At 70.6% G+C, this 56099-nt stretch carries 53 protein-coding genes and 2 pseudogenes (2 of these 55 cut by a window edge); 18 read left to right on the forward strand and 37 right to left on the reverse strand.

What is annotated here, in order from left to right:
- The 4 genes in view from ACYVDG_RS03370 to ACYVDG_RS03385 are tightly spaced (at most 36 nt apart) and all read left to right on the forward strand, a layout consistent with a single transcriptional unit that may run on beyond the window.
- Positions 1 to 589, forward strand: the end of a protein-coding gene (locus ACYVDG_RS03370) for a saccharopine dehydrogenase family protein (RefSeq protein ID WP_460746763.1). Its footprint begins 590 nt before the window's first position; only the last 589 of its 1179 coding nucleotides appear in the window; the start codon falls outside the window, past its left edge; its stop codon occupies positions 587 to 589.
- Positions 590 to 625: 36 nt separating this feature from the next.
- Positions 626 to 1495, forward strand: a complete 870-nt coding sequence (locus tag ACYVDG_RS03375) for a patatin-like phospholipase family protein (RefSeq protein WP_460746764.1) — start codon at positions 626 to 628, stop codon at positions 1493 to 1495.
- Positions 1492 to 2541, forward strand: a complete 1050-nt coding sequence (locus ACYVDG_RS03380) for a 1-acyl-sn-glycerol-3-phosphate acyltransferase (RefSeq protein ID WP_460746765.1) — start codon at positions 1492 to 1494, stop codon at positions 2539 to 2541. Before ACYVDG_RS03375 ends, ACYVDG_RS03380 begins: the two co-directional genes overlap by 4 nt.
- 16 nt (positions 2542 to 2557) lie before the next feature.
- On the forward strand, positions 2558 to 3061 hold the full coding sequence (locus ACYVDG_RS03385; RefSeq protein WP_460746766.1) for an HXXEE domain-containing protein: 504 nt from the start codon (positions 2558 to 2560) through the stop codon (positions 3059 to 3061).
- 1 nt (position 3062) lies between these two features.
- On the opposite strand, the gene ACYVDG_RS03390 is transcribed toward ACYVDG_RS03385, so the two are convergent.
- Positions 3063 to 4034, reverse strand: a complete 972-nt coding sequence (locus ACYVDG_RS03390) for a hypothetical protein (protein WP_460746767.1) — start codon at positions 4032 to 4034, stop codon at positions 3063 to 3065.
- A 309-nt stretch (positions 4035 to 4343) separates the two neighbouring features.
- Between ACYVDG_RS03390 and ACYVDG_RS03395 the strand changes: the two genes are divergently transcribed.
- Positions 4344 to 4769, forward strand: a complete 426-nt coding sequence (locus ACYVDG_RS03395) for a GNAT family N-acetyltransferase (RefSeq protein WP_460746768.1) — start codon at positions 4344 to 4346, stop codon at positions 4767 to 4769.
- A 79-nt stretch (positions 4770 to 4848) separates the two neighbouring features.
- Here ACYVDG_RS03395 and ACYVDG_RS03400 read toward each other — a convergent pair whose 3' ends face one another.
- Both ACYVDG_RS03400 and ACYVDG_RS03405 read right to left on the reverse strand, forming a co-directional pair.
- A complete protein-coding gene (locus ACYVDG_RS03400; protein ID WP_460746769.1) occupies positions 4849 to 6339 on the reverse strand; it encodes an aminopeptidase P family protein in 1491 nt (496 codons plus the stop codon).
- A 137-nt stretch (positions 6340 to 6476) separates the two neighbouring features.
- On the reverse strand, positions 6477 to 7013 hold the full coding sequence (locus ACYVDG_RS03405) for a GNAT family N-acetyltransferase (RefSeq protein WP_460746770.1): 537 nt from the start codon (positions 7011 to 7013) through the stop codon (positions 6477 to 6479).
- Between the two features lie 121 nt (positions 7014 to 7134).
- On the opposite strand from ACYVDG_RS03405, the gene ACYVDG_RS03410 reads away from it, so the two are divergent.
- On the forward strand, positions 7135 to 8232 hold the full coding sequence (locus ACYVDG_RS03410) for a pyridoxal-phosphate-dependent aminotransferase family protein (protein ID WP_460746771.1): 1098 nt from the start codon (positions 7135 to 7137) through the stop codon (positions 8230 to 8232).
- A 147-nt stretch (positions 8233 to 8379) separates the two neighbouring features.
- Here the strand turns inward: ACYVDG_RS03410 and ACYVDG_RS03415 are convergent, their stop codons facing one another.
- A complete protein-coding gene (locus tag ACYVDG_RS03415; protein ID WP_460746772.1) occupies positions 8380 to 9624 on the reverse strand; it encodes an oxygenase MpaB family protein in 1245 nt (414 codons plus the stop codon).
- Between the two features lie 77 nt (positions 9625 to 9701).
- Between ACYVDG_RS03415 and ACYVDG_RS03420 the strand changes: the two genes are divergently transcribed.
- A complete protein-coding gene (locus tag ACYVDG_RS03420; RefSeq protein ID WP_460746773.1) occupies positions 9702 to 10379 on the forward strand; it encodes a TetR/AcrR family transcriptional regulator in 678 nt (225 codons plus the stop codon).
- 13 nt (positions 10380 to 10392) lie between these two features.
- Here the strand turns inward: ACYVDG_RS03420 and ACYVDG_RS03425 are convergent, their stop codons facing one another.
- Both ACYVDG_RS03425 and ACYVDG_RS03430 read right to left on the reverse strand, forming a co-directional pair.
- Positions 10393 to 10611, reverse strand: coding sequence for a hypothetical protein (locus ACYVDG_RS03425; protein ID WP_460746837.1), 219 nt, complete (start codon positions 10609 to 10611; stop codon positions 10393 to 10395).
- A gap of 83 nt (positions 10612 to 10694) precedes the next feature.
- A complete protein-coding gene (locus tag ACYVDG_RS03430) occupies positions 10695 to 11624 on the reverse strand; it encodes an oxygenase MpaB family protein (protein ID WP_460746774.1) in 930 nt (309 codons plus the stop codon).
- 256 nt (positions 11625 to 11880) lie between these two features.
- On the opposite strand from ACYVDG_RS03430, the gene ACYVDG_RS03435 reads away from it, so the two are divergent.
- The gene (locus ACYVDG_RS03435; RefSeq protein WP_460746775.1) at positions 11881 to 12588 is read left to right on the forward strand and encodes a nuclear transport factor 2 family protein; all 708 of its coding nucleotides are present in this window, start codon (positions 11881 to 11883) and stop codon (positions 12586 to 12588) included.
- Positions 12589 to 12676: 88 nt separating this feature from the next.
- Here ACYVDG_RS03435 and ACYVDG_RS03440 read toward each other — a convergent pair whose 3' ends face one another.
- Together ACYVDG_RS03440 and ACYVDG_RS03445 are read right to left on the reverse strand one after the other, a co-directional pair.
- Positions 12677 to 13366, reverse strand: a complete 690-nt coding sequence (locus ACYVDG_RS03440; protein ID WP_460746776.1) for a response regulator — start codon at positions 13364 to 13366, stop codon at positions 12677 to 12679.
- Positions 13333 to 14709, reverse strand: coding sequence for a sensor histidine kinase (locus ACYVDG_RS03445; protein ID WP_460746777.1), 1377 nt, complete (start codon positions 14707 to 14709; stop codon positions 13333 to 13335). The genes ACYVDG_RS03440 and ACYVDG_RS03445 overlap by 34 nt, the downstream gene beginning before the upstream one ends.
- 185 nt (positions 14710 to 14894) lie before the next feature.
- Between ACYVDG_RS03445 and purB the strand changes: the two genes are divergently transcribed.
- The 4 genes from purB to ACYVDG_RS03465 all read left to right on the forward strand — a co-directional run bounded on the left by purB (position 14895) and on the right by ACYVDG_RS03465 (position 18106).
- A complete protein-coding gene (gene purB / locus ACYVDG_RS03450) occupies positions 14895 to 16325 on the forward strand; it encodes an adenylosuccinate lyase (RefSeq protein ID WP_460746778.1) in 1431 nt (476 codons plus the stop codon).
- 201 nt (positions 16326 to 16526) lie between these two features.
- Positions 16527 to 16826, forward strand: a complete 300-nt coding sequence (locus ACYVDG_RS03455) for a hypothetical protein (protein WP_460746779.1) — start codon at positions 16527 to 16529, stop codon at positions 16824 to 16826.
- 598 nt (positions 16827 to 17424) lie between these two features.
- Positions 17425 to 17691: a hypothetical protein gene (locus tag ACYVDG_RS03460; protein ID WP_460746780.1), complete on the forward strand. Its 267-nt coding sequence runs from the start codon at positions 17425 to 17427 to the stop codon at positions 17689 to 17691.
- The gene (locus ACYVDG_RS03465) at positions 17666 to 18106 is read left to right on the forward strand and encodes a hypothetical protein (protein ID WP_460746781.1); all 441 of its coding nucleotides are present in this window, start codon (positions 17666 to 17668) and stop codon (positions 18104 to 18106) included. Before ACYVDG_RS03460 ends, ACYVDG_RS03465 begins: the two co-directional genes overlap by 26 nt.
- A 7-nt stretch (positions 18107 to 18113) precedes the next feature.
- On the opposite strand, the gene ACYVDG_RS03470 is transcribed toward ACYVDG_RS03465, so the two are convergent.
- Genes ACYVDG_RS03470 through ACYVDG_RS03480 form a run of 3 tightly spaced genes read right to left on the reverse strand, consistent with a single transcriptional unit; the run spans position 18114 to position 20679 of the window.
- Positions 18114 to 18623, reverse strand: coding sequence for a flavin reductase family protein (locus tag ACYVDG_RS03470; protein ID WP_460746782.1), 510 nt, complete (start codon positions 18621 to 18623; stop codon positions 18114 to 18116).
- Positions 18620 to 19801 (reverse strand): acyl-CoA dehydrogenase family protein, encoded by a 1182-nt coding sequence (locus ACYVDG_RS03475; protein WP_460746783.1) that lies wholly within the window; start codon positions 19799 to 19801, stop codon positions 18620 to 18622. The genes ACYVDG_RS03470 and ACYVDG_RS03475 overlap by 4 nt, the downstream gene beginning before the upstream one ends.
- Before the next feature lie 2 nt (positions 19802 to 19803).
- The gene (locus tag ACYVDG_RS03480) at positions 19804 to 20679 is read right to left on the reverse strand and encodes an alpha/beta fold hydrolase (protein ID WP_460746784.1); all 876 of its coding nucleotides are present in this window, start codon (positions 20677 to 20679) and stop codon (positions 19804 to 19806) included.
- 484 nt (positions 20680 to 21163) lie between these two features.
- Between ACYVDG_RS03480 and ACYVDG_RS03485 the strand changes: the two genes are divergently transcribed.
- Complete coding sequence (locus tag ACYVDG_RS03485) at positions 21164 to 22153, forward strand: AraC-like ligand-binding domain-containing protein (protein WP_460746785.1); 990 nt, start codon at positions 21164 to 21166, stop codon at positions 22151 to 22153.
- Positions 22154 to 22216: 63 nt separating this feature from the next.
- On the opposite strand, the gene ACYVDG_RS03490 is transcribed toward ACYVDG_RS03485, so the two are convergent.
- Positions 22217 to 23179 (reverse strand): threonine ammonia-lyase, encoded by a 963-nt coding sequence (locus ACYVDG_RS03490; RefSeq protein ID WP_460746786.1) that lies wholly within the window; start codon positions 23177 to 23179, stop codon positions 22217 to 22219.
- 50 nt (positions 23180 to 23229) lie between these two features.
- Here ACYVDG_RS03490 and ACYVDG_RS03495 point away from each other — a divergent pair, with 50 nt between their 5' ends.
- Entirely contained in the window at positions 23230 to 23823 is a 594-nt protein-coding gene (locus ACYVDG_RS03495) for a flavin reductase family protein (protein WP_460746787.1), read from the forward strand.
- 81 nt (positions 23824 to 23904) lie between these two features.
- Here the strand turns inward: ACYVDG_RS03495 and ACYVDG_RS03500 are convergent, their stop codons facing one another.
- The 13 genes and pseudogenes from ACYVDG_RS03500 to ACYVDG_RS03560 form a co-directional block, all read right to left on the reverse strand.
- Positions 23905 to 24576, reverse strand: a complete 672-nt coding sequence (locus ACYVDG_RS03500) for a maleylpyruvate isomerase family mycothiol-dependent enzyme (protein ID WP_460746788.1) — start codon at positions 24574 to 24576, stop codon at positions 23905 to 23907.
- Between the two features lie 158 nt (positions 24577 to 24734).
- Positions 24735 to 25802, reverse strand: coding sequence for a lytic polysaccharide monooxygenase (locus tag ACYVDG_RS03505; protein ID WP_460746790.1), 1068 nt, complete (start codon positions 25800 to 25802; stop codon positions 24735 to 24737).
- Between the two features lie 77 nt (positions 25803 to 25879).
- Complete coding sequence (locus tag ACYVDG_RS03510; RefSeq protein WP_460746791.1) at positions 25880 to 27325, reverse strand: endo-1,4-beta-xylanase; 1446 nt, start codon at positions 27323 to 27325, stop codon at positions 25880 to 25882.
- A gap of 189 nt (positions 27326 to 27514) precedes the next feature.
- Positions 27515 to 29581, reverse strand: a complete 2067-nt coding sequence (locus ACYVDG_RS03515; protein ID WP_460746792.1) for a glycoside hydrolase family 48 protein — start codon at positions 29579 to 29581, stop codon at positions 27515 to 27517.
- Positions 29582 to 30038: 457 nt separating this feature from the next.
- Positions 30039 to 30851 (reverse strand): IclR family transcriptional regulator, encoded by an 813-nt coding sequence (locus ACYVDG_RS03520; protein WP_460746793.1) that lies wholly within the window; start codon positions 30849 to 30851, stop codon positions 30039 to 30041.
- On the reverse strand, positions 30848 to 31687 hold the full coding sequence (locus tag ACYVDG_RS03525; protein ID WP_460746794.1) for a carbohydrate ABC transporter permease: 840 nt from the start codon (positions 31685 to 31687) through the stop codon (positions 30848 to 30850). Before ACYVDG_RS03525 ends, ACYVDG_RS03520 begins: the two co-directional genes overlap by 4 nt.
- Positions 31684 to 31887, reverse strand: a pseudogene (locus ACYVDG_RS03530) (sugar ABC transporter permease); the annotation flags it as partial. The pseudogene ACYVDG_RS03530 and the gene ACYVDG_RS03525, both read right to left, overlap by 4 nt.
- Positions 31888 to 31950: 63 nt before the next feature.
- On the reverse strand, positions 31951 to 33102 hold the full coding sequence (locus ACYVDG_RS03535; protein WP_460746838.1) for an RNA-guided endonuclease InsQ/TnpB family protein: 1152 nt from the start codon (positions 33100 to 33102) through the stop codon (positions 31951 to 31953).
- A 174-nt stretch (positions 33103 to 33276) separates the two neighbouring features.
- Positions 33277 to 33867: pseudogene (locus tag ACYVDG_RS03540) on the reverse strand (extracellular solute-binding protein); the annotation flags it as partial.
- Positions 33868 to 33999 (reverse strand): hypothetical protein, encoded by a 132-nt coding sequence (locus ACYVDG_RS03545; RefSeq protein ID WP_460746795.1) that lies wholly within the window; start codon positions 33997 to 33999, stop codon positions 33868 to 33870. It lies immediately after the preceding pseudogene.
- A 226-nt stretch (positions 34000 to 34225) separates the two neighbouring features.
- Complete coding sequence (locus ACYVDG_RS03550; protein WP_460746796.1) at positions 34226 to 34843, reverse strand: FMN reductase; 618 nt, start codon at positions 34841 to 34843, stop codon at positions 34226 to 34228.
- Positions 34843 to 35943 carry an LLM class flavin-dependent oxidoreductase gene (locus tag ACYVDG_RS03555; protein WP_460746797.1) on the reverse strand — a complete coding sequence of 367 codons (1101 nt, stop codon included), beginning with the start codon at positions 35941 to 35943 and terminating at the stop codon, positions 34843 to 34845. The genes ACYVDG_RS03550 and ACYVDG_RS03555 overlap by 1 nt, the downstream gene beginning before the upstream one ends.
- A gap of 1058 nt (positions 35944 to 37001) precedes the next feature.
- On the reverse strand, positions 37002 to 39263 hold the full coding sequence (locus ACYVDG_RS03560; protein WP_460746798.1) for a serine/threonine-protein kinase: 2262 nt from the start codon (positions 39261 to 39263) through the stop codon (positions 37002 to 37004).
- A 297-nt stretch (positions 39264 to 39560) separates the two neighbouring features.
- Between ACYVDG_RS03560 and ACYVDG_RS03565 the strand changes: the two genes are divergently transcribed.
- Complete coding sequence (locus tag ACYVDG_RS03565; RefSeq protein WP_460746839.1) at positions 39561 to 40544, forward strand: LacI family DNA-binding transcriptional regulator; 984 nt, start codon at positions 39561 to 39563, stop codon at positions 40542 to 40544.
- A 216-nt stretch (positions 40545 to 40760) separates the two neighbouring features.
- Positions 40761 to 41966 carry an MFS transporter gene (locus ACYVDG_RS03570; protein WP_460746800.1) on the forward strand — a complete coding sequence of 402 codons (1206 nt, stop codon included), beginning with the start codon at positions 40761 to 40763 and terminating at the stop codon, positions 41964 to 41966.
- 42 nt (positions 41967 to 42008) lie between these two features.
- On the opposite strand, the gene paaI is transcribed toward ACYVDG_RS03570, so the two are convergent.
- From paaI to ACYVDG_RS03620, 10 genes are all read right to left on the reverse strand, one after another.
- Positions 42009 to 42386, reverse strand: coding sequence for a hydroxyphenylacetyl-CoA thioesterase PaaI (gene paaI, locus ACYVDG_RS03575; protein ID WP_460746841.1), 378 nt, complete (start codon positions 42384 to 42386; stop codon positions 42009 to 42011).
- A 44-nt stretch (positions 42387 to 42430) separates the two neighbouring features.
- A complete protein-coding gene (gene paaE, locus ACYVDG_RS03580) occupies positions 42431 to 43534 on the reverse strand; it encodes a 1,2-phenylacetyl-CoA epoxidase subunit PaaE (RefSeq protein ID WP_460746802.1) in 1104 nt (367 codons plus the stop codon).
- A 2-nt stretch (positions 43535 to 43536) separates the two neighbouring features.
- Positions 43537 to 44061: a 1,2-phenylacetyl-CoA epoxidase subunit PaaD gene (gene paaD / locus ACYVDG_RS03585; RefSeq protein WP_460746803.1), complete on the reverse strand. Its 525-nt coding sequence runs from the start codon at positions 44059 to 44061 to the stop codon at positions 43537 to 43539.
- Positions 44055 to 44933: a 1,2-phenylacetyl-CoA epoxidase subunit PaaC gene (paaC, locus tag ACYVDG_RS03590; protein ID WP_460746804.1), complete on the reverse strand. Its 879-nt coding sequence runs from the start codon at positions 44931 to 44933 to the stop codon at positions 44055 to 44057. The genes paaD and paaC overlap by 7 nt, the downstream gene beginning before the upstream one ends.
- Positions 44934 to 45026: 93 nt before the next feature.
- Positions 45027 to 45338, reverse strand: a complete 312-nt coding sequence (gene paaB / locus ACYVDG_RS03595; RefSeq protein WP_460746805.1) for a 1,2-phenylacetyl-CoA epoxidase subunit PaaB — start codon at positions 45336 to 45338, stop codon at positions 45027 to 45029.
- Positions 45335 to 46324: a 1,2-phenylacetyl-CoA epoxidase subunit PaaA gene (gene paaA, locus ACYVDG_RS03600; protein WP_460746806.1), complete on the reverse strand. Its 990-nt coding sequence runs from the start codon at positions 46322 to 46324 to the stop codon at positions 45335 to 45337. Before paaA ends, paaB begins: the two co-directional genes overlap by 4 nt.
- 1441 nt (positions 46325 to 47765) lie before the next feature.
- Positions 47766 to 48554, reverse strand: a complete 789-nt coding sequence (locus tag ACYVDG_RS03605; RefSeq protein ID WP_460746808.1) for an enoyl-CoA hydratase/isomerase family protein — start codon at positions 48552 to 48554, stop codon at positions 47766 to 47768.
- A complete protein-coding gene (locus ACYVDG_RS03610; RefSeq protein ID WP_460746810.1) occupies positions 48551 to 49438 on the reverse strand; it encodes a 3-hydroxyacyl-CoA dehydrogenase family protein in 888 nt (295 codons plus the stop codon). The genes ACYVDG_RS03605 and ACYVDG_RS03610 overlap by 4 nt, the downstream gene beginning before the upstream one ends.
- Complete coding sequence (locus tag ACYVDG_RS03615; protein WP_460746842.1) at positions 49435 to 50172, reverse strand: enoyl-CoA hydratase/isomerase family protein; 738 nt, start codon at positions 50170 to 50172, stop codon at positions 49435 to 49437. The genes ACYVDG_RS03610 and ACYVDG_RS03615 overlap by 4 nt, the downstream gene beginning before the upstream one ends.
- Positions 50173 to 50210: 38 nt before the next feature.
- Positions 50211 to 51446, reverse strand: coding sequence for a thiolase family protein (locus tag ACYVDG_RS03620; protein ID WP_460746811.1), 1236 nt, complete (start codon positions 51444 to 51446; stop codon positions 50211 to 50213).
- 296 nt (positions 51447 to 51742) lie between these two features.
- Between ACYVDG_RS03620 and paaK the strand changes: the two genes are divergently transcribed.
- Positions 51743 to 53101 carry a phenylacetate--CoA ligase PaaK gene (gene paaK / locus ACYVDG_RS03625; RefSeq protein ID WP_460746812.1) on the forward strand — a complete coding sequence of 453 codons (1359 nt, stop codon included), beginning with the start codon at positions 51743 to 51745 and terminating at the stop codon, positions 53099 to 53101.
- 196 nt (positions 53102 to 53297) lie between these two features.
- Here the strand turns inward: paaK and ACYVDG_RS03630 are convergent, their stop codons facing one another.
- Positions 53298 to 54731, reverse strand: coding sequence for a serine hydrolase domain-containing protein (locus ACYVDG_RS03630; RefSeq protein ID WP_460746813.1), 1434 nt, complete (start codon positions 54729 to 54731; stop codon positions 53298 to 53300).
- Positions 54732 to 54786: 55 nt separating this feature from the next.
- Positions 54787 to 55590, reverse strand: coding sequence for an SAM-dependent methyltransferase (locus tag ACYVDG_RS03635; RefSeq protein ID WP_460746814.1), 804 nt, complete (start codon positions 55588 to 55590; stop codon positions 54787 to 54789).
- 234 nt (positions 55591 to 55824) lie between these two features.
- On the opposite strand from ACYVDG_RS03635, the gene ACYVDG_RS03640 reads away from it, so the two are divergent.
- On the forward strand, positions 55825 to 56099 hold the 5' end (the start) of the coding sequence (locus ACYVDG_RS03640) for a nucleotidyltransferase domain-containing protein (RefSeq protein ID WP_460746815.1). 499 nt of this gene lie beyond the right edge of the window; 275 of the gene's 774 nt are visible here — the first part of the coding sequence; it begins with the start codon at positions 55825 to 55827; its stop codon lies off the right edge, out of view.

Raw genomic sequence — 56099 nt, forward strand, 5'->3', positions numbered from 1 at the left:
CGCCGCCCGGGAGCGGCGCGCCCTGGAGGGGGTCCCCGAGGGGCGCCGGGTCCGGATCGACCGCTCAGGTCGCCCCCGCACCCGGCTGGCCCGCGGGTGGACCGCGCCGCTGCCCACGCTGGACCCGCAGGTGGTCGTCCGCTCCGCGGCCGCGCTGGAGCGGTACGGGCCCGACTTCAGGTACGGGCACTACGCCGCCTTCCTGCGGCTGGCCAGCGCGGTGGGCGCGGTCGGCGGTGCGGCCGGTCTCATGGCGGCGGCCCAGGTGCCGCCGCTGCGCGAACGGCTGCGCTCGCTGCGCGGCCCGGGTGAGGGGCCCAGCGAGGAGGAGCTCGCGGAGGGCTGGTTCACCGTGCACTTCTCGGGTTCTGGTGGCGGCCGCCGCGTGTACACCCTGGTCTCCGGCGGCGAGCCGGGCTACGCGGCGACCGCGGGGATGCTCGCGGAGTCGGCGCTGTGCCTGGTGCAGGACGACCTGCCGCCGACCTCGGGGCAGGTGACGACCGCCGTGGCCATGGGTGAGGCGCTCATCCGGCGCCTGCCCAGAGCAGGCGTGGAGTTCCGTGTCCTGGACACCGTCGAGGACTGAGCCGTTCGGGTGCGGCCGGTTTTCTAGACTGTCCCGGTGACGGACTTCTCGGAAGGCCCGGCCAACGGGCACGGTGACACGGGCCCGGTGGCCTTCGTCCTCGGCGGCGGCGGTGTGCGCGGCGCCGTCGAGGTGGGCATGATCCGGGCGCTCTTGGAGGCCGGGATCACCCCGGACCTGGTGGTGGGCGCCTCCATCGGCGCCATCAACGGGGCGGTGCTTGCCACCGACCCGACGCTGGCGGCGGTGGAACGGCTCACCCGCACCTGGACCTCGGACGACGCGACCTCCGTGTTCGGGGACCCGGTCGGCCGCCAGCTCCGGCGCCTGGTGACCACCCGGACCCATCTGAACTCTCCCGAACCGCTGCGCCGCCTGCTCGTGGCGGCTCTGGGGCCCAACCCTCAGTTCGAGGAACTGGCGGTGCCGCTGCGCGTGGTCGCGGCCAGCATCGAGCGCGCCGCGGAGCACTGGTTCAGCTCCGGCCCGCTGATCGAGGCGGTCATGGCCTCGGCCTCGGTACCCGGGCTGCTGCCGCCCACGCCGGTCGACGGCGAGCACTTCCTGGACGGCGGGATCGTCAACTCGATCCCGATCGAAGGCGCGCTGCGGGCCGGGGCGCGCACGGTGTACGTGCTGCAGGTGGGGCGGGTGGAGGAGCCGCTCTCGGTGCCGACCAACGCCGTGGATACGGCGAGGGTGGCCTTCGAGATCGCGCGCCGCCACCGTTACGCCCGGGATCTGGCGACTCTGCCGGAGGGTGTCCGGCTGCACGTGCTGCCCAGCGGGGGTTCGCTGGCCGGGGACGACAGTCCGCTCTCCTTCCGGAGGCTGGACACGACGCCTCGGCGGATCGACCGGTCCTACCGCGCCTCCCGGGACTATTTGTCGAAGGTCCGGACGTGATCCCCCTGCCGCCGCGCTGGGTCCGGCGGGTGTTCCTCGCGCCTGGCGTCGTGGTGCTCGGCTTCCTGCTGCTCTCCACCATGCCGCTGTGGCTCCTGATCGCGCTGGCGCTGGTCTCCATGGTGCCGGGGCGGTTGCGGATCCCCCGCGTGCTGTGGATGTTCGTCTTCTACCTGCTGTGGGACGCGGCGGCGCTGGTGTCGCTGTTCGTGCTGTGGTTGGCCTCCGGGTTCGGTTGGCGGATCCGCACCCCCGGCTTCCAGCGCGCGCACTACGCGCTGACCGGCTTCTTCCTGCGGGTGCTGTTCCGGCAGGCCCGCTGGGTGCTGCGGCTGCGGATCCGGGGTGTGGGAGACGGGCCGGAGACCGACGTCTTCGGGGAGCCGGTCGCGCCCGGCCGCCCGCTGATCGTGGCCTGTCGGCACGCCGGCGCGGGCGACTCGTTCATCCTCATCCACACGCTGATCAACCGTGCTCAGCGGGAGACCCGGATCGTCCTGAAAGACACTCTGCAGTGGGACCCGGCGATCGACGTGCTGCTGAACCGGCTGCCGAACCGGTTCATCGCGCCCTCGCCGTTCACGAAGGCGGGCGGCCCCCGGCCGGAGGGGCTTCGGGAGCAGGTCGGCCAGCTGGCCGCGGGGCTGGACGGCGACGACGCGTTCGTGATCTTCCCCGAGGGCGGCAATTTCACCCCGGAGCGCAGGCGCAAGCGGATCGACCGGCTCCGGGAGGACGGCTCCTCGGCGCTGGCCCGGCGGGCCAGCGGGATGCGCAACGTCATGGCGCCGCAGTCCGGCGGGCTGTTCGCCGCCTTGGACGCCGCACCGGACGCGGACGTGGTGTTCGTGGGCCACACCGGCCTGGACCGGATGGTGACCGTGGGCGACGTGTGGCGCGAGCTGCCGATGGACAAGCAGATCGTCATGCACGGGTGGCACGTGCCCGCGGAGCGCATCCCCCGGGAGTACCGGGAGCGCGAGCAGTGGCTGTACGGCTGGTTCGAGACCATCGACGACTGGATCGAGGAGAACCGCCCCGCGTAGGGCGGGAAAGGACACGATGCCCGCACCGGAACGAGCCGTGGTCCCGCAGCGGGGCCTGGCCGGTCTGTGGTGGCTCACCGTCGCGGTGTTCTCCCTGCACAACGCCGAGGAGTACCTGCGCGACCTGCCGGCTTGGGCCGAAGCGCACGCACCCGCCTGGATCGCGTCAGTGCACGGCGACCAGGTCGGCTACGGGATTGCGGTGGCCGTGCTGACCGGTGCTGCGCTGGTTCTGGCCGTGGTGGCGGTGTCGGCCCGGCCCGCGTGGAGTTCGGAGGTCCTGGTCTGCTTCGCCTTCGTGCTCATCGTCAACGCCGTGAGCCACCTGGGCATGAGCGCCCTGTCCCGCACCCTCATGCCGGGCGTGGTGACCGCTCCCCTGCTGCTGATCCTGGGCGTGTACCTGGTGTGGCGACTGCCGCGAGTGCGTGCCACCTGGCCGACGGTGCTGGTGACCGCGGGCGTCGCGGTGGCGGCGGTGGTGGGCGCCCTACTGCTCGGAGGGTGGCTGACCGCCTGACTCAGGCATCCGCGTGCAGGGCGTGGACGCCTTCGGTGGTGGCCAGCACGATCACCCCGTCGGGGGCGGCCACCAGGTCCTCCAGCTCGCCCGGCCAGGTGCCGCGGACCTCCGTCACGGGCTGCCCGGGCCGGTCCAGTCGGCACACCCGCAGCCGGTCCAGGTACCAGCCGCCCAGACCGTCGGGGCGGGCGTCCTCCTGCTGGTAGACCGCGACCGCCTCGCCGTCCCACTCGGCCAGGGAGGTGAGGGTGCGCGGCCCCCCGAGTTCGGCGACCAGGTCCAGGTCGGGCAGCGCGTGGATACGCCCGGCCACCGCGAGCAGGGGACGGCCCCCGACCATCGCCGCCACGGTCTCGGAGTCGGTATGGCTCTCCACCTCGCCCAGGTACTCACCGTCGTCCAGTCGGTACACCCGCTCTCGGGGGTGTTCGTAGTCGGCGAGGATCACCGGATCGAACCCCGGGTCCCGGCCGGGAGCGACCAGGTACTCCCCCGCGAACGACAGGCGCTCGCCCCCCGGTTCGTGCACGTCACTGGTGACCGCCACGTCGGGCACGGTCGACCCGGTGTGCGGGTCCACCGCCCACCAGCGGGTACCTCCGACACCGTCCTCGCCGAACAGGAAGACGACCGCTTCCTTGTCCAGGACCCGCAGGGCCACGTCGTCGGGCCACCGCTCACCGGGGATCGCGAGATCGGTCTCCAGGACGGGGCTCCCCGTACGCGGATCGCGCACACTGACCGAGCGCCGTGAGGCCTGCACCAGGACGGTACTCGGCCAGTCCTCGATCTCCGGCGACCGGGCCAGGTTCACCGGACCCTGCGCCTCGAAGGCCGTGCCCAGGGGCCGCAGCGACCTGGTGTCGAAGGCCCGGGCCTCATAGCGCGATTTCCTCGGGTCCGGGCTCGGGTCGACGTCACCGTGCACCAGGACGGTCCGGTCCGCCAGGAAGAGGCGGGGAAACCGCAAGCTCCTGCGCCACAGCCGTTCCGCGCGCACGAGTAGCCCTCCCCCGTTCTCCCTGGGTCCTTCTACGCCACCCCGACGCTATCGGGTGACCTGTCAAGCCGTCTCCCCGATGGACAAGCCGGGTGCGCGGCACGCGCGCGTGGATCGGTTGCTCAGAACCGTATCCGAGGCCGCCAAGGCACCCGGTGAACGAGGCGCCGCCACCCGTAGGTGGAAATACCGGAGAAACCCAAGTGCCGGGGGTGAACGGGATACGCGTGTACCTGGCAGACTCCGGACTGGCGGTGGCGAGTGGAAGGAGTACCGGACGTGGAGCAGGTGCAGGTGTCGGTGAGCACGGCTGGGGAACTGGGTCAGGCGGAGGTGGTGGAGCTGTACGGCTCGGTCGGGTGGACCGCCTACACCGAGGCGCCCGAGGTGTTGATGCGTTCGGTGGCCGGTTCGCACCGGGTGGTGGCCGCGCGCCGGGACGGGCGGCTGGTGGGACTGGCCCGGTCGATCTCGGACGGCGCGACCGTCGTCTACCTCCAGGACGTGCTGGTCCATCCCCGAGAGCAGCGGGGAGGTCTGGGCGGACGGCTGTTGACGGAGCTCTTCGCCGCTTATGAGCATGTGCGCCAGCGGGTGCTCCTCACCGATGGCGACGCCCGGCAGCGGGCCTTCTACGAGAGCCTCGGGTTCGTGGAGGCGCACGACCACGAACCCCCGCTGCGGTCCTTCGTGCGCTTCCGCTGACCCGGTGACCAGGGCATCACACGAGAGCGGGCCGCCTCCCACCTCGGGGAGACGGCCCGCCTCTGAATAAGGGTGGCGGTTAGCGCGGAAGGCGCTCGGCCAGCCAGGTCTCCACGTCGGCGGACGAGCGCGGCAGACCGGCCGACATCACGGTGCGGCCCTCCTCGGTGACCAGGACGTCGTCCTCGATGCGCACGCCGATACCGCGCAGCTCCTCGGGGACGGTGAGGTCGTCGGGCTGGAAGTACAGTCCGGGCTCGACGGTGAGCACCATGCCCGGCTTCAGGTCGCCGTACAGGTGCGCCTCCTGACGGGCGACCGCGCAGTCGTGCACGTCCAGGCCGAGCATGTGGCCGGTGCCGTGCAGGGTGTAGCGGCGCTGCAGACCCAGCTCCAGCACGCGGTCGACCGGGCCCTCCAGCAGGCCCCACTCGATCAGGCCTTCGGCGAGTACCCGCTGGGAGGCCTGGTGGAAGGCGCGGAAGGGCTGGCCCGGGGCCACGGCGGCGATCCCGGCTTCCTGGGCCTTGTACACCAGGTCGTAGACCTTGCGCTGCAGGTCCGTGAAGGTACCGGAGATCGGCATGGTGCGGGTGATGTCGGCGGTGTAGAGGCTGTTGGTCTCCACGCCGGCGTCCAGCAGCAGCAGGTCGCCCTCGCGGACCGGACCGTCGTTGCGGGTCCAGTGCAGGGTGGTGGCGTTGGCTCCGGAGGCGGCGATGGTGCCGTAGCCGACGTCGTTGCCCTCCACGCGGGCCCGCAGGAAGAACGTGCCCTCGACGAACCGCTCGGAGGTGTCCTGGGCCTGCGGCAGGGCCTTGGCGACGTCGCCGAAGCCGCGCACGGTGGCGTCGACGGCCAGCTGCAGCTGCGCGACCTCCCACTCGTCCTTGACCAGTCGGTGGTCGGCCAGGGTGACGCCCAGGTCCTGGTCCAGCTGGGCGGACTTGGCGCGGGCCTCGTCGTCGGTGTCCGCGCGCAGCTCGTCGACCAGGGCGTCGAGTTCGGCGTCGTGGCCGCGCACGATACGGGTCTGGACGGCGTCCGCGCGCAGGGCCTCCTGAAGGCCGCGGACGTCGGCGGTGGGCACGCCCAGCAGGTCGGCGGCCTCGCCAAGGCTGTTGCGGCGGCCGGTCCACAGCTCGCCGTAGCTGCCGAGCCAGAACTCGCCGTTGTCGCGGCTGGAGCGCGGTTTGAGGTAGAGGACCACGTCGTGGCCGCCGTCGGCCCGCGGGGTGAACACCAGGCAGTTGCCGTCGGTGGTGTCACCGGTGAGGTAGGCGTAGTTGGTGGCGGCCCGGAAAGGGTACTCGGTGTCGTTGGACCGGGTCACGAGCTGGCCGGCGGGGATCACCAGGCGGTCGCCGGGGAAGGCGTCGCTGAGCGCCGCGCGGCGGCGGGCCGTGTGCTGGGCCTGCTCGATGGGCTCCAGGTCGCGCAGTTCGGTGTCGGCCCACCCGGTGCGCATCCACGCGGCGAGCTCGTCGGAGACCGACTGCGACTGGCCGTTCTTACGTGGACTGAACACGGGGGCGTTCGTCTCGGCCTCGGGGCGCCGCTGCTCGCTCACGTCGTGACTCTCCTCATCGAGTTCGTCGAAAGGTGGGTTGTACCGGTGACCGCTGGTGGCGGCCGGTGTGTTCCATCGTACGGGGCGGTGCATGTCCTCGCCCGTGCCAGGGATATAGCGGCCCCCATAACGCTCGTTCAGTCCCGCAGATCGTGCGCGAAGGGGATCGCCTTCGGGTAGGGCAGGTCCTCGACGGTGGCGGGATCAACCCAGCGGTAGCCGATCCGCTCGTACAGGGCGACCGCCTCGGGCTGGGAGGGTCCGGTGAACAGGATGACCCTGCCGTATCCGAGGTCACGAGCGGCACCCTCCAGGGCGGTCATGATCAGGCGTCCCAACCCCCGGCGCCGGTGCCGCGCGGAGGTCCAGATCCGCTTGAACTCGACGGTGTCCGGCTCCTGGGCGCGGTCCGCGCGGTAGGGGCGCAGGGCACCCCCGGCGACGACCTCGCCCTCCAGCTCGGCCAGCACCAAGCACCCGTGCGGGGCGACGAACTGGGTGACCGGGTAGCGGCTGAGCTCGTGCGCGGCGCCCTCGGCCCCGTAGCGTTCCGTGTACTCCTCCAGGAGCCCGGCGAGCAGCCCCGCCACACGGGGGTCGTCGTGCTCCACCCGCAGCATCCGTACGCCGCCGGTGTCCGCGCCGACGTGCACTCCGGTGTTCGTCTCGGTCAACAGTGTTCCTCTCCACACGCACACGGGTCCGCCGGAATACTACGCACGCCGCCTCGATTCCCGTCGCCCCCAGGGCGCCCCGGCTTCACCTTCCGCCCCGCCCCCGGGCTAGTGTGTGGCCATGTCTGTCACCGAACGCACCCTGTTGGGTCCGGGGCCCAGCAACCCCTACCCGGAGGCGACTCTGGGTTTGGCGGCGCCCCTCCTTGGTCACCTGGACCCCGAGTTCATCGCCTTGCTGGAACGCGTCTGCGGGCGCCTGCGTTCCCTGTGGGGCACCGAGAACCCGCTCACGCTCCCGCTCTCCGGCACCGGATCCCTGGGCATGGAGACGGCCTTCGCCAACACCGTGCGCAACGGTGACACCGTCGTCGTCGCGGTCAACGGGCTGTTCGGCGAGCGCATGTGCGAGGTCGCCGGACGCTACGGCGCCGAGGTGGTCCGGGTCGACCACGAGTGGGGCCAGCCCGTGGACGTCCAGCGGGTCCTGGACGCCCACCCCTCCCCCACCCTGGTGGCCGCCGTGCACGCCGAGACGTCCACCGGCGCGGTCAGCGACATCGGTGCCCTAGGACGCGCCCTGCGCGAGCGCTCCGACGACACCCTGCTCATCGCCGACTGCGTCACCTCGTTGGGCGGCATGCCCATGGAGCTGGACGCGTGGCAGGTGGACATCGCCTACTCCGGTACCCAGAAGTGCCTGGGTGTCGCGCCCGGGCTGGCACCCTTCACCTTCTCCGAGCGCGCGTGGGAGCGGCGGGTGCAGGCCCCTCCCGTGTGGTACATCGACCTCGGCCTGTTGGGCGCCTACGTGCGCGGCGGCCCGGGCGGCCGCGCCTACCACCACACCGCACCGACCTCGATGGTCGCTTCCCTGGACGCTGCGCTGGCCCGCATCGAGGAGGAGGGCGCGGACGAGGTGGCGGCCCGGCACGAGGCCGCCGGCACCCGGCTGCGCGAGGGCCTGCAGGAGATGGGTCTGGAGCTGTTCGCCGCCGAGGGGCACCGGTTGCCGCAGCTGACGTCGGTGCGCGTCCCCGACGGTGTGGACTCGGGCAAGGTCCGAGAGCGGCTGCTGCGCGACTACGGCCTGGAGATCGGCGCCGGGGTGGGACCCTATGCCGCTTCGGTGTGGCGGATCGGCCTCATGGGCCACAACGCCCGCCTGGACCGGGCCGAACTGGTTCTGGCCGCCCTGCGCCGCGTCCTGGAACGCTAGGCTCTCCACTAGCCCCACACGTTCGTACGACGTCTCGGGCCCGTGCCGGGGCAACTCCTCGGCGCGGGCCCGTTTCCGCTGTCGCGGCCGCGCGCGCTGTGGCGGTCACACGGGTGGCCCTGGCCGCCCGGGCCACCCGCCGGAGCCTCAGCCCTTGCGCGAGTGTTCTCGGGGGACCGGGCGGTCGGGATCGGCCCCCTCCGCATGGCTCGCGGGCCGACTGGCGGCCGCCAGGTCGGCGCGGACCTTGGCGATGGCGCTGGCCCGCCGTTCTTGGAGAGCTCCGGGGTTCCGGCGCAGCCGCGCGTGGCGGGACCTGATCGCGGCGATGCCCGAGGGGAGAACGGCGTCGGCGACCGCCGAGCGCTTCAGTCCCAGTGCGTCGCCCCGCCGGTCGCCGTGGAAGCGGCGGGACAGCGCGTGCAGCGCCGGGACGCCCAGCGCCTCGGGGACACCGACGAGTTGCCTCAGGGTGGCGGCGATGGACCGCAGCGTGGCGTAGGCCAGTTGTCCGGCCTCGGGGACGAGGGGACCGGTGACGGCTTGCAGCAGGTCGTCCCTGATCCGGGCCCGCTCCGGCCCTTGGACCCCCTCGACCAGACGCGGGTCGATGCCGAGCAGGTGGGCCAGGTACCACCAGTACCTGTACTGGTCGGCGCGGTCTGCCTCGGCGGCTTCGTAGCCCATCACGTCGAGGGCGTGGTGCGAGGTCAGTGTGAAGTCCATCCAGGTGCGCGCCAGGTCGACCTGGTTGATGGGTACGCCCAGGTCCGCCTCGTCATAGCCCCGCCGCCTGGCCATGACCCGCATGTGGGCGTGCATCATCCGCACCTGGAGGGTGGCCGCGTATCCGGGGGCGCCGGGGCGCAGCGCCCCCGGGAGCATGGCGGTGAGCACCCAGCGCCCGGTGTCCTCGATCCGCCGGGGCACGGCGTCGATGAGCCGCCCGCTCATGGCGAGGACCTCGGCGATGGACGGTGACTCGTAGACCCGAACCAGGGACCCTGCGGACAGCGCGATGAGCTGGGCTTCAGGGGGCGCGTCGAAGTAGGAGGCCGAGGCGCGGTCGAGAAGGGCGTCGTCGACGTATTCGGGGCGGGCCTCGGTGTGGGTCAGGAGGGCGGCGACTGCTTCGGGAGGGTGGTCCAGCGACGACAGGCCGTGTTGGATTCCCCGTTGGAGTGCCGCGCGTACCGGCCTGCCTCCGGCCCGTACCTCTTCGGCCACCGCGTCGGCGAGCGGGTCCCCCGTGGTCAGGGCCCGGGCCGCCAGTTCGGCGTCGGCGGCCCCGAACCGCTCCGCCACCGCCTCGCGGGTTCCGCGCCCGCTCGGCCAGTTCGCCACCGTGTCCCGCTCCGCGTGGTCCGTCATGGGTGTTCGCTCCACTGCCATACCGCCTCCTCCTGACACCTGTCAGATTAGGTAATATCTGACAGGTGTCAAGGCCGGTTTTCCAGGAAGGCGGAATCATGGCGGAGCCGAGGTCGGGCAGGCGGCCGGGGCGCCCGGGACCCGACGGGCCCTCCGCCCCCGACGAGGAGACCGTTCTCGAGCGCGGGCTGATGGCCTTCGCGGAACTGGGCTACAACGGGGCCTCGGCCCGGGAGCTGGCCCGCCGACTCGGTGTCAGCCACAACTTCATCCACGACCGCTTCGGGTCCAAGGCCGCCTTCTGGCGCGCGGCCGTGGACCGGGTGCTGGAACGCCAGGACCGCGAACGCGCCGCCGTCATGGCCCGGCACGAGGGCGATGACGCGGCCCTGCTCCGCGCCGTGGCCAGGCACTTCTACCGGGCGATGGTGGAGACACCGTTCCTCGGACGCGCGCTGACCGACGAGTTCCACGAGGAGTCCGAGCGCCTCGACCACCTGTACCGCTCCTATATCGAACCCACCCTGGCGGCGGTGTCGCCCAGTGTCGACCGGCTGGTCGCGGCGGGCCGGATGCGTCCGCTACCGGTGGAGCTGATGTACTTCACCGTCATCGGCCCGGCAGCGGGGTCCACCCAACGCCCCCTCGTCGACCGGCTCAGCGGACGGCCCGAACGCTCCTTGGAGGAGCGCCTCGCGGATGCCGAACGACTGGCCGACGTGGTCGTGGACGGCCTCATCGCCCCACCGGCGGCGGGGTCCGAGAGCTCCGGCTGAGCTCGTCGGTGCACTATTCGGCGTTGGGTCCGTACCTGTTGTCGCGGTCGCGCGGGTCGGCGGGGTCGGCGATGCTGCCCACCGTCATGGCGACCAGCGGGAGGACCGACGCGACCACGCACATCGCCACCGCCCATCCGGTGCCGAACAGGTAGTAGACGGGCAGGGCGCCTGCGAACAGCAGCACACACGCCCCCATGAACAGCCCGTACCTGAGTTTCCTGCGCTTCAAGGCAACCCCTCCCGCCGCCACGCTATCCGCGCCGTACACGCGGGCCGCCACACACGGTTCGGGAACGGGCACGGAGAGGACGGTCATGCCTCGGAGGGTGCCCTGGAATCGGTCCCGACGGGGGAACGGAACACCGTGCGGCCGCGCAGGGCGCGGAACCCGTTCTCCACCTCGTACCCGGCATCCAGCAGGCGCTTCTTCGCCTCGTCCGCGCTGTGCACCGTGGCCTCGTCGAAGATCAGGTTGTAGTAGCGCTCGGGCACTCGGTTGAGCCCCGAACGCAGCGCCCGCAGGCCGGCGGTGGCCGCCGCGTCGCCGCCGGGGAACTCGGGCAGCATCCCGTAGGCGCGGCGGGCCCAGGCCGGGAGGGTCGCGTAGGACAGGGCGCCCACCGGGAACCAGAGCGGTTTGAGCGGGGCCAGCCAGGAGAGCTGCTCGGGCACCTTGGGCCACAGCAGGAAGCGCACGGCCTGGCGGGCCTCGGGGGTGACGCGCAGGCCGGGCCGGACGGCGGCCAGGTAGCGACGCATATCGGCGGCGTTGCGGGGCACGTCGTCGGGGGCCAGCCCCACGTACGTGGCGGTGTGCGCCTGCTCGTCGAGGTAGCGGTCCAGATCCGAGGTACTGAGCGGCAGCCCGGCCCGGTGGCAGGTCTCCAGGTAGGACGTGACCTCGGCACAGTGCACCCACACGAGCAAGTCGTGCTGGTCGACCCGGTGCAGGCGGCCGGTGTCCGGGTCGGTGAAGCTCAGGGAGCGGTGGACGCGGCGGATGTGCTCGCCCAGCGTGTCGGCCTCGGCCAGGCTGCCGTAGGTGGTGACCGCGATGAAGTGGGCGGTGCGCAGCAGGCGGCCGGTGGGGTCGGTGCGGAAGTCGGAGCGCTGCCAGACTCCCTGCATGGCGATCGGGTGCAGGGCCTGGAGCATCAGGGCCCGCACCCCCGCCACCCACATCGAACGGTCGAGGTGGACTCTCCAGGTGACGCTCTCGGGGGCCGCGACCGTCGGCTGCATCCTGTCTCCTCCGGGGTTGCGCGGGGGCTCGCACCGTCTGGCAGGGCTCGACCCACGATACGCCCCGCTTTGGGCCGCCTCCGGGCCCGCCCCGCACCCCCGTGCACGGGCCCCATGGCCCGGCACCGGCGCCCGACGCCCCGCTACCGACCAAGTCATGACCCGATCTTGAGCGACTCGAGACCTGGAACGGGAGGACGCTGGTCATCGGGCCCCTTCCGCCAGGACGAGGGTCCGGTGTGAAAGGAGACCTGCCATGTCCTCTCCCAGCGCACGCTTCGACCTCGCCGCATTCAGGAGGGCCCTCGAAGAGGGCGACCCCGACGCCCTCACCCAACTGTTCACCGAAGACGCCGAGATGGAGATGATCGACCGGCGAACCCCGCCCAGCACACCCACCGTCCTGCACGGCAGGAAAGCCATCGAGGACCTCATGCACCAGGTCTACGAGTTGGACATGACGCACGAGGTGCTCCAGTGCGTCGTCGACGGCGACCACGCGGCCTACACCGAGAGGTGCGTGTACCCCGACGGCAACGCGGTCGTGAGCATGACCATGCTGGACCTGGTCGACGACCGGATCGCCCACCAGTCCACCGTCCAGGCCTGGGACGAGGAGCTCCCCGAAGTCCCGGAGTCCGACGACTTCTCCGCACCCCTCCGCACGGCGGACTTCGGGCGCGGGCGCGCCGAGTTCGTCCGTATCGGCGGCCGCGACGTCGTCCGCATGACCCTCCAGCCGGGGTGGCACTGGTCCGTGCACAACGGCTCGCTCCTTGGCGTGGACCTGTGCCTGCTGCAGCACAGCGGATTCATGGTCAGCGGAAGGCTGCGCTGCCGGATGGACGACGGCACGGAGCGGGAGTTCAGCGAAGGAGAGGTGGTGTACATCCCGCCGGGGCACGACGCGTGGGTCATGGGCGACGAGACCGTGGAGTACATCGACTGGCGCATGTGCGACTGACCGAGCGCCCGGTTCGGCGGGGCGCACCGCACCGACGCGGTGCGCCCCGAGTCTGTGCGGTGCAAGCGAGGCCGGCGCGGTGCGCGCCTCAGCCCGACTGGGCGCGCAGGTGGGCGAGGACGGCCTGGACCCGGCGGTGGACGCCGTCGTCCGGCGGCAGGTCCAGTTTGGCCAGGATGTTGCCCACGTGCTTGCCCACCGCGGCGTCGCTGACCACCAGCCTGCGGGCGATCGCCCCGTTGGAGTGGCCCTCGGCCATGAGTTCGAGCACCTGGCGCTCACGGGTGGTCAGCCGCTCCAGCGGGTCGGAGCTGCGGCGCAACAGCTGCCGGACGACCTCGGGGTCGACGAAGGTCGCGCCCTCCACGACCCGGCGCAGTACCGAAGCGAACTCCCGCACGTCCCCCACCCGTTGTTTGAGCAGGTAACCGACGCCCTTGCCGTCCCCGGAGTCGAGCAGGTCCGTGGCGTAGCTCAGTTCCACGTACTGGCTCAGTGCCACCACGGCCAGCCCGGGGTGCTCCCTGCGCAGCCGCACGGCGGCGCGCAGGCCCTCGTCAGTGAAGTCCGGGGGCATGCGGATGTCGGTGACCACCAGCTCGGGGCGGTGCTCGCCCACCGCCCCGACCAGGGCGTCGCCATCTTCCACCGCGGCGACCACGGGGAAACCGAAGCGCTCCAGCACACCCACCAGCCCCTCGCGCAGCAGCACGCCGTCCTCGGCGAGCACGGTCGGTACCGGGGTCACGGCGTCGGGTTCTGGGGCATCGGTCCGCACGGCAGCTCCACTCGAATCCGGGTCGGCCCCCCTTCGGGGCTCGAGAGTCCCATTGTGCCGCCCATCACGGCGACCCGGTCGCCGAGACCGGTGAGGCCGGTACCCCGTCCGGGGTCGGCTCCCCCGGCGCCGTTGTCGGTGACCTCGACCGCGAGCGTGCCGACGGCGGCGGGGGCGGCCGGGGCGAGGTGCGCGCGCACGGTGACGGCGGTGGCGTCGGCGTGCTTGTAGACGTTGGTCAGGGCTTCGGCCACCACGAAGTAGGCGGTGCCCTCCACGTGCGCGGGCAGCCGGTGCGGGATCGCGGTCTCGACGGAGACGGGGACGGGGCAGTGGTCGGCCAGCTCCTGGAGGGCGTCGTGTAGGCCGCGGTCGGTGAGCACCCGCGGGTGGATGCCGCGCACCAATTCCCGGAGTTCGTCGATGAGCTCGTCCGCCTTGCCTTGGGCCGCGGCTACCCGGCTGTCGGCCGGTGAACCCTCCTCGAGGTCGACGCGGGCCATACCCAGGTCCATGCTGAGCGCCACGAGCCGCTGCTGGGCGCCGTCGTGCAGGTCGCGTTCGATCCTCCGGCGCTCGTACTCGAAGGCGTTGACCAGGCGGGCCCGGGACTCGGTGACCTGGTCGAGCTCGGCCCGCAGCTCCTCCTTGGGCGGGCCGACCAGGAGGGCGCGGGCGATGACGCCGTGGCCGTAGGACATCAGTCCGCAGGCGTAGAGGAGCAGCGCGGCCAGGATCGGGGAGGCCAGGGCGTGGGGCACGGCCTCTGCCGGGGTGGTGAGGGTGGCCCAGGCCACGGAGATCGCGGGTTCGTTCTCGTTCAGCAGTAGGAATGGGCTGAGCGCGAGAACGAGCGTGAGGGAGGCCAGGGCCCCCAGCAGGAGGAAGACGAGACCGAAGATGGGGAACATGGCCGCCGCATAGACCACTTCCCGCCAGGTGGCGGCCTCGGAGTAGCGGGTGTGGATCCAGCCCCACAGTCCGGCCGGCGGGGCACGGTGCCCGCTGCGGTTCTCGTCCGGCATGACGAGGTAGAGACGGCGCCGTTCCAAAACGCCCAGGGGGATGGCGACGAGCGGGGCGAAGCAGAGCACCGTGCACAGGCCGAAGAAGAACCAGAACACCAGCGGACCACTCGAGGTACCGGTCCCCAGCATCCCGGCGAAGAGCGCCCAGGGCCCGTACACGGGCAGCGCCACGGAGAACAGGACGACCCCGACCACCAGGGTGGTCAGTGTGTAGGCCAGGGACCGCCAGGGCCAGGACGTGAGTAGGTACCTGGGGCTGGCGAGGGCCTGGAGCAAGGTGCTCGGCGCCCTTCCCGGGACGTTCCGCGTGATCATGGACTCAACGCTAGAACGCCGGCCCCGGGCGGGGACATCCGCCGGACCCACCAGTTCACGGTAGGGACCGCCCTACCCGTACGTTGGGGGCGGGCCCCGCCCAGGCCGACGTGTCGGCCCGCCTCTGGAAGCGCGGGTGGGCCGCCGCGCGTTCGCCGCAGTTCAGGGCGATAGAGTGACACGACGTGAGCGCGAAACCTGTGATCCCCGATGTCCTTGCCGCCCGCTACGCTTCCGCGGAGCTGACCCGGCTGTGGTCCCCCGAGTACAAGGTGGTCGCCGAGCGGCGGCTGTGGCTGGCTGTCCTACGCGCCCAGGCGCGCCTGGGTGTGGACGTCCCGGCCGGCGTGGTGGAGGACTACGAGAAAGTCCTCGAACAGGTCGACCTGGCCTCCATCGCCGAGCGCGAGCGCGTCACACGGCACGACGTGAAGGCGCGGATCGAGGAGTTCAACGCCCTCGCCGGGCATGAGCACGTCCACAAGGGCATGACCTCGCGTGACCTCACCGAGAACGTCGAGCAGCTCCAGACCCGCGACAGCCTGGTCCTGATGCGGGACCGCGTGGTGGCGCTGCTCGCCCGGCTGGGGAAGCTGTCGGCGGAGTACCGCGAGACCGTCATGGCGGGCCGGTCCCACAACGTGGCCGCGCAGGCGACCACCCTCGGCAAGCGCTTCGCGTCGATCGCCGACGAGGTGCTGGTGGCCCACGGCCGCTTGGAGGAACTGATCGACCGGTACCCGCTGCGCGGTATCAAGGGTCCGGTCGGTACCGCCCAGGACATGCTGGATCTGCTCGGCGGCGACCGCGAGGCGCTGGCCACCCTGGAGGGCGAAGTCGCCGAGTACCTCGGCTTCGAGCACCGCTTCACCAGCGTGGGCCAGGTCTACCCGCGTTCCCTGGACTTCGAGGTTCTGACGGCGCTGGTCCAGCTGGCTGCCGGCCCGTCCTCCCTGGCCAAGACCATCCGCCTGATGGCCGGGCAGGAACTGGTGACCGAGGGTTTCGCCGAGGGTCAAGTCGGTTCGTCGGCGATGCCGCACAAGATGAACACGCGCTCCTGCGAGCGGGTCAACGGTCTCACCGTGATCCTGCGTGGTTACGCGTCGATGGCCGGTGAGCTGGCGGGTGACCAGTGGAACGAGGGCGACGTGTCGTGCTCGGTGGTGCGCAGGGTCGCGCTGCCGGACGCGTTCTTCGCCTTCGACGGCCTGGTCGAGACCATGCTGACGGTGCTGGACGAGTTCGGTGCCTTCCCCGCGGTGGTCTCCGCCGAGCTGGACCGCTACCTGCCGTTCCTGGCCACCACCAAGATGCTGATGGCGGCGGTGCGCGCCGGTGTGGGCCGGGAGACCGCGCACGAGCTCATCAAGGAGCACGCGGTGGCCTCCGCACTGGCGATGCGCCAGGAGGGTGTGGGGAACCAGCTCTTGGACCGGCTCGCCGCCGACGAGCGCTTTCCGCTGGACCGCGCAGAACTGGACACCCTGTTGGCCGACCGGATCACCTTCACCGGTGCGGCTGCCGACCAGGTGGCGGCCGTGGTGGCCCGGGTCGACGAGATCGTGGCCGCCCGTCCGGAGGCCGCGGCCTACACTCCCGGCTCGATCCTCTAGGTCTCGCTCCTGGCCCACCGAGGGCCCCGATCATGCTGCCCCTGGGTGCGCGGCGTGTTCGGGGCCCTTCGTTGTGTGCGGGTCGTCGTGTGCGGGCACCGCATCATGGGTATGACGCAGTTCACTTGAGCTAACACTAGGTTTGAAAGTTAACGCCTATTACGGTTGTGCGTGTCGACACCCCTCACCCACGGAGCCACCATGATCGACCCCACCTCGTTCGGCGCCGCCCTGACCACGCTGCTGGTTGTTGCCGCGATGGTCATCGCCTTTGGCCTGGCGATCCTGTCCGACATGGCCATGCGCCGCCGCGAGGACCGCGCCGACGACCGGGCCGGGACGACGGACAGCGCGGCCGAGGACGACACCCCCACGGCGGAGCTGGCCGAGACTTCCGGACCCGCAGCGAACGGCGCCTCCGACGAGATCCCCGAAACCAAGGAACTGGTGGCCAGCGCCCCGACCGGCAACGCCACCGCCAACGGCACCTCCGGCAGCTGACCGCACAAGAGTGCGCTGCATCGGCCCCACGAACCGTCTGAGCCGACCGCGCAGCTGGAGGCCTGCCGACCTGCCCTTCGACTACCGTCGACGACCGGTCAGAACGTGGTGGTAGTGGTCGGCGGCTTCGAACCGCGCGAGGGCCGCCTTCACTGCCTCCCAGACCTCGGCCTGCTCTCCCGTAGGCTCCCCACCGGCGAACTGGCGGATATGGCACGGGCGCCCGCCCGACCGGACTACCTACGCCCTACTTTGCGGATTCGGCCCACAATTCAGGTCATATGCCGCTAATGTCGACGCCACCGCGGCACCCCCGCGGATCGTTCGATCGGCGCCTGCTCCGCCGCTCTCTGCCTCGGAGACGGAGCCGCCATGTCCGGTCCACATTCCGCGCACACATCCGTGGCGCGACCATCACGGCCCCTGCCCCCGTCGGCCAAGGTCGGCCTGGGCTGCTGCGGTTGCGCAGGCCTTGGTTTATCGGGGTTGGTCTCCCTCGTCGTTCTCGCCTCGCTCCTGCCCTCCTCTGAGGAGGAACCCCCCGACGGTTTCGGTCGCCGAGTCACCCTCGCCTACCGAGGAGCCGCCCCTCGAACTGGTGGGGCTCCACCTTCCCGAGGCCGAGGAGATCCTCGACGAGGCCGAACTGGGCCTTGGCGAACTGGAACTGGCCGCGACCGGTGAGGACGCGGAGTGGATCCGCTCGGCGATGGTCGTGTGCGGCCAAGAGGTCGGTGAGGAGGAAGCCGACCTGCTGGTGGCCCCCCGAAAGACTGGACTGCGCAGAGGGGGAAACGGCCGAGGACTGGCCCGAGCTCCCGGAGTTCACCGGGGACACCGTGGACGAGGCCCGCTCCTGGGGTGAGGCCGCGGGGCTGACGGTTGTGGTGGAGAGCGCCTTCGGGGACGCTGACGCCCCTACAGAAACCGCCGACCACCCGGTGTGCGGGCAGGAGCCCGAGCAGGCGACCGCGCCGTTCGACGACGGGCTCGAGGTAGAGCTGTTCGTGGTCTCCGACGGCCAGGACTGCCCGGCGGAGATCGGTGACCCGAGCCCGGAACCCGAGCCCGAGCCGGAACCCGAGCCGGAGCCCGCCCCGGCCCCGGAACCTGAACCGGCGCCCGACCCCGAACCGGAACCCGAGCCCGGACCGGTCGAGGGTGTGCACCCTGGGGCGTTCTGTTCGGAGCACTGGCAGTACGGCCACACGAGCAACGGGACGCTGATGCAGTGCACGACGACGGACGAGGACACGCGTTTCCGCTGGCGAGCCGCCTGAACAGCGATTACGCCACAACCGCCGTCTCGTCCAGCGCGTACCAGGACCGGTCGCGGTAGACCAGCGGCGGCTCGGAGAGACTGCCCGGTTCCGCCTCCAGGACGTCGACCACGCTGAGGGTGGCGTTGGCCACCGTGCACCGGCGCACGATCCTGCCCCGCAACCAACTGTCCACACTGAGCAGGAGCGGCTCCCCCGTGGCCAGTCGGCGCCAGCTGGCCGGGGCGGCGAACCGGTCGACGCCGCTGACGGAGAACCGCTTGGCCAGCTCCACCTGCCCGGCGGAGAGCAGATGGACGACCACCGTGTCCGCCCGGGCGATCCGGGGCGCGGTCGACGACCGCCCCGACAGCGAGAACGCGAGCAGCGCCGGATCCGCGCTGACCGAGATGACCGAGGTGGCGGTCAGCCCCACCGGCCCGTCCCCGTCCTCGGCGGTGATGATCGCGACCCGGGCCGCGTGGTTGCGGAACGCGCTCCGGAACCGTTCGGTCAGCTCTCCGCCGGATTCCGTCACCGCTGTTCCTCCACCAGGTCCAAAAAGACCCAGCGGCCCTCGGGCGCCAGGCCGCTCAGCCACTTGCCGCACTTCTGCAGCACCACCGGACTGGAGGTGATGTGCTGGGTGCCCGCGTGCAGGTCGCGGAAGTACCGCTGGAGGTCGCCCCGGCGCAGCGCGGCCGTTCCCGCCCACTTGTACACGGTCTCGCCCACCTCGTGGACCGACCAGGTGGCGTTGTTGAGCATGAGCCTGGTGTGGGTCTCCTGCTCGGTGGACAGGTGCTCGCCGCGGCCCAGGGTCTCCTCGTTGGCCGCCCACACCCGGTCGGAGAAGGCCTGCGCCGCCCGCAGCTTGGCCTCGGCCATCGCGTACTCGGCGTGGAACTGCTGGGTGTCCACGGAGGCGCCGGGCGTGCCCGTCTTCTGCGCGACGAGCAGGCGCATCTCGTCCAGCATGCGCCGACCCACCCCGAACGCCCATCCGGTGTGGCAGACGCCGGCCATGTTCGCCAACCCCATGCGGTAGACCGCGCCGCCGATGCGGACGTCCATGGTGGACGCCTCGTAGACGTGCGTGTCCGGCACGAACACGTCGTCGCACAGGTAGTCGATGCTGGCGGTCGCGCACAGGCCCATCACGTCCCAGTTGTCGACCGGTTCGGCCTGTTCGACGGGCAGCGTGAAGACCAGTGCCTGGCCGGTCTCCTCGCACCAGGCGGCGGTGTGCACGTGGGAGGCCATGGTGATGCCCGAGGCGAAGTGCCAGTGCCCGCTGATCCGGTATCCGCCGTCGACCTTGACCGCCTTGCCCAGCTTGGTGCCCTGCCCGGCGACCAGGGCGTACGCGTCGGCGGCCGGGTCCGGGTAAAGGTCCCGTGCGGCCTCGGGCCCGAGGTAGGCGGCGGTCGTCCCGGTGACCATCTGCACGGCCATGTAGGCCCACCCGGCCGAGGCGTCGGCGTAGGTGATCCGGGCGATGGTGTCGATGACCTGGCGCGGGGAGAACTCGTAGCCGCCCAGTTCGTGCGGAAGGCTGGCCAGAAAGGCCCCGCTGTCGCGTAAGGCCCGCACCGCCGGGTCGGTGAGGCGGCGGAGCTCCTCACCCTTGTCCGCCTCCTCCCTCAGGACCGGGTCGATCTCGGCCAGGCGGTCCATGAGGGCGTCGAACTCGTCGCTGACGTGCAGTTGGCTCATGCTCATTGCTCCCTTTCCAAGGTGCGGATCCAGTCGATGACGGGGACGACGGTCTCGTCGGAGTTGGCTTCGAAGGCCAGGCCGTGGCCGTTGCCGTCGATGCCGTGGTCGGGCAGGTGGAGGGGTTCGGCCTCGGCTCCGGAGCGGCGTAGGAAGTCGATGACGTCCGGGGCGAACGCGGCGAAGGCGGAGGCGCCCCCGGTGACCACGCCGACCGGGGTCCCCGCCAGGCCGGGTACGGGTCGGTCCAGAATCTCGGAGGGGTGTTCGGCCGGCGGTTCGGTGGGGATCTTCGCGCTGGTCAGGCCCCAGGCAAGGGTGCCCAGACCGGGGAACTCGGCGAACGGTGGGCCGACGGGTTCGATCGCCACGATCCCCGCGACGGCGCCCGGCCGTGCGGCCGCGGTCAGCCACCCCACCGGTCCGCCCGCCGAATGTGTGACCAGCACCGCGGGGCCGGTCAGGTCGAGGAGCCGGGCCAGCCGGTCGGTGTCCATCCGTTGGGATTCGGCGAGGTCGGCCGGGAGGGGACCCATCGGGCTGACCAGACGGTCCAGGTCGGGGGAGCCGATGTCACGGCCGAGCCGCCATTGGGTCTGGGTGTCGCGTGCGTCCTCGGGCAGGAAGAGCGCGGCCGCGGCTTCGTAGGGGAACTGCGCGCCCATGGGTCCGACCACGTCGGGGTGGTAGGGGGAGCGGCCGTGCCCGCAACGGTCGACCACGTACACCGCGAAACCGGCCGCGACCAGGTGGGAGAGCCACCCGGGCCTCCCGTCGGGGGTACCCATCCAGTCGGTGCCCTGGCCGCCGCCCCCGTGGACGAGCACGAGCGGGAGCGGGCGTGCACCGGTGGCCGGAGCCTCCCAGTGCACGAACATCGGGGCCCGTTGCGCCGTTCCGGCCTCGGTGCGAACCCGTTCGCCGGGGATCCATAACCGTCCCCGGCGGACCGTGACCACCTCTCCCCCGGCCTTGTGCGGTGCCGGCATACCGGTCCTCCTCAGGCGTCGGATCGAGCGCGCGGAGGAGCTGACCGCCCCGCTGCTCGTACCACTCGGACTACTCGTGCGGTGGGGAGCGGGGGCCGGGCTCGTGTGGTGACTCGTGCATGGGCTGGCCGGAGCACCCTGTCCTCGCGGTGAGGCCGGGGTACCGACGGGGTAAGCAAGGTCTGGCCCCCGGCGTCCCGGTAACCGGACCGTGCCCTGGACACTAGAAAACGCCTGGTGGGTAGGCATACGGCGACAGCGCACAGCCCTGTCGCCCGCGTGCAGTGTGGATCGCCGGCCTTCCCCTCGGCGGTGCCGTGGGCCACACTCGGTCTCGTTCCCCAGCGCGCACCCGTGAGCCGTGGAGAAGGCGATGACAACGCTGTTGGCGCACGCCGACGACCTTCTGGAGAGGCCGGGCACGAACAGGGTGCACTTCGGCTCCTGGGCGGTGGCGGTTCGGGAGAGCGTGATGCGGTTCCGGTTCGACTGCGCCCGGCCCGGTGACTTCAGCGGCGTGATCCGCCACCGGGCGCTCAGCGACGTCAACTTCGTGGACATGGCCTGCGGGAAGCACGCCGCGTACCGGGACCGGGACTCCATCACGGAGGCCGACAGCGGTCTCTACGTGCTGACGCTGCAGCTCTCCGGGCAGCTGTGGCTGACCCAGGACGGCAGGACAGCGGTGCTCGGGCCCGGGATGTTCGCCGTCTACGACTCGTCCAGGCCCGCGGAGATCACCGCAAGCGACGACTACCGGTCGACCTGTATACGGTTCCCCAAGGAGCGGTTGGGATCGCCCCAAGCCGAACCGCTGGCCGACCTGACCGCGACCGCGTTCGAGTACGGACCGGGGCTGACCGCCGCCGCCTGGGACACGGTGCTCACCCTGAACCGGAACCTGGAATCGATGGGCCGACGGGCGCCGCTGGCCGTCCGCGGCAGCATGGACCTCGTCCGGGCCATGCTGTCCGCCGAACTCGGCGGTCCCGGAGGGCTGTGCTCCGATCGGCCCCAGGAGGTCCTGCTGCGGGAGATCCTCGAGTACATCGACGCGTGGCTGGGCGACCCCGGACTCGGCCCGGCCAGGATCGCGTCCGCGCACCACATCTCGCTGCGGTACCTGCACAGCCTGTTCGAATCAACGGAGCACAGCGTGTCCCGGTGGATCCGCACCCGCCGGATCCAGATGTGCCGGACGGACCTCGCTGAGCCGGGGCTGGCGCACCTGGCAGCATCGGCTATAGCGGGGCGGTGGGGTTTCCGCAGCCCTTCGCACTTCGGTCAGGTCTTCAAGCAGGGGACCGGCCGCACGCCGGCCGAGTACCGCGCACTCGCCCTGGACCGACCCACCCTGTACTGACCCACCAGTGCGCGCGCTCGCGCCGGTGCACCGCGGGGCCGGATCCGGGACCGGGCGAGGGACTCAGCCGGTGGCGACCAGGCGGGCGAGGAGGTAGGGGTCGACATTGCCCCCGGAGACCACGGCGACCGTCGCCTCGGGCCGGTCCGGGACCGTGTCGACCCGCCCCGAAAGCAGCGCCGCGGCGGCCAGCGCTCCGCTGGGTTCGGCCACCAGCCGGGAGCCGTGCGCCAGCAGGCCCACCGCACGGGCGATGTCGTCCTCGGAGACGGTGACCACCTCGTCCAGCCGGTCCGCCAGGTGGGCGAAGGTGAACTCCGACAGGCAGGTGCGCACCCCGTCGGCCATGGTCCGGTAGGTGCGTTCCGGCTCCCAGGTGACGAGTCGGCCCTCCCGAAGGCTCTCCTGGGCGTCCGCGGCCAGTTCCGGCTCCACACCCACGACCCGGACGGGGCGCGGGTGCGCCGTCCGGGCGGCGGTGGCCACGCCCGACGCCAGCCCTCCCCCGCCGACCGGAACCACGATGGTGGTGACCTCGGGCGACTGTTCCAGAATCTCCAGGCCCGCGGTGCCCTGCCCGGCGATCACCCGGGCATCGTCGAAGGGCGGGACCAGTGCCAGCAGTTCGCGCTCGACCAGTTCCTGGGCGGCGGTGAGCCGTTCGGCCGGCGGAACCGGCACCACCCGGGCACCCGCCGCCCGGATCCGCTCCACCTTAATCTCGGGCGCCCCCTCGGGCACCACCACCGTGCAGGCCACCCCCTGCCGCGCCGAAGCCACGGCCAAGGCCAGACCGTGGTTTCCGGAGGAGTGGGTGATGACGCCCTTGCCCCGTTGGGCCCCGTTGAGCAGGGCCACCGCGTTCGTGGCCCCGCGCAGTTTGAAGGCGCCGGTGGGCTGCAGACTCTCGGGTTTGAGGAGGAAGGGACGCCCGGTCTCGGGTCCCGCGGTCAGGGGGGTGCGCACCACGTGGCCTTGGATCCGGGTGGCGGCGGCCCGGACATCGTCTGCAGTGACCAGTTCCATCCGGCGAGTATGCCCGGGGCCGCCCCTCACACACGGGATAATCGGTACCGATGCGTACTGAACTGACCCCCGACGACCTGCCCGGCCGGGGCTTCTACAAGCTGATGACGTCCGTGGTGGTCCCGCGCCCGATCGCGTGGGTCTCCTCCACTTCGGGGGCCGGTGTGGACAACCTGGCCCCGCACTCCTTCTTCACGGTCTCCTGCACCGAGCCGCCCATCGTGCAGTTCACCTCGGTGGGGCGAAAGGACTCCCTGCGCAACGTGGAGGAGTCCGGCGAGTTCGTGGTCAACCTGGCGCCGGAGCCGTTGCAGGACCAGATCAACGCGAGCGGGACCGCCTACCCACCGGACGTGAGCGAGTTCGACGCGCTGGGGATCAAGCGGGAGGCGAGCACGTCGGTGCGCCCGCCACGGGTGGCCGACTCGCCGGTGGCGCTGGAGTGCGCGCTGCACTCGACCCTGCGCCTGGGGGACTCCACCGTCGTGTTCGGACGGGTGCTGAACGCGGCCGTGGACGAGGGCGTGCTGGTGGACGGCCACCCGGAGGTCACCCTGCTGCGCCCGATGGCCCGGCTGGGGCGCAACGAGTGGTCCACTCTGGGCGAGGTGCGGGCGATCGACCGCATCCCTTACAACCCTTGAGTCCTCTGCCCCTGAACCGAGCGCCAAGGGCGGGGGCCGGTGCCGTGTCCGGGTGCCCGTGACCCCGCCCACGGGCCGCGGTCACACGCTCAGGTCCACCTTGGGTGCGGGCAGCGTGGGCAGGAACGGGGCCACCGGTGCGGGGTCGCCACCGGACCAGTCCATGGCCAGGATCTGGGCGACGCTGCGTCGGCCGGTCACCGCACGGGCCAGCTCGAAGGCGGTGCCGCTGAGCGTGAGCGTACCGCCCTGGCCGAGGTTCCACTCCTGTCCGGTGTCCGTGGCCTCGACCCTCAGGGACGGGGCCTCGTCGGGCCACCCCTTGGCCAGGCCGCCTAGGGGGAAGGCCGCGAGCTGGTCGGCGTCCGCGGTCTGGGCGTCCAGCCCCAGAGCGCCCCGGATGTCGTTCTCGTGGTGCCACACGTCCAGCGCCGGCAGGGAGTAACGCGCCCTCTTCTGGGTGCGCATGATCTCCACCAGGGCGGGGGCGCTGTCACGCCACTGGGCGCCGATCTCGTCGATGCCCAGGTGCTCGCGGTCGGCGACCTGGCGTGCGGTGACCTCGTCGGTGGCCGGAGGCGTGACCTTGTCCTCGGCGACCTCGGCGCTGAGCCCGGCCAGGTGGGCGAAGACCTGGTGGACGGTCCAGTCCGGGCAAGCGGGGACGACGGTGTCGAGCTGTTCCTGGTCCAGGGTGGCGGCAAGGTCCAGCAGTCGGCCCTGGCAGTTCTCGTAGATGCGCGCGGAGTCCATCGCCCCACCGTACCTAACAGTGTTAGCCCAGCTGCTCCGGACCGGCCGGACGTCCCGGGCCGGAGCAGCCGGTGGTGGTGGCCCGACCCCGGGGCACGGCTACCCGGGGCCGGACCCGCTTGCGGGGTTCGGTGCGAAGTTCAGGGTCCAGTACGGGGTCAGGCCTCCTGGCACTCCACCCTGGGTTCGATGTTCACGTCCTCGAAGCTCGCACTGAAGGTGAAGGACGCGGTCTCACCGGCCTCCAGCACCCCGTTGTCCTCGATGTTGGTCGCCTCGAAGTGCGCACCGTGGTTGACCCAGGTGGCACCGCTCATCTCCAGGATCTCCTGGCGGTTGGCGAACACCCAGTCCACCATCCAGCCGTCGGTCCCGTCGGGGCCGGCCGTCACCTCGACCTCCGCCTCGAACTCGCCGTCGGTCTCTTCGGTGACGGTGTACTCGGCCGTGCAGTACTCCTCCGGGGGCTCGGTGGGGTCGGGGCTCGCGGTCGGCTCACCGCTCGGCTCCTCAGTGGGCTCCTCGGTCGGATCCGGGTCCCCCGGTCCGGTGCCGGGGTCCTCGCCGAAGACCACGTCGGAGCAGTTGTAGAAGGCCTCCGGGCTGTCCGAGCGCTCCCACACCACGTAGACCATGTGGTGTCCGTCCCGCTCGGGCAGGTCGACGTCCCAGTAGTACTCGGCTCCGGCGTCGCCCTCACTGCGCAGGGGCGGATCCACGACCTCGTCGATGAGCTCCAGGTCGTCCCAGTTCAGCGGCGACTCGGGGTCGAAGCCGTCGGTCGTGACGTAGGTGAAGAACGTGCCGGGGTGCGGGGCCCACGCGTTGTGCCGGAACTCGACGGTCTCCCCGGGTGGCAGTTCGGTGGTGGGCCAGTCCGTCCTCGGCTCGTTGAAGGCCGCGAAGTCCTCGCTGGGACCGCACAGTTCTCCGTCGGGCACGTACTCCTCGTGCTGCCCGTCGGAGTCGGGGATGAGGTTGCCGTACCAGTTCCAGAACGCGTAGTCGCCGCCCTCGGCCAGGGCGTCGGCGCAGGCCGGGTTGGTCGGGTCGAGGGCACCGCCGCCGGTGCCGCCGGTGGCGTCGTCGAAACACGCGAAGGTGCGGCTGGCGGGATAGGTGAAGGCGCCGTGGGCCTCGGCGGAGTCCGGCAGGGCGACCACCGCGGCACCGACCGCGAGGCCGCCCAGCGCCAGGCTGAGGCCGAGTATGTGTAGTGGGCGCATAGGGCAATCTCCCGTTCCTTGTGGGGGAACCCGGCCGCACGCGCGTGCGGCCGGGCATTGGGGGGTTCCAGGGAGTGTCAGGTGGTGCAGGCGGGCTCGGGGCTGTTGGAGGGGGGTCCGCTGCCGAGGAATCCGAACGAGGTGGACTCCCCCGGGGAGAGTTGGCCGTTGTGCTCGTCGTTGACGGCCGTGACCTGGCCGCCGCTCTGGGAAACGGTGGCGTTCCAGGCCTGGTCGATGCTCTCCGTTCCTTCGGTGGCCCAGGTGACGGTCCAGCCACTCAGGTCGGTACCGGCGGTGACGGTCACTTCGCCCTGGAAACCGCCGTCCCACTGACTGACCAGCGTGTAGTCGGCGTCGCAGTCACCGGTGGGGTCGGTGGGGTCGTCGGTCGGGGGATCCGTGGGCTCGTCGGTCGGCGGGTCGGTGGGCCCTGATCCGGAACCGCCCAGGGCCTCGTGGATCGCCCAGTAGGCGTCCTTGGGGGCGTAGTCCTCGTCGATGGGCAGGGCCGCCCCCTCGCCCTCGAAGTGGTCGGGGACCCAGGAGTAGGCGTCGGTGACACCCCATACGGTCACCCCGGTGCAGCCGTCGATGTCCAAGCACATGTCCACGACCTCGCCGTAGTCCTCGGCCTGTTGCAGCAGGTCGGCCTCGGTGGCGGGGGTGTCCATCCGCACGTCCAGTTCGGTGATCCGCACGTCCAGGCCCAGGTCGACGAAGCGCTGGATGTTGTCGCTCATGGTGTCGGGGACCTGGCCCACGATCAGGTGCGCCTGTAGTCCGATTCCGTCCAGCGGGACGCCCTGCTCCAGCAGGTCGACGGCCAGGTCGTAGTAGGCGTCGCTCTTCGCGTTGATCCCGTCGATGCTGTAGTCGTTGATGTACAGGTCGGCTGAGGGATCGGCGTCCCTGGCCATGTACAGGGACTGGGCGATGAAGTCCTCCCCCAGCGTCTCGTGGAAGACCGAGTCCCGGTACTGGGCCTCGTCGTCGATGGGCTCGTTGACCACGTCCCAGGTGTCGATCTGGCCGGCGAAGCGCCCCATCGTGGTGTTGATGTGGTCGTCCATGACGGCGAGGAGTTCTTCTTCGGTGAAGCCGCTGTCGGAGACCCAGGAGGGCAGCTGGCTGTGCCAGACCAAGGTGTGTCCGTGCACGTCCTGGCCGTGGTCCTCGGCGAAGTCCACAACCCGGTCGGCCCCGGCCCAGGAATACTCGCCCTGCTGTGGTTGGACGGACTCCCACTTGAGCGAGTTCTCGTGGGTGACCGAGTTGAACTCCTCCGCCGCGGTCTGGGCGTAGGCGTCCTCGTCGAGGTGGTGGTCGGCGACGGCGGCCCCGATGAACGTGCCCTGTTGTTCGGCCAGTTCACGGAGGGTCTGCTCCTGCTGTGCAGTCTGCGCGGAGGCGGGAGCCGCCGCCGTGGACTGTCCGTTGAGGACCGCGGAGAACCCGGCAGCGACCAGTCCAAGGGTGAGTGCGGAGGCGGCGGCTGTGTGTCTGAGTGGACGACCCGGCATCGGGGCTCCTTGGGGGAAGGGAGGGATCGGCGGGACCCGGCCAGCAGGAGAGCACCGGTAGCGGGTCGGGAGAAGGGCGGGCGGGTGGGCGCACCCGGAGGGTGGTGGGTGCGGGACGGGCCTGCTGGCCCGCCCCGCACCGGTCGGTGGTCAGCGGTTACCGGTCATCGGCGGTGGAGCGGCGGGGCGTCAGTCCTGGCCGCCCTCCCCGTCGTCGCTGTCGCCGCCGAACAGCTCGCCGTGGGTAGCGAGAGCGGTGGCCACGTCGACCTGGGCCCAGAAGCGGTGGTAGGTGAACTCGGGCGCTTCGCCGCCGTCCAGGTACTCCTCGACCTGTGCGTAGTCGGGGTCGTCGAAGTAGAACGAGCGGATGGACTCGAATGTGGACTCGGAGTTGATCTCGTCGCCGTTGGGCATCGTCCCGGAGAAGTCGTCCGGAACGTACAGGCCGCCGTCCGGCGCGTCGTACGGGTCGTTGAACCGGTCGTAGTCCTCGCGGACCTCCGGCACGGACACCCCGAGGTCGCCCTCGTTGGCCATGAGGGCGTCGAGCAGGCCCTCCGCGGTCTCCAAGGAGGCCTCGTCTCCAGTGGCGGAGGCGTAGTGCAGGAGGGTCTTGGCCAGACCGGCGGCGATACCGACGTCCTGGTTGTGCGAGACGACGTCCACGCTCAGGTCGGGGTTTCCGGTGGGCGTGCCGTCCCAGTCGTCGGGCTGTCCGCTCCACTCCATCTCGGCGGGGATGGCGAACTCCCCGTCCGAGCCGACCGTGGTGTTCTCGATCGCCCAGGGAATCCAGTTGTCGAGGATGTCCCCGGCGCGCTCGTCACCGGTGATGCGGTGGTACTCGGCCACCCGCTCGATGTCCCAGATCTGGAAACCGAACCACTGGTTCGAGGGCGGGTCGTGCCAGACCGGCTGCTCGTCGTAGTACAGGCCGTGGAACGTCGAGGTTCCCGCGGGCGGCTCCTCGTAGCTGCCCTCCCAGCTGTTGGTCGCGCCGCCGGCGATGCCGCCGTCGGAGGACTGCAGCCACTGGATGAACTCCAACTGGCGGTCGAGGCTGGTGCCCCAGTCGTCGGCCCCGGTGGGTGACTCCGGCTGGAGCGCCTCGGACTCGGAGAGGGCGTAGGCCGTCATCACGTTCTGGTAGCCCTGGTGGGCGGAGGATCCGCCGATCCGCCAGGCCCACGGGTACTCGGCGCTCTCCAGGGCTCCGCCCCAGGAGTAGTACCAGGCGAGCAGGTAGTGCGCTGAGTCCTTGCCCGTTCCGGGTGGGCAGGACTCGGCGTCGACGCACTCGCCGATCTCCTTGAAGTACTTGTCGAACATGGAGTAGCGCAGGTAGTCGCCCATCATCGCCGCGTTGGAGATGCTGTCCGCGATGGCGGACTCGTTGCCCTGCTCGGCGGCCCACTCGTGCGCGAGGTAGGCGACCTGGACGGCGCGCGCGTCGGCGTCGGGCGCGTTGGTGTAGCGCCACTGCTCGGAGGCCTCCGGGTCGTCGACGAACAGGTCGACGTAGCCGTTCTCCGCTCCGTGTTCGAAGGTTTCACAGGAGGGGTGGGGCACGGTCTCCCAGACGGACTCGTTGGAGCCGCGCTGGAAGGTGTTGATGTAGCCGGGGGCGTCGTCGCTCCCGTCGCCGCAGAACCCGTAGCCGTAGACGTTGTCCACGTCGAGCAGCCAGTGCATGCCGTAGATCTCGTCGGTGCCGTAGGTACTGCTCAGCTCGTCGGCCAGGGGATCCTCGCCGACTTCGACTCCTTCGGTGAGGGGCATCGGGTAGTCGCCCGGTTCGAGCGACTCGGGGATGTAGGTGGCGGGGTCGGAGGGGTCGTAGGCTTCGTTGGTCGGCTGGTCCTCCGTGCCGGGGATGATGAAGGCCTCCATCGATTCCCAGGCCTCGTTGAAGGGGTCCCAGTCACCGGAGAGCCGTCCGTAGGACGCCTCCAGCCAGAGGTAGTAGCTGTAGGCCTCCGAGGTGGTGGCGTGCCCGGTGTCGGGTGCCTCCACGATGAGGTTCTCCACGGAGTGGTAGGGCACCAGGAGTCCGTCGAACTCGCGGAAGTATCCGCTGCTCGGGTCCTTGATCTTGTCGTACAGGTCCATGAACTGCGACTCGTACTGGGTGAGCTCCGGGTTCTCGGCGCGGACCGTGTCCGCGACGGGTGTGTACTCGTAACTGTCGGAGATCACCGGGTCGGCCTGTGCGGACACGGCCGTGAAGGTGGCCGCGACCAAGGCGGCGCTCATGGTCACGGGTAGTAGCCAGGGCCGTCGGGCGGTCCTGCCTGAGCGGGGGGTTTTCACGTCGTCCTCCTTGGGGGACGGGCGTTAGCGGGGGGTGGCCTTCGGCGTGCGTCCTCCGGCCGACGGCCCGGGTCAAGGGGCTGTTGGTGATGGTCGTGGTCGCGGTGTGGCGGTGAGTTCCCGAGGGCCCGGACAGGTGCCGCGGCATGGACGGTTTCGAACCGTCACTCTTGGGAGCGCTCCCACTACACAGTGCCGAAAAGGTAACACCATTGAAAGAGGGGCGCAATGGGGGAATCCGGAGAGAATCCGCCCGGCTTTCACGATCGGCACCCGGTACAGCACCAGACCCGGGCCCGGCAGGCTGCACCGCGACCGGCCGTGGGGCAGCCCCACCCCCATGCGGTCTCCCTGAGTCGGTATCACCAATTCCCGTGGTCAGTGCACCGGCCTCCGTGGGTCAGTGCGCCTGGGACGCTTCACCCGCATCGAAAGACGGCTGACCGCCCAGCTCGACGGAGACGCACGCGGCCACTTGGGGCCCCAGCCGCCGCACTCGGGCCACCGGCAGCTGGCTTACCAGCGCGGACACACTGATGGCGGCGACGGGGTCCTGATTGTGGGCGAACACCGGCGCGGCGACGCAACGCACCTCCGGTTCGTTCTCCCGGTCGTCGATCGCGTAGCCGCGCTCGCGCACCCGGCGCAGTTCCTCCGCGAAGGCCCTCGGATCGGTCACCGTCCGCGCGGTAACCGCAGGAAGCCCCGCCGCCACCACGTCCACCACGAGGTCGTCCGGGCCGAACGCGAGGATCGCCCGGCCCACCGCCGTCCGGTAGGCGGGCATCCGTGCACCGATCCGCGAGGCCATCCGCACCGTGGCCGTGTCCTCCACCTTGTCGATGTAAACGACGTCGTGGCCGTCCAACCGCACCAGGTGGCAGGTGTGCCCGGTGTGCCTGACGAGGCCGCGCAGGTGGTTCGAGGCGACCGAGCGGAGTTCCATGTGGTCCAGGTAGGACTGCCAGAGCAACAGCGCCGCGGTGCCCAACCGGAACCGTCCGCTGTGCGGATCACGGGCGAGAAGACCGTACTCCACCAACGGCTCGGACAGGCGCAGCACCGTACTCTTGTTCACCCGCAGGCTCTCGGCCAACTCGGTCAGGCTCGCGCCCCCGCTCTCGACCGGACTCGTGCGGACGAACTCCACGATGGCCAGCCCGCGTCGGAGCGACGCCGAGGAATTGCGCCGCGGAACCGGTGCCGCGCTCACCCCTTCGCCGCCCCTCCCAGTCCGGTCGCGAGCCTGTGCTGCACGAACAGGAAGAACACCAGGACCGGGACGGTCATCATGACCGAGGCCGCCATGATGCCGCCCCAGTCGTTCTCGTCCGGCCGGAAGAGGGACAGCAGGGCGATCGGCAGGGTCTGGTTCTCCTGGGCCGAGATGATGAAGGTCCTGGCGAACAGGAAGTCGTTCCACGTCATGATGAACGAGAAGATACTGCAGGCCACCACACCCGGCGCTACCAGGGGGAACAGCACCCGGGAGACGAAGGTGAGGCTGCCGGCGCCGTCCAGCCACGCCGCCTCCTCCAGCTCCTTGGGCACCGCCGCCACGAAGCTCCGCAGCATCCAGATGGCCAGCGGGAGGGCGAACGCCATGTGCACCAGCATGAGTGACCCGAGGTGGTTCAGGCCCACCCCGGGGACTGCCTGGCCCATGGTGCGCATCAGGAAGAAGAGCGGGATGGTCAGGGCCTCGATCGGGACCATCTGGGCGATCAGCACCATGACGAGCAGGGTCGTGCGGAGCCGGAAGCGGTACCGCGTGAGGGCCACCGCGGCCAGGAAGGCACAGAGGGTCGAGACGGTCACGACCACGACCGCCACCAGCACACTGTTCAGGAAGTACTGGCCGAACCCGTCGATCAGCAGCACCCTGCGGAACGAGTCCAGGGTCGGGTCGAGCGTGTACGGCGTGGCCTCACCGGCTTCCAGGTCGACCCGCGGCCGCAGCGCCGAGAGCACCATCCAGTAGAGCGGCAGGGCGACGGCCAGCGCGATCAGCAGCCCCGCGATGTCGTTCCTCAGTCGGCGGAGAGTCACAGCACCTCCCCTTGACGGCGCAGGGCGCGCAGGTAGACGAGCGTAATGAGGAGCAGGAGGAGGGTGGTGACCACACCGGTGGCCGACCCCAGCCCGTACTGGCCGGAGGCGAAGGCCTGTTGGTAGGCGTACACGTTGAGCACCAGGTTCTGTCCGGCGATCCCGCCGCCCCCGGACATGATGAAGATCTGCGTAAAGATCGTCAGCTTCTCGACCTAAAAGGACCGAGCTTGCAGCTCCAACCCGTACCTGGCAGGTACAGATCAGGCCGCGTCGTCGGCAGCGTGACTCACTGCCCAGACCACGACACCGCGCTTGGCGATGTTGCGGCCTGCGTTGACGTCGGCGTGCTCAGCGAAGCCGCACGACGTACACCTAAAGGTGGCCTGTTCAGGCCGGTTCTTCTTGTCGATGTGATCGCACTCGCTGCACCCCTGGGAGGTGTAGGCCGGATCCACGTACATCACCGGCACCCCGACCCGTTTCGCCTTGTAAGCGATGTAGGAGCCGAGTTGAGCGAAACTCCATGAGTGCAGGGTGACCCGCTGGGGCTTGCGTAGCCGTGCCCTTGTGCGGATGCCGCCCAGGTCTTCCAGGGCGATACCGCGCCAGGTGCGTTGAGCCTCGGTCACGATGCGTTTGGAGATGCGGTGGTTGGTGTCAGCCGCGAACCGCGCTTCACGGCCCGACAGTCGGCGCAGCACACGCTTGGCGGACTTAGTGCCCTTCTTCTGCAACCGCCCGCGCAGAGCGCGATGACGGTGACGGAGATGGTTGACGTGTTTACCGGAGTAAAGGGTCCCGTCGGAGGTGGTGGCGATGTTGGCGATACCCAGGTCAACGCCGAGGAACCCGTCGGGGGTGTACTCCTCGAGCTCGGGGACCTCGCACGTGGCGTATAGGTACCAGTTGTCGCCACGTCGGACCAGGTCGGACTCGCCCTGCCGGTGCTCGGCAAGCATCTTCAACTGGTCAGGCGAGCCAGTGAACGGTAGACCTTTCATCCGTCCCTGAACGGTCCAGATCGACACGGTGCGCGCGTCCAATTGCCAGGACAGGCACCGGTCGTCGAAGGGCTGTGCGGCGTCCTTGCGGAACCGCGCCGGCGTGTTCTCCACGCTCCTACGACGCTTGGACCCCTGGCGGCCGTAGTTCCCGGCCTTGAGGTTGGCCTTCAAACTGGCGTAGGCCCCAGCGACCTTGCGAACGCAATGGATCGTCGGCTGCGCGGACAGACCCATCACCTTCAGCTCGTCATAGACCAGGCGCTGCAACGGTGCTTTGGCCTTCACCCCGCTCCGGTGCGCACGCCGAGAGGCGTGGTTGGCCGCCTGGTTGCACAGCTTCAACGTGTCCCACAGCGCCGCCTCCTGTGCGGCGTCGGGGAGCAACTTCACCTGCACAACGATCTTCATGATCGAACACTCTAACGACACCACCCCGACGTGCGGGGCGAAACCAGAAAACTCCCCGCAGCCCGCCACACCCGTTGCTCTTACCCACACGAACCAGCGAACTGACGCGTTCCCGATCAGTTCCGAGCAGGTCTGGGGCGAGCAGAGGTCGTCGGAGAAGATCTGCCCGTACAGCTCCAGGCCCCGTTTGGCCCCGGCGGAGTCGATGGTGGCAATGCAGGCGTCGCTGTCGGGCTCGGCGATGTCACCGCCGTGCGCCCAGACGAACGGCATCATGGCGTAGGTGTAGGCGCCGCCCGCGGAGATCCCCAGCATGCCCGGGGCGGCTTCGCGTACGGCCCGGTCGGCCCCCACGGCCTCCTCCTGGGTCTCGGGGACCTCCAAGCCGAGGTCATCGAAGATGTCGGTGCGGTAGAAGTGGGCGCGGGCGCCGAGGAACCAAGGGACGCCATAGGAGACCCCATCGATCCGGGCGGTGGCCGCGACGTCGTCGGCGATGTCGGCGTAGGGTTCCCTGTCCGCGAGGCCCTCGGTGAGGTCTACGAAGCCCGCGGACTCCACGTACCCGGCCAGGTCCGTGTTGCCGTACTCAGCGACGTCAGGTGCGGAAGAGGGGTCGGAGATGGCGCCCTGGAAGCGTTCGGTGCGGGTATCGACGAGAATGTACTGGACCTGGGCATCGACGCCATCGTGCTGGGCCTCGAACTCCTCGACGGCCGCGTCGACGACCTGTTCCTTCGGCTCCTGGCCGACCTCGGAGTACAGTCAGACCCGCAGCGTTCCCTCCCTCTCGTCCGCGTCGGAGCCGGTGCCACTGGTCTGGGCGGGCGCGCATGCGGCCACCAGGACCGCAAGCCCGAGAATCGCGCAGGCACGTGCCTGGCCGAAGATGCGCATCTGAAACTCCCTAGACGGGTCGGGATAGAGGGCAGAGAGGGCTGGCCGTCTAGGGGAGCGACTGTAAACACTCCTTCCGACTGCGCTGAAGAGCTGAGCGGCATTATTGTGCACGGCACAACAGACGGCGCGCAGTGCAGGGCACTGCGCGCCGTGACGGGGTCCCCGTAGCCGGGGTCTCGGGACCCTGGGCCCTGAGGGCTTGGGTTCCTCTTAACCGGGGGCCTCAGCTCCCCAGACCCGACATCAGGTCGGCGAAGGGTGTGGGCTCGTCGTAGGGGTCGTCCGCTGCGGGTGCGTTCTCGGTGGCCAGCAGGGCCAACTGCCGGGCCGAGCGCTCGATGCGTTCGGACAGCTCGCGACCGCCGTTCTCACCCGCGCCCCAGTCCTCGGAGGCGGCGTAGACGCCCGTGGGCACCACCACCGCGCGGGTGTAGGAGAACATGGGCCGCAGGGCGTGTTCCAGGACCAGTGAGTGGCGCGGGCTGCCGCCGGTGGCGGCCGCCAGGACCGGCTTTCCGTCCAGGGTGCCGGGCTCGATAACGTCGAAGAAGGACTTGAACAGCCCGCTGTAGGAGGCGTTGAAGACCGGGGTCACCGCGATGACCCCGTCCGCCGCCGCGACGTCCTCCAGCACGCCCGGTAGTTCACCGGTGGGCACCTGGGTGGTCATGGCGTTCATGATGTCGTGCGCCAGCTCGCGCAGCTCCACGACGCGGACCTCGGCCTTCTCCCCTCGGTCGGCCAAGGCCGCCTCCGCCGCCGCGGTCAGCCGGTCGGCGAGCAGGCGGGTCGAGGAGGGGTTGCTCAGCCCTGCCGTGACGGTTACCAGCCTTCGGGTCATCACTTGGCCTCCGTGTTCGTGGTCGCGCGCTCCTTCGCGGCCAGGAGCGAGGCGTGTGTGGGGGCGTCGGGTACGTGGTCGGGCTTCTTCGCGGCGAACTCCTTGCGCAGCACCGGGACGACCTCCTCACCCAGGATGTCCAGCTGCTCCAGTACGGTCTTGAGCGGCAGGCCCGCGTGGTCCATCAGGAAGAGCTGGCGCTGGTAGTCGCCGAAGGACTCGCGGAAGCCCAGGGTGCGGTCGATGACCTCCTGCGGGCTGCCGACCGTCAGCGGGGTCTCGCGGGTGAACTCCTCCAAGGAGGGGCCGCCGCCGTAGACCGGCGCGTTGTCGAAGTAGGGACGGAACTCCTTGACCGCGTCCTGGGAGTTCTTGCGCATGAAGACCTGACCCCCGAGGCCGACGATGGCCTGGTCGGCCTTGCCGTGGCCGTAGTGCTCGAAGCGGCGGCGGTACAGCGAGATGAGCTTCTTGGTGTGGGTCGCGGGCCAGAAGATGTGGTTGTGGAAGAAACCGTCGCCGTAGTACGCGGCCTGTTCCGCGATCTCCGGGCTGCGGATGGATCCGTGCCAGACGAACGGCGGTACGTCGTCCAGCGGGCGCGGGGTGGAGGTGAAGCCCTGCAGCGGGGTGCGGAACTTGCCTTCCCAGTTGACCACGTCCTCGCGCCAGAGGCGGTGCACCAGATTGTAGTTCTCCAGCGCCAGCGGGATGCCCTGGCGGATGTCCTGCCCGAACCAGGGGTAGACCGGGCCGGTGTTGCCGCGCCCCATCATCAGGTCCACCCGGCCGTCGGCCAGGTGCTGGAGCACGGCGAAGTCCTCGGCGATCTTCACCGGGTCGTTCGTGGTGATCAGCGTGGTGGAGGTGGACAGGATGAGCTTCTCGGTCTGGGCCGCCACGTAGCCGAGCATCGTGGTGGGAGAGGAGGCGACGAAGGGCGGGTTGTGGTGCTCGCCCGTGGCGAAGACGTCCAGGCCGACCTCCTCCGCTTTGAGGGCGATCCGCACCATCGCCTTGATCCGCTCGCCCTCGGTGGGCGTACGCCCCGTCGTAGGGTCGGTCGTCACGTCGCTGACCGAGAAGATTCCGAACTGCATGGCCGCTCCCCCAACCAGATAGCTTCCTAGGAAAATGCTTACGATGAAACTATCATGCCGAACCCACGATCGCGGGCAGGTATTCCGCCCGCGATACCAGGCGCATCCGGAGCGCGTCCAACGAAACTTTCCGTGACCATAAAATGACACTATGGCGCGAAATCCGGAGTGGGGCGGCCACCCACACCGGGAAACGAAACAGCGGGGGGGCGGATCGGACCCCCGCAGCCCTTCGTGATGCGCCCCTCCCCCACACGTGTCGGGCCACACAAACCGGTGGCCGTCCGCCCGCGAAACCCCTGCGGACCAAAGGGGAGAACCGGACGGCACCAGAGGCACGACCACCGCTGCCACCGGGCGAAAACCCCTGGCAGGCCGAGGTTCCCTGGCCTCGCGGCGCACCAAGGGCCACCCGGTTTCAGCGCCGCGGCCCGGCCCGCCCCCCAGGATCTCGCGGAGCGGGTTAGGCTCCCAGTGCCCGAGTTCGCACCCGCTTTTTACCGAGACAAGCGAAAATCTGCTCCCCGGGCGGGAACACCACACCTATATGAAGCGTTCTCACTGGTGAAGCACCCCAGACCGACCCCAACCCCAACAAACCCATCCCCGTCTGTGCGAAAGCTTCGACATCACCTTTAGACCATGCGCGGTTGCACGCGTTCGTGTTGGCAATGGGGGTTTCTGACACGAAGACATCGCAGCAACCGCCTTCCCAGCGGCCAGACCGCACTTCGTGCGTTGGCCGCGCGGTCGGGTCCCACGTTGGGGGACGTGGGACCCGGCCAGACCTAGCGAATACGCGTGTTCGTGTCGTAAATGGGGGTTTCCGACACGGAACTTCCACCGTATTCGCCGCCCAGCGGCCGCACCGCACCTAGTGCGCGGGCCGCACGGCCGGTTCCACGTTGGGGGACGTGGAATCCGGCCAGGCTTCAAGGGGGCGCGCCACCAGGCGCGCCCCCTTTTCATGAGGGGACCGTTTCCCATGTCCGGCCGGGTTCTCCTCCGCCACCGTGCCGTAGGAGAACCGGTGCCCGCAGCGCCGTCACGCTCTCCGCTCAGGACCGTTCGTGGAATTCGATCAGGGCGATGTCGTCGATGTCGGCTTCGTAGTATTCGGGATCTTCCGCGTAGGGCTGGGTCGGCTCCGCGGCCGGACTGCACGGCGAGTACGAGATGGCGCTCTCGGTGGGGTTCTCAGCCGCGATCTGGTCGTCCCAGGTGTCGCTGCAGGCCACCCTGTCGTCGATGACGCTGGTCGTCCCCCTAGAGAACCGGCCGTTGAGCCACACCCGCCGGTCCTGATGGTCGCTCGGGTTCTCCATCACGTCCGCTACGTCCATCGCGTAGTCGCAGTCCATGTCCCAACCGCTGGCCTGGACGTCCCACTCCTTCTCCCCGGGGTAGCCCATCACCACGGTCCCGCAGATCGGGGCGTACACCAACTCCCAGTCGGGCCCCTCCTCGTCGGCGGCCCATATCTGGGGGTCCTCCAGCGGCACTGCGGCGTCCATCTCCTCAAAGTCGACCCGCACGTCCCACCGGTCCGTGGTGTACTCGGCCCAGACCGGTCGTTCCTCTTCGTCGAGTTCGACCCGGCCGGTGGCTTCCTCCTCCGCGAAATCCCCCTCGTCCAGGAGTCCGAACACGGTGGGCCCCGTATACACGCGCTCCTCTCCATCCGCGGCTTCGGCCCCACCCGCCTCAGCCAGGCTCTGCAGCGGTGCGGTGACCAGGGTGGCGGCAACGGAGTCGGCGCTGACGCCGGGGGCGAGCTCCAAGGGCTCAGGTGTGGACAACCACTCCTCCTCGCGCGGCGCGTACACATAGAGTTCGCCCTGGTGGTTGGCGACCGCCGTGGTGCCCGGACCCATCGCCGCACCTCGGATCAGGAAGCTGTCAGTGTCGGCCGAGTACAGGTATTCCTCCTCGACCCGGCTGCCCGCCACCACCTCGTCCACGGGGGTCCCGGTACGTTCGGAGATCTGCTCGGCGTGTTCCTGGGAGTAGGCGCGTTCCACCTGGGCGGTGTAGCCTTCGCTCTCCTCCAGGAGGCTCGCGGCTGCGGCGACCGTCTCCGACGGGTTCTCACTCACCTGGTCGTAGACCACGAAGCCGCCCGCGGTCAGTCCGGCCACAGCAAGCAGACCCGCTCCGGCCAGGCCGAATTTGGACCCGGCCACCCCGCCCAGCACGCCGCTGCCGGTCAGGCCCGTACCGGCCGCACCGCCGCTCGCCGCCCCAGAACCGGTCGCGCCCGCTCCAGCGGCACCTCCGGAGCCCAGCGCGCCCGAGCCCGCGGCGCCCATGCCCAGGCCGGCCGCGGAGGCCACACCCAGTGCGGCGGCCCAGCGGGCGGGGTCGTGTCCGGCGTCGTCCACGCCGCGCCAGTAGTCGCGGAGCATGCGGCGCAGGGTGTCGGCCGCCGTGACCGCACGGCGTCCATCCTGCTCCTCCGGCCCCTCCTCGGACCCTTCCCACAGTTCGGGCAGCAGGGAGTGCACCAGCGCCTCGGACTTCGGTCGCTGGTCCGGGTCCACCGACAGTGCGGCCTCCACCAGACCGTGCAGATCCTCGGGCACCCCGTCGACCTCGTAGGCGCCCTCGCGTACCCGGCGCGCCAGCTCCGCCGGGTCACCGCTGCCGAACGGCTGGTGTCCGGTGGCGGCCAGCGCCACCAGCCCGCCCCAGGCGAACACGTCGGCGGCCGGGTCCGCGGCCGCACCGGTGTAGCGTTCGGGGGCCGACCAGCCTGGGGTGCCGTAGGAGGCCGAACCGTCCTCGGAGCGCTCGGTCCCGACCTCGACCGCGATGCCGAAGTCCACGATCTTCGGCCCGTCCGGAGACAGGATGACGTTGCCGGGTTTGATGTCCCGGTGGGCGATCCCCGCCGTGTGCAGGGCGGCCAGACCCTCCGCAGTGCCCAGTGCGAAAGTGCGGAGCATGTCGCCTTCCAGCGGACCGAACGCGCGTACGTGCGCCCGCAGATCGCGGCCGGGGACGTAGTCGAAGGCCAGCCACGGCACCGGCGCCTCGGTGTCGGCTGCGTGCAGGCGGGCGGTGCTGATTCCGTCGGCCCGCCCCAGCATCTCGACCTCGCGGGCGAACGCCTCCCGGAACCGGGGCTTGCGGGCGAAGTCGGCGTGCACGGTCTTGACCGCCACGCACACCCCCTGCCCGTCCAAAGCTCCGTAGACGGCTCCCATACCTCCGGAGCCGATCCTTCCCACCACGCGGTAGGTCCCGATCTCGGCCGGGTCACCCGCCTCCAGTGGTGCGAGCCCGGGTGGCAGGGGGACTGTTTCGGGGGAAGTGGACATCGACGCCCTTCAAGACGAGGTGGGTGTTCCGGGGTGTGGGGGTACTCCGCCCGGACAGTCTGACGCCCCTGTGCCACCGGAGGTTCGAGCGGGTCCGGGGGGTTTCTGTGGGTTCCGGAGATCCTGTGGGCTCCGGGGTCTCGGGACTGCCGGAATCGCGAAGGCGCGGGGCTCCGCCTCCTGGACGGCCACCGGTCCCGACCGGGCGGCGGTACGATGCGGCTGCACGACGTCGAGGGGACCAGGGTGACCAGTGGTGACGGCAAGGGCGGCACGCCCGGCGGCGGGCGGCCGACGATGGCCGACGTGGCGGCGCACTTGGGGGTCTCCCGGCAACTGGTGTCCCTGGTCCTGGGCGACCGCCCCGGCCCCAGCGCCAAAACGCGGGAACGGGTCCTGCGCGCCGCCGAGGAGCTCGGCTACCGCGCCGACACCGCCGCCCAGCTGCTGCGTCGGGCCCGCAGCCGCCAGCTCGGTGTGCTCTTCACGATGGAGCACCCCATGGACGCGGACCTGGTCGAAGCCTTGTACTCGGCAGCGGCCCGGCTGGGCTACAGCGTGGCTCTCAGCGCCATGCTCGCCAACCGCACCGAGCGCCAGGCGATCGACGAGCTCGTGGGGCTGCGCTGTGAGGCGCTGGTGCTGATCGGGATGTCGGCGCAGGCGCCCGAGGACCTGGCCAGGGTCGCCGAGCGGGTCCCGGTGGTGGAGATCGGGCAGCGCACCGGCGCGGCGGGCACCGACAGTGTCCGCACCGACGCCGTCTCCGGGGTGAACCAGGCGGTCGATCACCTGGTGTCCTTGGGCCACCGGAACATCGCCCACGTCCACGGCGGTGAGCTGCCCAGCGCACCCGAGCGCCGGCGCGGTTACCTGGAGGGCATGCGGGAGCACGGCCTGGACGCCTGCGTTGACCTCGTACCGGGTGCCTACACCGAGGAGGCCGGGGCTCGGGCCGCGGCGGTGCTGCTGGCGCGGGATGAGCTGCCCACGGCCGTGGTGTGCTGCAACGACCAGTCCGCGCGCGGGTTGATGGAGACCCTGCTCCGTGCGGGGCGGTCCGTGCCCGGGGACGTGTCCGTGGTGGGCTACGACGACAGCCGGGCGGCTCGGTTGTCGTTCCTGAGCTTGACCTCGGTGCGGCAGGACGTGGCACGGATCGCCGAGCTCACGGTGGGAGCGGCGGTCGAACGGCTGGAGTCGGGGCGGACCGAGAGCACGCACGTGATCCTGCCCACCACGCTCACGGTGCGGGACAGCACCGCGCCCCCGCGCCCCTGAGAAACCACCGGGCACGCCCGGGCCGCACCCCGTGCCCGGCGCGAGGCAGATCACGTGCCGCACCGTTGGCGATCTCCGCGGATCGGTGACACCATTGATTTAGCACGTGCCAAGTCGCTTGACGCACTGCCTTGGGCGCGGTCCGCACCCGCACGTCGCTCGTATCTCCCGGCTAGACCCGCACACCCGAACCTCCGCCCGGAAAGGGGCACCGCCATGCGCCTGGCCCTGCTCGCCCTGGCCCTCGGGGCCTTCGCCATCGGCACCACCGAGTTCGTGATCATGGGGCTGCTGCCCGAGGTGGCCGCCGACCTCGGCATCTCCATCCCCTCCGCCGGCCACCTGATCACCGCCTACGCCCTGGGGGTGGTGGTCGGCGCTCCCCTGCTCACCGCGCTGAGCACCCGGCTTCCCCGTAAGACGGCGCTCCTGCTGTTCATGGGGGTCTTCCTGCTGGGCAACCTGCTGACGGTCCTGGCACCCACGCACGGCACCGTGCTCGCCGCCCGCTTCCTGGCCGGTGTCCCGCACGGGGCCTACCTGGGCGTGGCCGCCCTGGTCGCCGCCCACCTGGCCGGACCGGCGCGCCAGGCCACCGCCGTGGCGCGCGTGATGCTCGGGCTGACCATCGCCAACATCGTCGGGGTGCCCGCCGGGACCCTGCTGGGCCAGCTGACCGGCTGGCGGACCGCCTTCATGGTGGTCGCGGTGATCGCCGCCCTGACGGTGCTGGGTGTGGCGCGCTGGGTTCCGCACGTGTCCATCGCCGCCCGCGGCGGCCTGCGCGGGGAGTTCACCGCCCTGGCCCGCCCGCAGGTGGCCCTCGGCCTGGCCACAGCCGTGTTCGGGTTCGCCGGCGTGTTCGCCGTCTACAGCTACATCTCACCGATGATGACCGAGCTGGCGGGCATGCCCAGCACCGGGGTCCCGGTCGTCCTGGCCCTCTTCGGTGTCGGCATGACCCTGGGGTCTCTGCTGGTGGGGCCGCTGGCCGACCGGTGGCTGCGGCCCACGATCTACGGGTCCCTCGCCTCGCTGGCCCTGGTGCTGGCGCTGTTCACCGTCACCGTGCACAACCCCTGGACTGCCGCGATCACGGTGGTGGTCCTGGGCGCGGTCGGCTTCGGCGTGACCGCCCCGCTGCAGGTCCTGGTGATGAGCCGGGCCGGATCCGCACCCAGCCTGGCCGCGGCCTCCAACCACTCGGCGTTCAACCTGGCCAACGCGGGCGGGGCCTGGATCGGCGGTGTGGGCATCTCGATGGGACTGGGCTACACGTCGCCGGCGGCGATCGGCGCGGTCCTGGCCGTGGCCGGTCTGGGTATCGCGGTGACCGCGGGCTTGTTCGACCGCAAGAAGCCATCGGCCGCCCCCGAGAGCCCCGAATCCGCCACCGGAACGCGGGAGCCCGTCACCGGCTGAGGCCCTGCGGGCCCGCGTCCAGCGGGCCCGCACACAGCCTCGTCAGGCCCGGTGGGGCAGGGTGCGGCTGCGCCCTCGGAACTCGGCGACGACGTCCTCACCCCGCCGCACCGTGACGTCGTAGACGCCGCTGCGCCCGTAGACGACGCGCTCCACGGCGGTCGCCACCAGCACGTCGCCCTCACGGACCGCGGCGACGAACGTGACGTCGGCACCGGAAGCCACCGTCACCCCGCCCCCGTCCACGTTGCACGCGCACGCGAAGGCGGTGTCGGCGAGGGTGAACACGAACCCTCCGTGAGCGATGCCGTGGCCGTTGACCATCAGCGGACCGACGGTCATCTCCACCACCGCGAGTCCGGCCCTGGCCTCGACCAGGCGCATGCCCAGGTTCTTGGAGGCCCGGTCGGCCTCGAACATGCGCCAAGCGGTCTCGTTACGCCCCTCCGGCGCGCCCTGGCCGCTCACGAGTCGAAGTCCACGGTCACGGCGTCGGTCTCGGGCAGCGACTGGCAGGCCAGTGCGTACCCGGCCTCGACCTCGGCCGGGGTGAGCGCGTAGTTGCGGCGCATCCGCACCTCGCCGTCGCACACCTTGACCCGGCAGGTGCCGCAGACCCCGCCCTTGCAGGCGAAGGGCAGGTCGGGCCGGTAACGCTGGGCGGAGTCCAGGACCGGGACGCCCTGCGGCAGGGTCAGCGTCGTGGTGCGGCCGTCCAGGACGACGGTCACCTCGCTGGCCGGGCCGTCGACCCCGGGCTCCTCGTGGCGTGCCTGGGGCGGCGGTTCGGCGCCCTCGACGAAGAAGAGCTCCTGGTGGATCCGGTCGCCCGCCACACCGTGTTCGGCGAGGACCTCCTGGGCGTCGGTGACCATCCCGTAGGGGCCGCACAGCCACCAGTGGTCCACGGCGTCGGCCGCGATGATGGTGGACAGCAGCGCGTCCAGCTTCTCGCCGTCCAAGCGTCCGGTGAACAGGTCGGAGCCGCGGGGCTCGCGCGAGAGCACGTGGACCAGTTCGAGCCGGGGCCCGTAGACGTCCTTGAGGTCGGCCAGCTCGTCAGCGAACATCACGGTGTCGCTGCGCCGGTTGCCGTAGAGGAGCGTGACGTGGGAGTCGGTCCGGCGCAGCAGCGACGCGGCCATGGACAGGACGGGCGTGATGCCCGAACCCGCGGCGACCAGCACGTGGCGGCCGGACTCGGCCAGGTCGGGGCTGAACCGGCCGGTGGGCGGGCCCACCTCGATCTCGTCGCCCGGCGCGACCTCGCGGACCAGCCAGCTGGAGAACAGGCCGCCGGAGACGAGGCGCACGCCCACCCGCGGCGCGTCGCCCACGGGCGCGCAGATGGAGTAGCTGCGCCGCTCCTCCACACCGTCGACCTCGCGGCGCAGCGTCAGTGACTGCCCCGGCGCGAAGGCGAACTCCTCGGCCAGGTGGTCGGGAACGTCGAACGTAACGGCGACCGCGTCGTCGCACAGGTACTCGACGGCGGCCACGCGCAGCCGGTGGAACGCCGCCCGGCGGCGTACCGGGGACCCGGCGGTCTCGGTGACGGGTGTGGTCACGGTCAAATCTCCTTGACGTGCTCGAACGGTTCGAGGCAGGTCCGGCAGCGGTGCAGCGACTTGCAGGAGGTCGCGCCGAACCGGGACAGCTCCTCGGTGTCGGCCGCCCCGCAGAGGGGGCAGCGCGGAACGGTACGGGTGGGCAGCAGGGTGAGCGGAACGGGACCCGCCGGGCGCTGGGGTGCCCCGCTCGGCGGGGAGATGCCGTGCTCGGTGAGCTTGCGCCGGCCCTCGTCGGTGATCCAGTCGGAGCTCCACGGCGGGGAGAGCGCGGTGCGCACCTCCACGTCCGCGAACCCGATGGCGCGCACGGCGCGGTCGACGTCGACGCGCATCTCGGCCAGGGCCGGGCAGCCGGAGTAGGTGGGCGTGATCCACACCGCGGCGGTGCCGTCCGCCTCGACCGCGACGTCGCGCAGGATGCCGAGGTCGGCGAGGGTGAGCATGGGCAGCTCGGGGTCGGTGACCGCGGCTGCGGCCGCCCAGACCCGCCGCTCCTCGGTCGCGGTGTCGGTTGTGGCTACCATGTCGCCTCCGGGTGCTCTCGGGCCACGCGCTGGAGTTCCTCCAGCAGCGGGGCGAGTTCGGCGGTGTGCCTGCCGCGGCGCCCGGCGACCTCGGCTCCGGGGAAGGCGTCAGGGGCGGGCAGGGTCGCGGCGGTCAGCACCTGGGTGAGGACTTCGTGAACCTCGTCGCGCAGACCGGCCGGGTCCACACCCACGCCCTGTTCGGCCAGTCCGGCCTCGACGGGGTGGGTGGCGAAGAGCTCGCCGGTGTGCGGCCACACGTCGGCGACGGCCGCGCGCATGCGCTCGTTGGAGTAGGGGGTGCCGTCGCCCAGGCGCAGGGCCCAGGAAACGGCGTACTCGCGGTGGTAGGCGAGTTCGTTGACGGCCTTGGCCGCGATGGCGGACAGGACGGGGTCCTTGCTGTCGGCCAGCCGGGTGAAGACGGCCAACCGCCAGCTGGAGAGCACGAGCAGCGTGGCGACGGCGCGGCCGAAGTCGCCACGGGGGAGCTCAGCCAGGTGCACGTTGCGGAACTCGGCGGCCGCCCGGTGGTAGGCGAAGGCGTCCTCGTCGCGTCCCGTGCCGTCGGCCTGGCCTGCGCGGGCGAGCAGCAGGCGGGCCTGGCCGAGCAGGTCCAGCGCGATGTTGGCCAGGGCCACCTCCTCCTCCAGCTCCGGGGCGTCGGTCACCCACTGGGTGAGGCGCTGGGACTGGACGAGTGCGTCGTCGCCGAGCATCTGGCAGTAGGCCGCCAGGTCCTGGCCGTCCACCCCCGCGGGAAGGGTGGTGTCCACGCCCGCGAGCGCCTCGGTGAAACCGGTGCCGAAGGCCCAGCGGGCGTCGCCGCCGTGCTCCTCGGTCAGGCCGGTGAAAATGTTCTCGCCGCTCATGTAGTTCCTTGAAGACTCGTGCCGACCGCTGACCCCTCGGGTGTACGGGTCCGTGGCCTGCGGTTCCTACCTCGGGATCCGCCCCGCCGCTCGCTAGATGTGGGGGACGTCCTCGGGGATGGGATAGAAGGTCGGGTGGCGGTAGACCTTGTCCCCGCTGGGCTCGAAGTAGGGGTCCTTCTCGTCCGGGCTGGACGCGGTGATGTCCTGGGCGAGCACGACCCAGATACTCACGCCCTCGTTGCGGCGGGTGTAGAGGTTGCGGGCGTTGTGCAGCGCCATGGTCTCGTCGGGGGCGTGCAGGGAACCGACGTGGACGTGGTTCAGGCCGCGTTTGCCGCGGACGAAGACCTCGTAGAGGGGCCACTCGGGGCGGGCCGGGGCCGTGTTGCCGTCCTTGCTCATGCCGAGACCTCCCGGGTGCTGTGCTGCTTCTGGGCCTGCTGCTTCTCGGCGTAGGCGGTGGCCGCCTCGCGTACCCACGCGCCCTTCTCGTGCGCGGCGCGCCGACGGGCCACCCTCTCGGCGTTCTTGGGGCCGCTGCCGGAGATGACCTGCTTGAGCTCGTTCCAGTCGGGCTCGCCGAAGTCGTACCTGCCGCGCTCGTCGTTCCAGGCCAGCTCGGGGTCGGGCAGGGTGACGCCCAGCTTGTCGGCTTGGGGGACGGTCATGTCGACGAACTTCCGGCGCAGTTCGTCGTTGGTGTCGATCTTGATGCCCCAGATCATGGACTGCTGGGTGTTGGGCGACTCGGAGTCGGGCGGGCCGAACATCATCAGGGACGGCCACCACCAGCGGTCCACCGCGTCCTGGACCATCTTCCGCTGGCCCTCGGTGCCCTCCATCATGCGCATGAGCAGTTCGTAGCCCTGCCGCTGGTGGAAGGACTCCTCCTTGCAGATGCGCACCATCGCGCGGGCGTAGGGCCCGAAGGAGGTGCGGCACAGCGGGACCTGGTTGCAGATCGCCGCGCCGTCGACCAGCCAGCCGATCACGCCGACGTCGGCGTAGTTGAGGGACGGGTAGTTGAAGATCGAGGAGTACTTCTGGCGCCCTTCGATCAGGCGCTCGGTGAGGTCGCCCCGGTCCACCCCGAGGGTCTCCGCGGCCGCGTACAGGTACAGGCCGTGCCCGGCCTCGTCCTGGACCTTGGCCAGGAGGATGGCCTTGCGGCGCAGACTGGGCGCGGTCGCGATCCAGTCGCCTTCGGGCTGCATGCCGATGATCTCCGAGTGCGCGTGCTGGGAGATCTGGCGGATGAGCGTCCTGCGGTAGGCCTCGGGCATCCAGTCGCGCGGCTCGATGCGCTGGTTGGCGGCGATCCGGGTGTCGAAGTCCGCTTGGAGAGCCTCGTCGGCGCCGGAGGGCGCTTCCTGGGCCGTGGTCGACATTGAACTTTCCCCATTCATAACCGAACGTTCGGTCAGTAATTAGTATCTCCGGTTCCGGGCGCCCAACGCAAGTCCCTGAGCACCCGGAACGGAAAACCGCAGAGTTGGCTTTGGTGTTGGCCTTGGGCCTCCGCCCGCCCGTCGCCCGCCACCAACCCTCAACGGACGCCTAGGAGCCTGTTGAAACAGGGTGTTGGGCTCCCCTGTCCTCGGGGTGTGCCCCTGTCCACGCAAGCGCGGGAAGCCCACGCAAGTGCGGGTTTCCCCGTTTCCTGCCGCTTGATGGTGGCCGTCTCCGCTGCGCGCCTCAAGGTCGTCGCCATCGAGCGCTTCGCGCATCAACGGCGCTCCACCTTGACCCGCTTCGCTGCGACGGCGGGTCGGCGGCAGTCAGGAAACGGGGGGCCTGTGGTCGGGGCTGTGGATGTCCCGGCCTTCGGCCGGGTCCGGCCGTGGCCGGCCGGATTCCTTCCCGTCCGTCTGGTTGTGTCGGCAGGCGCGTCGCAATCCAGTGACCGGTGAGCGACGAAGGACCCGAGCAGGCGGGGCGGGTGGTCGGGCGCGTCCCACCGGTCTGGCGGCTCGGTGGGTGGACCGGTCGGGGCGGGGTGGTGTCGGCGGCCCGGCCGGGTGCGGGGTAAGCAGTGAGCCCCCCCGTGGGAGGCATTGTGGGCGCCGAGATTGCCTCCAGGGAGGGGGCTCACCGGCCCCCGGGTGCTTCTGAGCGGGGGTCGGCGTCCCGGGTGCCTCCACCGGGGGTAGCGGCCGCCCCCCGGGGCAGCCCCGGTGTCCGAAAACAGACCGGTGGGGGTGACCGCTGCGTCCGAAACCGGTTCATCCCCGATGATCTTGCCCCTGTCTCAACCCTCGGCCGTCGAGGGTTGAGCCAGGGGCAAGATCATCGTTGGGAAGGGGGCCCAGCCCTGACCGAAAGCCCGGTGGGACGCGCCCAGCCACCCGCCCCGCCTGTTCGGGTCCTTCGTCGCTGGCTGGCCACTGGATTGCGACGCGCTGGCCGAGGAAGCCAGACGGAAGGGAAGGAATCCGGCCGGCCACGGCCGGTGGGCCGGGCTTCGCCCGGCCGGGCGAAGCCCGGCCCACCGGGCCGAAGGCCCGGGGCCCGAAGGGCCCCTTTCAGGCCCCGACCACACGTCCCCCGTTTCCTGACTGCCGCCGACCCGCCGTCGGAGCGAAGCGGGTCAAGGTGGAGCGCCCTCGACCGCGCGCCAGCGCTTCGACGGCGACGACCTTGACGCGCGCAGCGGAGACGGCCACCATCAAGCGGCAGGAAACGGGGAAACCACCCGCACAGGACGTGGCACACCCCAAGGGCAGGAGAACCCAACCCCTTGTCACCAGGCGCTAAGGCGCGGTTTCTCATCCGAGCAATCCCACCTTCGCCGCCTCCAGAACCCCGCCAGCGCCCGAACGGACCCTCTGCCTAGCGGCCGGTGAAGGTGGGCTTCTCCTTGTTCAGGAAGGCCTTGACCGCACCGACGTGGTCGGCGGTCATGCCGAGCTGGTTCTGTAGCTCGGCCTCCTCCTCCAGCAGCTCGGGCAGCTCCAGCTCACCCGCGGCCGCCGATCGGACCTCGCGCTTGGCGGCCACGAACGCCGCCGTGGGACCCGAGGCCAGCTGCACGGCGGCCTCGCGGGCGCGCGCCTCCCAGTCCTCGTCGTCCACGACCTCGGTCACCAGCCCCAGCTCCCGGGCCCGGTCCGCGCCGAACACCGTGCCCAGCAGCATGAGCTCCATGGCGCGCGCCTGACCCAGCGAGCTCACCAGGCGGTAGGCCAGACCCGAGTCCGAGGCCAGCCCGATCCCGGTGAAGGCGGTGCCGAACTTGGCCTTGCGGGCGGCCACGCGCACGTCACCGGCGAGGGCGAGCCCCAGCCCGGCACCCACGCAGGCCCCGCCGATCCCGACCACGACCGGCACCTGGATCTCCTCCAAGGCCAGGACGATCTTGTTGTAGTGCTCCCGCACGGTGGTCAGCGCCTCTTCGGGCGCCTCCTCCTGGATCTTGGCGTGCTCGCCCAGGTCCTGTCCCACACAGAAGGCCTTGGCCGACCCGAGGAACAGCACCGCCCGGGCGGTGGTGGACTCCCTGGCCTGCCGGACCGCCGCCAGCAGCTCCTCCTTGACCTGCCGGGTCAGCGCCGGCCTGTTGAGGCGTACCGTGGCGAGTCCGTCAACCTCGACGAACTCCGCAGCCTTCGTTTCGCTCACGCCTTGTCTCCCTTGTCCCAAGTGTGAAAACCCTCGCCGCTCTTGCGGCCGAGCCTGCCCTCGGCGACTTTACGGCGCAAGAGCTCCGGAGGCGCGAACCGGTCCCCCAGTTCGGTGGCCAGGTACTCGGCGATGGCCAGGCGCACGTCCAGACCGACCAGGTCGGTGAGCTTGAGCGGACCCATGGGGTGGCGGTAGCCGAGCTCCATGGCGGTGTCGATGTCGGCGGGTGAGGCCACACCCTCCTCGACCATCCGGATGGCCTCCAGGCCCAGCATGACGCCGAGGCGGCTGGTGGCGAAGCCCGGCGAGTCCCGCACCACGACCTCGGTCTTGCCCAGGGCGCCGACCCACCCCCGCACCGACTCCAGGACCGCGCCGTCAGTCTCGGGTGCGGTGACGATCTCCACGAGTTTGGAGGCCGGGACCGGGTTGAAGAAGTGGGTGCCCAGGAAGCGGCCGGGGCGCTTGAGCGCGGCGGCAAGCTCGGTCACCGACAGCGAGCTGGTGTTGGACGCCAGCACGGTGTCCGCGCCGACAGCGGCTTCGGCCGCGGTCAGCACCGCGATCTTCAGCTCCGGCTTCTCGGGGACGGCCTCCACGACCAGACCGGCGCCGGCCGGGATGTTCACAGCGTCGGTGACGGTGCTCAAGCGCGACAGGAAGGAAGCGGGGTCAGCGTCGATCTTGCCGCGGTCGCGCGCCTTGTCCAGGCCGGCCGCGACCCGGTCGCGGCCGGCCTCGGCCGCCTCGGAAGCGGCCTCCACGAGCACCACGTCCGCCCCGGCGGTCAGGAACTGTTGGACGATGCCCGCGCCCATGGTGCCGCCGCCGATGACGGCGACGGTGGCGGGGACACCTTGTGCGGTGTTGTCGGAGGTCAACGCTTCTTCCTCTCCAGGAAACGGGTCATACGGTCCTGTTTGTCGGCGCTCTCGAACAGCACCGCCTGCGTGAGGTCGTCGGCCAACGGGTGCACCCCGTCGGCGTCCAGCACCATCTTGGTCATCCGCAGGGCCATCGCCGAGGAGGCGGCCATCCGGTCCAGGATGCCGTGCGCGCGCTCGCGCAACTCCTCGGAGGGGACGATCTCGGCGACCAGACCGTGGCGCAACGCGGCCTCGGCGTCGAGTGTGAAGCCGCCCAGCAGCACCTGCTTGGCCACCGAGACCCCGACCAGTTCCTTCAAGCGCCAGCAGGCACCGGCACCGGCGATGATGCCCAGGCCCGGCTCGGGCTGGGCGAACACGGCGGTGGGGGTGGCGATCCGGATGTCGCAGGCGTAGGAGAGCTCGGCGCCGCCGCCCAGCGCGAAGCCGTCGACCGCCGCCACGGTAGGCGCCTGGAGGCGGTGCAGCCTCTCGAACAGGCGGCTGTTGATCCCGGCCAGGGCCTCCTCCCTACCGCGTTCGCGGAGCTCGGAGATGTCGGCCCCGCCGGCGAACACGGTTCCGTGCCCGGTCAGCAGCAGCGGCTTGGGGTCGGCCTCGATCCCGGCGCACACCCGGTGCAGCTCGGCGATCATCCGGCCGTTGATGGCGTTGCGGGCCTCGGGACGGTACAGCTCGACCACCACGCGGTCCTCGCGCCGGTCGACGTTGAGGGTCTCGAAATCCATGTCCTGAGGACTCTCCTGCTCGCCGTGCTGGTTCCCGGTCACGCGCGCTCCACCAGGAGTGCCGTGCCCTGGCCGACGCCGACGCACAGTGTGGCCAGGCCGCGGCGGGCGTCCTCGCGCTCCATACGGTTCATGAGCGTGACCACGAGACGGGAACCGGAGGACCCGAGCGGGTGGCCCAGGGCAATCGCGCCGCCGTCGGCGTTCACCCGGGAACCGTCCAGCCCGAGCTGGCGAAGCACTCCCAGGGACTGGGCGGCGAAGGCCTCGTTGAGTTCGACCGCGCCGACCTCGTCGAGCTTCCACCCGGAGCGGTCCAGGACCTTGTGGGTGGCCGGAACCGGACCCAGGCCCATGACCTGCGGCTCGACCCCCGCGGAGGCGGAAGCGACGACGCGGGCACGCGGGGTGAGGCCGTACCGGCGCACCGCCTCGGCGCTGGCCAGGACCAGCGCCGAGGCACCGTCGGAGAGCGAGGAGGAGTTGCCCGCGGTGACGATGCCGCCCGCACGGAAGACCGGGCGCAGCTTGCCGAGGCTCTCCATCGTCGAGCCCGGGCGCGATCCCTCGTCCTCGGTGACCTCGTGTGTCTGGCCCTTACGGCCGTGGACGGTGACCGGAACGATCTCGTCGGCGAAGCGGCCCGCCTCCGCGGCCGCAACCGCGCGCTCGTGGCTGTTCAGCGCGAAGGCGTCGCACTCCTCGCGGCTGAGACCCTCCAAGGCGGCCACCTCCTCGGCGGTCTCCCCCATCGACAGGGTGTAGCGCAGGTCGTCGGGGGACGCATCTGCGGAGACCTGAGCGTCGGCTGAAGCGAACCGGGGGTTGGTGAAGCGCCAGCCCAGGGAGGTGTCGGCGACCTCGCCCGGTTTGGCCCAAGGGGTACCGGGCTTGGCCATCACCCACGGGGCGCGCGTCATCGACTCCGCACCGCCCGCCACGACCACGTCTGCCTCACCGGCGCGGATGGCTTGGGACGCCGAGGCGACCGCGGTCAGACCGCTGGCGCACAGCCGGTTGACGGTGTAGCCGGGGACCTTGGGGTCCAGGCCCGCCAGGAGGGCGGCCATCCGGGCCACGTTGCGGTTGTCCTCACCGGCCTGGTTCGCCGCGCCGAGGATGACCTCGTCCACCGCCTCCCCGGGGACGCCGGACCGTCGGACCACTTCGGACACGACCTGGGCGGCCAGGTCATCGGGGCGTACGGACGCGAGGGCGCCCCCGTACCGGCCCTGTGGGGTGCGCACCCCGTCGACCACGTAGACGTCGCTCACGAACGGCCTCCCATGTTGTAGTGCGGTGGCGCGGGCCACCGGCCTCGGTGAACTGATCGACACGTCTCCTTGACACACCAGGTCGGAGACTGAATAAATGCATTAGTAACCGAACGTTCGGTCAGTAAGCAAGTCGGCCCGCCCGCAACCACCCGACGAACACCCACCACCGCGCGGCGACACCGCCCTCACCCTGCCCAGCGCCCCAGCACGGGCCTGGTTCCGCGGAAACATTGGGGCTACCATGCGCGGAACCCGCCCTGGCGGATCACCGCGCACAGTACCCGGAGAGGCCCATGGCAACCCAGGACACCACCACGCAGCCGGTCAGCAGTGCTCCGCGGTCCCGCCTCGGACAGGCACCCGCGTCCGAGGCACTGGACGCGGCCGAGCGCATGAGCGCCGACGAACTGCGCGCACTGCAGCTCCAGCGACTGCGGTGGACCCTGGAGCACGCCTACACCAACGTGCCCCTGTACAAGCACAAGTTCGACGAGGCCGGGGTACGCCCCGAGGACCTGAAGACCCTTGAGGACCTCGCCCGCTTCCCCCACACCACCAAGGCGGACCTGCGCGACAACTACCCCTTCGGGATGTTCGCCGTCCCCCAGGACCAGGTCAGCCGCATCCACGCTTCCAGCGGGACCACCGGCCGCCCCACCGTCGTCGGCTACACGCGCGAAGACATCGACACCTGGGCCACGGTCGTGGCCCGCTCCCTCCGCGCCGCTGGCGGCCGCCCCGGGCACAAGGTCCACGTCTCCTACGGCTACGGCCTGTTCACCGGCGGCCTGGGCGCCCACTACGGCGCGGAGAAGCTCGGCTGCACAGTCATCCCCGCCTCAGGCGGCCAGACCGCCAAGCAGGTCCAGCTCATCCAGGACTTCCGGCCCGAGATCATCATGATCACCCCCAGCTACATGCTGACCCTGCTGGACGAGTTCGAGCGCCAAGGCATCGACCCCCGCGAGACCTCCCTGAAGATCGGCGTCTTCGGCGCCGAGCCGTGGACCGAGCAGATGCGTTCGGAGATCGAGGACCGCTTCGACATCCACGCCGTGGACATCTACGGGCTCTCCGAGGTCATGGGCCCGGGCGTGGCCAACGAGTGCGTGGAGACCAAGGACGGCCTGCACGTCTGGGAGGACCACTTCTACCCCGAGGTCCTGGACCCGATCACCCAGGAGGTCCTGCCCGACGGTGAGAACGGGGAGCTGGCGTTCACATCCCTCACCAAGCAGGCGATGCCGGTCATCCGCTACCGCACCCGTGACCTGACCACCCTCCGCCCGGGGACGGCGCGACCGATGCGCCGCATGGACAAGGTCACCGGCCGCAGCGACGACATGATCATCCTGCGCGGCGTCAACGTCTTTCCGACCCAGATCGAGGAGATCGTGCTCGGACTGGACGGGCTCGCCCCGCACTTCCAGCTGGTCCTCACCAAGGAGGGCCGCCTGGACCGCATGGCCGTGCGGGTCGAGGCCGCCCCCGACTGCGCCACCGACCGCCGGGTGACCCTGAGCAGGGAGATCACCGCCACGATCAAGGACCGGGTCGGTGTGAGCGTCACCGTAGACGTCGTCGACCCCGACCAGATCGAGCGCTCGGTCGGAAAGTTCCGCCGCATCATCGACCGGCGCCACAAGGACTGAGCAGAACACTCCGGCCCCGGGCCCGCCAGGTCGGTCCTACTCGGCGACGGCGGCCCGGGCCCGTTTCGAGGCGGCTGGACGCGGGGATGCTGCTTTCTTCAGCCATGCGCTGTGATAAACCCGCCCTCCGCTACCCGGGTCTGGGGTTACAGCAGGAGTGGGTTCCGCGCCGTGCTCACCGACCTGCTCTCCAGGGTCAGTCGCCCGCGCGCGGCATCGACCGCCCTCCCAAGAACAGGTACTCCTCTCCCGTGTCCAAACGGTGGAACCGCACCGAGCGCCACGTCTGCTCACCCTCGGGGAGGATCGCGTACTGTCCCGGACCAACCGGTGCCAGCCCGTACTCCTTGACGGGCTCGGCGGTGAAGTCGGCCATCGGGCCCAGGTCGGTGGTGCGCAGTACGGTCTCACCCTCGTACCGGAACACCTCGGCCCTGAGCACCGCGGACTCATAGGCGCCCAGGTGGGGTGTGACGTCCACCGCTGGTGCGATCTCCGGGGGCACGAGGGGGTCCTGGATCCGCACACCGGCGAGCTCCCGGAAGACCTCCCCGAACAGCTCCTGGAAGAGATCGCCGGTGTGCCCCCCGTTGGTGAGGAGGACGACGGCCAGCCCCGCCTCCGGCAGCACCCGCAGGTAGGCGGACTGGCCGATGGTGCCGCCGTCGTGGCCGATCAGGCGGTGGCCGTTCCAGTCGAACCGGATCCAGCCCAGCCCCCAGGAGTCACCCAGGGTGTGCCGGTCCGGCAGTTCGACCTGGAACCGGGTCATGGCTTCGGCGGTCTCCTCCGCGAGGATCCGGCCCCCGTCGCGGGCGACACCGCCGCGCAAGTGCGCCTCGGCGAAGCGCAGCACGTCCCCCGCGTTCGCGGTGACCAGCCCGGCGGGCCCCATCGAGCGGGGAAGTCCCCACACCGGCGCCCGTACCGGTTCGGGCAGTCCCTCGATGTGGCCGACTGCCGCGCCGTGCAGCAGGGCCTCTTCCGGGAGCGTTCCCGAGCGGGTCAGGCCGAGCGGGGTGAAGAGCCGTTCCCGCATCGCCTCGTCCCAGGTCAGTCCGGTCAGCTTCTCGATGGCCCGGCCCAGGAGCGGGAACCCCGAGTTGCAGTAGGAGAAGAGCGAACCCAAGGGGTGGATGACGGCCGCCTTCGCCAACTCGGTGACGTAGCGCTCCAGCACGTCGTCGCCGCGCCCGGTGTCGGTGAAGAGGTCCCCGTCGATCCCGCTCGTGTGGTTGAGCAGGTGCCGCACGGTCACCGCCCCGGTGAGGTCGGGATCGGACAGGCGCAGTTCGGGGAGGACCTCGGCGATCCGGGTGTCGAGGGTCAGCGCACCCTCGTCCACCAGGCCCATGATGACGGTCGCCGTCCACACCTTCGTCACCGAGCCGATCTGGAAGACCGATTCCGGGGTGACCGCGTGCCCGGTCTCGGAGTTGAGGACCCCGTGCTCGACCTGGACGAGTTCCCCCTCCTCCTCGCCGGTCCCGCCACCTCCTGAACCGACCCTCAGGACACCCAGCTGCGCCCCAGGCACACCGTGCTGTTCGGCCAGCTCGGCGAGCCGCCCCCGCCAGTGCTCCTGGTCTATGGCGGGTCGCGCGGATTCCCCGGGTGTAGTCCTCGTCACATGGTTCACAGGTGCTCCTCGCTTGTCTTGCTTTGCTGTCAGCGCCTTTCCGCGCCTACCGTTTGCGGGCCACACCGCCGTACTCCGCCACGGGGCGGATTGCGCCAACCTCAGTCGGTTCCGGGCGCCACAGCGAGCAGGAGACCACTCCGGGTTCCAGCAGTTCGAGTCCGTCGAACAGCACCTCGATCCCCGCGGCACTGCGGATGGTGAGCTTGGGGGTGCCCTTCTCGTTCCACGCTGCGGCCACCTGGTGGGCGCGTTCTTTGTCGATGTCGTCGGTCGGATGGGAGATGACCAGGTAGCTACCGGGAGCGAGCGCCCCCATCAGGTGCTCCAGGATCGAACGCACCTCGGCGTCGTCAGCCACGAAGTTGACCACGCCCAGAAGCATCAGCGCCGCCGGCCGGGTCAGGTCCAGGGTCTTCCCGGCGACGGCCAGAATGCCCTCCGGGTCGCGCAGATCCGCGTCGACGTAGTCGGTGGCGCCCTGGTCGCTCCCGGTCAGGAGCGCACGGGCGTGTGTGAGCACCAGCGGGTCGTTGTCCACGTAGACCACCCGCGTATCCGGGGCCACGGACTGGGCGACCTCGTGGGTGTTGTTGTGGGTGGGCAGCCCCGTCCCGATGTCCAGGAACTGCCGGATCCCCTCCTGCCTGGCCAGGAAGGTGACGGTGCGGGCCAGGAAGTGCCGGTCGGCCACCGCGTTGTCGACGATCTCGGGGAAGAAGGAGCGGATCTGCTCGCCCATCTCCCGGTCGACGGGGTAGTTGTCCTTACCGCCCAACCAGTAGTTCCAGATGCGGGCGTTGTGCGGGACGGAGGTGTCGATCCTGGGATCGGGGGTCTCAGGGGGCACGGTTCTGCTTTCTGCGGCTGGGGGTGGCGGAGCGCCGGTTCCGTATGGGACCAGTAAACGGATCCGGAAAGGTACCGGCAAGTAGGCAGGGGACCGGTTCCCCCGCCGATGGGCGCTTTCCGCGGAGTCGGCCCAGCTGGTGAGGGACGTAGAAAACGCCTCGTCACCCAGGGAAGATTCGCGATAACTTTCGGCCGACGTACCCGCGACGGCACGCCCAACGTAGGAGGCACGGTGAAGCACGCGACCGAGGAGTTCGCCCGGATCGCCGCTCAGGGCACGGTGCTGCGCTGCCAGGTCGGCTCCGGCGTCCACGGGCTCGCCATCGACGGCCAGAACGACCGCGACGAGATGGGCATCTGCGTCGAACCGCCCGAGTACGTCATCGGCCTGCGCACTTTCGAGCAGTACGTCCACCGCACCCGGGACGACCACTCCCGCTCGGGCCCGGGCGACCTGGACCTGACCGTCTACTCGCTGCGCAAGTGGACCCGGCTCGCGCTGGACGG

Source organism: Nocardiopsis oceani, from assembly GCF_054777395.1.

Bases quoted from the DNA above. Each gene is read 5' to 3' on its own strand.
- paaD (WP_460746803.1), bottom strand. From the start codon at position 44,061: ATGGTAGCCACAACCGACACCGCGACCGAGGAGCGGCGGGTCTGGGCG.
- ACYVDG_RS03505 (WP_460746790.1), bottom strand. From the start codon at position 25,802: ATGCGCCCACTACACATACTCGGCCTCAGCCTGGCGCTGGGCGGCCTC.
- ACYVDG_RS03510 (WP_460746791.1), bottom strand. From the start codon at position 27,325: ATGCCGGGTCGTCCACTCAGACACACAGCCGCCGCCTCCGCACTCACC.
- ACYVDG_RS03410 (WP_460746771.1), top strand. From the start codon at position 7,135: ATGTCTGTCACCGAACGCACCCTGTTGGGTCCGGGGCCCAGCAACCCC.
- ACYVDG_RS03455 (WP_460746779.1), top strand. From the start codon at position 16,527: ATGATCGACCCCACCTCGTTCGGCGCCGCCCTGACCACGCTGCTGGTT.
- paaK (WP_460746812.1), top strand. From the start codon at position 51,743: ATGGCAACCCAGGACACCACCACGCAGCCGGTCAGCAGTGCTCCGCGG.
- ACYVDG_RS03615 (WP_460746842.1), bottom strand. From the start codon at position 50,172: ATGGATTTCGAGACCCTCAACGTCGACCGGCGCGAGGACCGCGTGGTG.
- ACYVDG_RS03445 (WP_460746777.1), bottom strand. From the start codon at position 14,709: ATGATCACGCGGAACGTCCCGGGAAGGGCGCCGAGCACCTTGCTCCAG.
- paaA (WP_460746806.1), bottom strand. From the start codon at position 46,324: ATGTCGACCACGGCCCAGGAAGCGCCCTCCGGCGCCGACGAGGCTCTC.
- paaC (WP_460746804.1), bottom strand. From the start codon at position 44,933: ATGAGCGGCGAGAACATTTTCACCGGCCTGACCGAGGAGCACGGCGGC.
- ACYVDG_RS03490 (WP_460746786.1), bottom strand. From the start codon at position 23,179: ATGGAACTGGTCACTGCAGACGATGTCCGGGCCGCCGCCACCCGGATC.
- ACYVDG_RS03385 (WP_460746766.1), top strand. From the start codon at position 2,558: ATGCCCGCACCGGAACGAGCCGTGGTCCCGCAGCGGGGCCTGGCCGGT.
- ACYVDG_RS03565 (WP_460746839.1), top strand. From the start codon at position 39,561: ATGGCCGACGTGGCGGCGCACTTGGGGGTCTCCCGGCAACTGGTGTCC.
- ACYVDG_RS03545 (WP_460746795.1), bottom strand. From the start codon at position 33,999: ATGCGCATCTTCGGCCAGGCACGTGCCTGCGCGATTCTCGGGCTTGCG.
- ACYVDG_RS03495 (WP_460746787.1), top strand. From the start codon at position 23,230: ATGCGTACTGAACTGACCCCCGACGACCTGCCCGGCCGGGGCTTCTAC.
- ACYVDG_RS03515 (WP_460746792.1), bottom strand. From the start codon at position 29,581: ATGAGCGCCGCCTTGGTCGCGGCCACCTTCACGGCCGTGTCCGCACAG.
- ACYVDG_RS03475 (WP_460746783.1), bottom strand. From the start codon at position 19,801: ATGAGCCAACTGCACGTCAGCGACGAGTTCGACGCCCTCATGGACCGC.
- ACYVDG_RS03560 (WP_460746798.1), bottom strand. From the start codon at position 39,263: ATGTCCACTTCCCCCGAAACAGTCCCCCTGCCACCCGGGCTCGCACCA.
- ACYVDG_RS03430 (WP_460746774.1), bottom strand. From the start codon at position 11,624: ATGCAGCCGACGGTCGCGGCCCCCGAGAGCGTCACCTGGAGAGTCCAC.
- ACYVDG_RS03570 (WP_460746800.1), top strand. From the start codon at position 40,761: ATGCGCCTGGCCCTGCTCGCCCTGGCCCTCGGGGCCTTCGCCATCGGC.
- ACYVDG_RS03420 (WP_460746773.1), top strand. From the start codon at position 9,702: ATGGCGGAGCCGAGGTCGGGCAGGCGGCCGGGGCGCCCGGGACCCGAC.
- ACYVDG_RS03535 (WP_460746838.1), bottom strand. From the start codon at position 33,102: ATGAAGATCGTTGTGCAGGTGAAGTTGCTCCCCGACGCCGCACAGGAG.
- ACYVDG_RS03415 (WP_460746772.1), bottom strand. From the start codon at position 9,624: ATGGCAGTGGAGCGAACACCCATGACGGACCACGCGGAGCGGGACACG.
- ACYVDG_RS03485 (WP_460746785.1), top strand. From the start codon at position 21,164: ATGACAACGCTGTTGGCGCACGCCGACGACCTTCTGGAGAGGCCGGGC.
- ACYVDG_RS03500 (WP_460746788.1), bottom strand. From the start codon at position 24,576: ATGGACTCCGCGCGCATCTACGAGAACTGCCAGGGCCGACTGCTGGAC.
- ACYVDG_RS03555 (WP_460746797.1), bottom strand. From the start codon at position 35,943: ATGCAGTTCGGAATCTTCTCGGTCAGCGACGTGACGACCGACCCTACG.
- paaB (WP_460746805.1), bottom strand. From the start codon at position 45,338: ATGAGCAAGGACGGCAACACGGCCCCGGCCCGCCCCGAGTGGCCCCTC.
- ACYVDG_RS03550 (WP_460746796.1), bottom strand. From the start codon at position 34,843: ATGACCCGAAGGCTGGTAACCGTCACGGCAGGGCTGAGCAACCCCTCC.
- paaI (WP_460746841.1), bottom strand. From the start codon at position 42,386: ATGTTCGAGGCCGACCGGGCCTCCAAGAACCTGGGCATGCGCCTGGTC.
- ACYVDG_RS03435 (WP_460746775.1), top strand. From the start codon at position 11,881: ATGTCCTCTCCCAGCGCACGCTTCGACCTCGCCGCATTCAGGAGGGCC.
- ACYVDG_RS03480 (WP_460746784.1), bottom strand. From the start codon at position 20,679: ATGTTCGTGCACTGGGAGGCTCCGGCCACCGGTGCACGCCCGCTCCCG.